We start from the raw sequence: 57,671 nt of genomic DNA, 5'->3' as shown, positions 1-57,671 counted from the left end.
AAAAATAAGATAACACTAAAAAACAGCTATTCGCTGTTATTACTGTTGTTTAACTGGAAGAACTTCGTCGTTTGATAAGAAAAAACCAAACTTTTTGGGCAGATCTACGGGCTGTGAGTAAAATTACGTGACCGGTTGCCACTCACGCCCGTTATGCAAGCCTGGTTATCGGGCGGGCACTGTGAAGTCTTCAGGTCACGCTTATCCAATGATGGGTCACAGCACTGGCTAACCGGTGTATAATTGCTAGCCTTATCTTCTCTTGATAACAGGTGACAGACGTTGGCAGTGGATTTCCCAAAACAATTTGATGTGATTGTGATCGGTGGTGGTCATGCCGGTACGGAGGCCGCCCTGGCGGCAGCTCGTATGGGCGTTAAAACGTTGTTGTTGACCCATAACATCGAAACTCTGGGGATGATGTCCTGTAATCCGGCCATTGGCGGGATTGGTAAAAGTCATCTGGTCAAAGAGGTGGATGCCCTTGGCGGTGCCATGGCAACAGCGACGGATCTTGCCGGTATCCAGTTTCGGGTGCTCAATGGCAGAAAAGGACCGGCGGTCAGGGCTACCCGGGCACAGGCTGACCGGGCACTTTACAAGGCCGCCATTCGTTCGATTCTGGAAAACCAGGAGAACCTGTGGATATTTCAGCAGTCTGCGGATGATCTGGTGGTTGATGACAACACCAGCCAGGTGCGTGGTGTCGTGACCAACATGGGCGTTCGTTTTCTTGCCGCAAACGTTGTTCTGACCGCAGGGACTTTTCTGGGGGGGCGAATTCATATTGGTCTGGAAAACCACAGCGGTGGCCGGGCCGGTGATCCGCCCTCCATTGCCCTGGCCAACCGGCTGAGAGAACTGCCCCTGGATGTTCGACGCCTGAAAACAGGGACGCCTGCACGTATTGATGCCCGAAGTGTGGATTTTTCCGTGATGGAAGCGCAACCGGGGGATACGCCGATGCCGGTGATGTCTTACCTTGGCACGGTTGAGCAACACCCTGAACAGGTGTCCTGCTATATCACCCATACCAATGAGCGTACCCACGAGATCATCCGTGGAGGACTGGACCGTTCACCCATGTTTACCGGGGTAATTGAAGGGATAGGTCCGAGGTATTGCCCATCCATTGAGGATAAAATTACCCGGTTTGCGGATAAAACCTCCCATCAAGTCTTTCTGGAGCCGGAAGGGTTGTCCACCAATGAGCTTTATCCCAATGGCATCTCCACCAGTTTGCCCTTTGATGTGCAGATCAACCTGATCCAATCCATTCGTGGCCTGGAAAATGCCCATATTACCCGTCCCGGTTACGCCATCGAGTACGATTACTTTGATCCGAGAGGACTTAAGTACTCCCTGGAAACCAAAGCCATTGGAGGCCTGTTCTTTGCCGGTCAAATCAACGGTACCACTGGCTATGAAGAAGCGGCCGCACAGGGACTGTTGGCGGGTATGAATGCGGCGCTCAGGGCACAGGATAAAGAGTCCTGGTGCCCACGTCGTGATGAAGCGTACATCGGTGTGCTGGTGGATGACCTGATTACCAATGGCACCAGTGAGCCTTACCGCATGTTTACCAGCCGGGCAGAATATCGGTTGATCCTGCGGGAAGATAACGCCGACCTGCGCCTGACGGAGAAAGGCCGGGCACTGGGGCTGGTGGATGATCAAAGGTGGATGGCCTTCAGTGACAAGAAGGAGCGTATTGAGAAGGAGTCTGAGCGCCTCAGGGCAGCGTTTGTTCATCCCGGTAGTGATGCTGCCCGTACCCTGGAAAATAAGCTCAGCAAACCTTTAAGCCGTGAATACAGCCTACTGGAACTGCTGCGTCGTCCGGAACTGACCTATAACGATGTGGCCGGACTGGTGGGAGACGCGGAAACCCATGATCAGGTCGCTGAACAGGTGGAGATACAGACCAAGTATCAGGGTTATATTGACCGTCAGACCGAAGAGATAGACCGTATGCGACGTTATGAGAACACCCGCATACCACAGGCGCTGGACTACACATTGATCGAAGGGCTTTCCAACGAGCTGAAGCAGAAGCTGACGGATGCCCGTCCGGAGACACTGGGCCGTGCTTCCCGTATCCAGGGGATGACGCCTGCTGCCGTATCTCTATTGCTGGTTTATATGAAAAAGCGCTCTATGGCTGCTTAATTGATCCGGTTACCAGTTCCTGATGGATCAGGCACTGGTAACCTACCCCGCCTGATTACGTTGACTCGTCCGCACAACACTCCTCGCTGAGAAACCCCATGACCTCATTGAAGGTGGCGAACTGGGGAATGCAATACAGTGTCCTGCCATCCCGCTTCTGCTTAACCAGCCCCACAGAGACCAGGGCTGAAATATGATGGGAAAGGGTTGAACCCGGAATGTCCAGCTCTTTTTGCAGGGCTCCCACCGGCACACCCTGATGGGGTATTGCGCCCATTCCCTCGAAAAGTTCACTGTACATAAAACGCACTATCCTTTGAGTGCAATTTCCTCATGTTTCTGAAATTTATTCCCCTGCTGAATTTACGACATTTTTATAGTGAAGGTCTCTGTACACGACAAAAAAAGTGAGCTGACAGAATTTTTGCTATGAAACTTAGAGACAAAACCAACGTTTCAAGCAGTCATGAATCTTATGGGTGAAAGTCTCATACTGAGCACAACTACAGACCCTGGAGCATAGAATTTACGTCCCAGAGCCAAAATACCCGAACAAGAAAGGCGACCAAACGCAGCTATGATTTTCATGTGACAAAAGAATCATCTGCGAGAGGCCGCCCTCCATGGAAGTATGTCACCCACTGACCATTCCCGCTAGTAATCACTGCCCTGCAATCGAGATGCTGCAACATCGGTTATCTCTTCTTCGCCAGTCACGCCATGAGCTCCACTGGGAGGATTACGAAAATGAACTGCATAACCTCATGGCTCTTGCAGAACAGGAGATTCTCTCTGAAGACCTCCAAAAACTGGACGTCAATGAACCATTTGTGTCTAAAAAATCAATAAAACAATTAAGGGAAAATCTTCATTTTTCTATTTTTTGCGGGAATTGCTGCAGGCTGTTTTTGGCATAATTACACAGATTCTGCTTTATATTTATTGTTTTTGCTGGCTGAGGCCCCAGTTGTGGAGCACATTCCTGAACCCTACGGTAGGGAGTGGTATGATCAATATCCACGCCACGTTCCTCCAATATCTCCTCTAAGTCCCGGTAACTCAGGTTATAACGCAGGTACCAGCGGACAGCATGGAGAATGAGATCTTTGGGATAGTGACGACCGGAAAAATTCATGGTGGAAGACCCAACTAAACTACTATGACTGAATACAAAATAGCAGGTTCTGAGATCACTATCAGTTTGCAACGGAACCGCCTCTTACGACTCTATGGCCAAACCCCAAGAACTGGATATTTGGGTAGTTGCACAAAATATATTTATGTACATATAATAAAAATTAAATACTAAGGCCTGAGTTATGGCAAGATCTTCACGCAATCGTCAGCCCTACGGTGGGATTGAGCCCTGCTTTAATCTGCGCTTACGTCAGGCCAACAGGGTTCTTACCAGTCATTATGATGACTACCTGCGTGATCTGGGCCTGACTATTGCCCAGTTCTCTATCCTTCGTTCGCTCTGGTATATGAAGAGCACTGCCCAGAAAGATCTGCAGGCGGTTCTGGTTTTGCAGCAAACTACCCTCACCCGTAATCTCAAACTGCTGCAGAAAGCCGGTTATATTCAAACGACCCAGGGCGAGGCCGATCGTCGCATCTCCATGGTCTCCCTGACCGAAGAAGGCAAAAACATCTTTAAGCAAGCACGAACCCGTTGGAAGGAAGCACAGCAGGATGTGTCCAGGCGACTGGGCGACAAAAACAGCCAGCAACTGATCCAGGTCGCTGAAGCGATTATGGCCATGTAAAAAAATTTCATAAAATACATGTATATACATACATATGAGAATAAGAAAACATCAAGGAGTGAGGCATGAAACGACCGTTGAGGGGATCGCTTAAATTGTTGGGGGTTCACCACCCCTGGAAGATACTGATACTGGGATTGCTGCTGATGGCGGCCCTGGCCAGTGGTCTGAAACAGCTCTACAAGGATACCCGTGCAGACGCTTTCCTAGCGGCGGATAACCCGACACTGGTTTACAAAAACAAGGTACGGGAGATCTTCGGCCTCAGTGATCCCCTGGTGATAGCCATTCAGGATAACTCGTCCCGGGGTGTTTACCGGCCCGAGACGCTCACACTGGTTGAAACCTTAACCACACAGATCGACAGCCTGGACAATATCAATGCCGATCGCACTATCAGCCTGGCGACGGAAAATAATATTGTCGGGACGGACGATGGGATGGATGTATCTCCCTTCTATGATCTGGTGCAGACTCCCGAAGCCATCCGCGCAGCGATTAACGACTTCCCACTCTACGACGGCATGCTGGTATCAGACGACCAGGCGATGACGGTGATTGTGGCGGAGCTGATCAGCGATGACCTGGCGGAACAGACCTACGACCAGATAACGGCCATCACCGGCAGCGCTGTCCTGGATGAACACCAAACACTGCATATTGCCGGCGAAGGCGCGGTGCTGGGGTTTCTCGGCCATTATATTGATCGCGATGCCAGCCGTCTCAATCCCCTGGCAGGCCTGATCATCACCATTATGCTGGCAGTGGCTTTCCACCGGTTTATGCCTGCCCTGCTGGGCAATCTGGTGATCGGGGCCTCGGTGCTGATGACGCTTGGTTTTATGGCCTACAACGGTGTGCCGTTTTATGTGATCACCAATGCCATGCCAGTCATCCTGATCGGCATGGCGGTGGCGGACTCGATACATATCTTCAGCCATTACTACGAATGCCAGGCCCGCAACCCGGAGATGAGCCCCCGGGATTGTATCGAAGCGGCAGTCAAGGAGATGTATCGCCCGGTCACCTTGACCACCCTGACGACCATGGCTGGCTTTCTTGGCCTGTACGCCGCTGCCTATATGCCACCGTTTGAAGCCTTTGGCCTGTTCACCGCTTTCGGTGTCTTTATCGCCTGGGTGTATTCCGTGTATGTGCTGCCCGCCTTGATCACCCTGCTCAAGCCCAAAGTCAGCAAGCGCTGGGTGACACTGGCAAGCCGTGGTCACAGTGATCTGTTCTCCCGAGGTATGGCGGCCCTGGGTCATCTCGCCACCCTGCGCCCTGGGGCAACGTTGGTGGTCTTTGCCGGTCTGGCCATTGTCGGCGTCGGGCTGGCCAGTAAGGTGCAGGTGAATGAAAATCGCATTCACACTTTCCACCCCGAGGAAGAGATTTATCAGGCTGACCAGGCCATCAACAGCCATCTGCAGGGGACCAACACCATCGATATTGTGGTGGAAACCCCGCGCGAAGAAGGCGTGTTCAACCTGGAAGTCCTGACACGAATTGAGCAATTACAGGCCTATGCCGAGAGCCTGCCCCATGTGAATGGTTCAACCTCCGTGGTGGATTATCTCAAGCAGATGAACAAGTCCCTGAACGAAGGCCGGGACGCGTTCTACACCCTGCCGACAGACGAAGCGCTGATTGCCCAGTATTTCCTGCTTTACTCTGCCAGTGGCGACCCCACCGATTTTGAAGAAGAGGTGGATTACGACTACCGTCTGGCCAATATCAGGCTGCGGCTTGACACTGCTGAGTTTGTGGTTACCCGTCCGGTCATTGAACAGCTGCAGTCGTATATTGAGCAGCACTTCAATAGTGAAGAGGCCACGGCCAATCTCAGTGGCCGGGTGAATGTGAACTACCACTGGATCAAGGATCTTGGCCCGAGCCATGTGTTGAGTGTGGTGCTGGCGCTGTTGTGTGTCTGCGCTGTCTCCGCCCTGCTGTTTCGCTCCTTGGTCGCTGGTCTGCTGGCCACGGTGCCGGTGATCAGCTCTATCCTGATGGTGTACGCCGCCATGGCCCTGCTGGGCATTGACCTGGGTATCGGCACATCGATGTTTGCTTCTGTGGCGATTGGTCTGGGTGTCGACTTCTCTATCCATACCCTGGATCGGATTCGGGTGCTGATGAAAGCCCATCCCAAGTCCGGTCTGCGGGATCATCTCCAAGCCATCTATGGCTCAACAGGACGGGCATTGTTGTTTAATTATCTGGCCATTGCCTTTGGTTTTGGTGTGCTGATCAGCTCGAAAGTGGTCCCCCTCACCTACTTTGGCACCATTGTTGCTCTCTCTGTGACCATGAGCTTCCTGGCCGCAATGACCTTACTGCCTGCCCTGGTGATGGTGATTCAACCCCGGTTTATTTTTGGGCAACAGGCACACATTCCGGCACACAAACCGGTGAGTGCGCTGTTCAGCGTAATGGTGCTGACCGGTTCTGTGGTGCTGGCCAGTCTGCTGTTTGCTCCTCAGAGTTCAAAAGCGGTGGAACGGGAACAAGCCGAAGGGCGGGTGATGGCTGAACAGATCGTGGCCAGCGTCAATGCCGTGGATGACGGCCAGCAGGCCACCAGTGATCTGACAATGATCCTCACTGATCGTCGTGGCAAACAGCGCACCCGCGAGACCAAAAGCTATCGCAAGTATTTTCCTGCCAGCGAGGCTGCCGGGCAGGAAAAGAGGACAGTGTTCTTTTATCAGTCGCCAAAAAATGTCAAAGGTACCGGTTTTCTCACCTATGACTATCCCCAGGCCCACAGGGACGATGACCAGTGGCTGTATCTGCCCGCCCTGCGCAAGGTGCGCCGGATATCGGCATCCGACCGGGGTGATTACTTTATGGGCACAGACTTCAGCTATGAAGACATCAAGCTGGCCGGCCGGGTGGATGAGCAGGATTTTACCTTCACAACCTCAGGCCGGGAGAATATCACCGTCGATGGCGAAGCCATCAGTGCCTGGGTGGTTGAAGGCACACCCCGGTCGCCAGAGATTGCTAAAGAGCTGGGTTATGGCAAAACCCGTTATCTGGTTCACCCCGGCAACTGGATTATTGTCAAAACCGACTACTGGGACGAAAAAGGCAAACACCTGAAAACCTATGTGGCCGAAGATATCCGCCAGATTGATGGTATCTGGACCCGCCATCAGCAGACTGTCACCAACCATAAAACCGGTCATGTGTCCCGGTTTCTGTTCAACAATGTCAATTACCAGGTGCAGCTGGATGATGCCCTGTTCACCCGGCGCATTCTGAAAAAAGGCGGGATGTAATGAAACGCTTCAAGGGCTTCGTCGGTGTCTGGTCCGGTGTGTGGCTGGCGGTTGGTCTGCTGTCTCCAGGGTCGGTGCTGGCGTCCGACACTTTTGCGGATATCAGCCTCGATACCACCCTGCGCTCGGAACTGGCTTACGGGCTGAACCGGCATGGGGTCAGCAAGGTCCGCACCACTCTTGAGCCGGAGCTCAGTGGTGTGCTGGGCATCAGTCTTGCCGGGGAACAGCCGGATTTTCTGATCAAACCCCGGTTCAGTCTCGATCTGGCCGATGACCTGACCACCCGCACCGACCGACCTGAAAGCTACTCGTCCCTGAACGGACCTACCTGGGAAACCCGTCATGGTCGCGCAGAACTGGTAGAGGCCTGGCTGGAGGCGGAGTGGGACACAGTGGCGGGCCCAACGGCGGTGCGCTTGGGGAAGCAGCAGGTGGTCTGGGGCCAGGCAGACAGTCTGCGAGTGCTGGATGTCGTTAACCCGCTGAATTACCGGGAATGGACCCTGTCAGACTATGAAGATATCCGCATACCGACCTGGATGGCCAATATCGAGATTGCCGATATTGGCGGGCCTGGGGAAGACGCCAGCCTGCAGTGGCTGATCATTCCGGATATGACCTTCAATGAGCTGGCCGATGCCGGTTCTCCGTTTGCGGTGACCAGCCCGGAGCTGGTGCCCCGGCCACAGCCGGGTGTGCCTGTCGTGGTGCACGACACCCAACGTCCAGGACGTGGTCATCTGGAAACTGGCCTGCGCTGGAGCAGTTTTGTACAGGGCTGGGATCTGGCGGCATTGATGTTTTATCACTATCAGGACAACCCGGTGTTGTATCGCTCTTTCGATGAGGGGCGTATTGCCGTGTCACCGGAATACCAGCGCACGCTTTTGTATGGCCTGAGCGCCAGTAATGCTTTCGCTGACTGGGTAGTGCGGCTGGAGCTGGCTTATAGCACCCGTAATGCGGTACTGCGGGAAGACTTGGTCGACCAGGGCATTTACACCACCGGCGAGATGACCTCCGTGCTGGGACTAGATTATCAGGGGCTGGATAACTGGTTTCTCAGTTATCAGTTCTACCAAAGCACGCTGAACAACAGACCTGCTGCGGTGATACGCAAACAGACCACCGTCCGACACACCCTGCTGGGGCGGCGTGACTTCTGGAACGACACTCTGGAGTTGGAGCTGAAAGGGCTGCATAACCAGGATTACAACGATGGCATGCTGCGTGCGAAGCTGAGCTGGGATGTGGACGACAGCTGGCGACTGTGGACTGGAGCCGATCTGTTCTACGGCGATGACGACGGGCCGTTTGGCCAGTTCCGGGAGCAGGACCGGCTGGTGCTGGGGGCGGAGATCACTTTTTAGTGCGCTTGAATGTCAGTCTGCGTACACCAGCCGGATCAGGATGCGGGTTGTTCTTCCCGCTCCATCAGACCATCCATGGTCTGGGTCGCTCTCAGGCCATCCTGGCTTTTGGAATAGCAACCCGAACCCTGCCCCTGTTGTATGAGGACTCATGCTTGGCGGAGCCAGTCATAACAATAAACATAAGTAAGGAAGGTGATAACCATGAATATGATGACCCTGTTACGGATCAAGAACCGGTTTCTGGGCACGCTTCTGCCCGGTAAAGTGGCCAGGGATCATGTAACGCTGTTTCTTTCCCCTCGTCGGTTTCCCTTGAAAGACTGGGAAGAGAAAGCGGAGCTGAATGGGCAACGGATAAGTTTCGGGGCAGAGTTTGATAACAGCCTCAGTGCTCTGCGCTGGGGGGAAGGTGGTGAAGATAAAAAGCGGGTTTTGATTATGCATGGCTGGGAAAGTCGCGCTACGCAGATGCAGGCTCTGGCTCAGCCTTTGATTGAGGAGGGGTATGAAGTGATCGCTATTGATGCCCCTCGCCACGGTTTGTCCAAAGGGAAACAGGCTAATCCAGTGCAGTTTGCTCTGGCGGTGATTGCTGCGTGTCACGAGCTGGGGCCGTTTGATGCTGCTATCGGCCACTCTATGGGCTGTGCCGGTCTGGCTATTGCACGGGAACAGGGGGCCGCTATTAACCGTTATGTTTTAATGGCGTCGCCCGCGAATATGCTAGATACCCTGCGTGCCTTTGCCGATTTTATGGGGTTACCCAAAACCTGTACCGAAAAATTTATTGTGGGTGTTGGCCATGCAGTTGGCCGTCCGGCTGAAGAGCTGGATATTGGGACGATGCTCGCGGACGGTCAGCCTGATGTGCTACTGGTACACGCTCGTAACGATATTGAAGTACCGTTCGCTGCCATGACATGTATTCATGACAAGCTGGGTAATGCCCAGACTTGGACGTCGCCGTCGCTCGGTCATAGGAAACTGGTGCGTGATCCGGATATTGCATCCATGATTGGCCGGTTTATCAGTACCGGACATGTAGTGGAGGAAAAGCTACCTGGTCATGCTTGAGCCACAGGTAAAGGCGGATGCGTTTCTTGATGCCAGGTATTATCTGAACCGTCAGCACCGGACTCTTGCTGAGGGCGTTGAGGGGTGGCTGGTCAATATGGAGGAGCTGCTTGCCTGTTGGCCGCCGTGGCACGATTTTTCAGGCCTGCTCACGAAACGAGAACGACAGCGATGGTGCGATTATCAAACTATTGTTGATGATGGTCTGCGAGCCCGCAGTTTCCTCTTTGGACGCAGTGTTCTGCGCTTACTGCTCGCAGATCGCCTGGAAGTCAGCCCTGATCAGGTGCCTCTCACCCGGGACGCTCATGGCAAGCCTCAGCTAGAGAACAGCTGTTTGCACTTTAACCTCAGCCATAGTGGTGAGTGGTTGTGGTTGGTGATCAGCAGCCTTGGTCCGGTCGGTGCCGATGTTGAGTGTTTGCTGACCTGCGAGCCGGTGACTGAGCCACTTATCGAAATGGTTGCATCCCCGGAAGAACAACGTACCCTTCGGCAAGCACCGGCCTCAAAGCGTGACATTGTGTTTCTGCGCTTGTGGGTGTTAAAAGAAACGTACTTAAAAGCAATCGGTTCGGGCCTTCTCCAAGATCCGCGTTTGCTGAAGATAAACGACGACAATACAATTTCTCATATCTATAAATTCAATAATCCTCTCTGCTCCCAGATCGCTTTCATCCAGACAGACAGCTGTATAGTTGCATGGGCACAGCTCTAACTCTTCTATATCTGCCTTAGATATTGTATCGCCCTCTATCAGAAACTTTGGCATTTTCTTTGCTGTATTCTAGAAAACTGCAAAAAACATAGATTAGTAGTAACTTTTGAGTAGTTTTGGTGCGTTGCTTGTAAAAGTGTTCAAAGTGCAGACAGAATTGCATATCCGATGCACTGCGAATACTTGTCATGGAAATGCAATGTTTGATCAGTATTTTACTGGCAGAAATGCATGTATATACATTCTAAGACATGTATATACATGACAAGTGACAGCTACCTGCTTCATGGAAAATCAGAAAACAGTTGATCAGTTCGTCAAGGGGTTTCGGAGGATAAGGATGATCAAAATGGATACTGCTCGGAAAGACGCCGCCATGGGAGCCGTTGAACGCCAGTCATTGAAAACTGACTTTGGTGTCGTCTATGAGTCCAGGCCAGTGCCAGCACTTGAGTTTATTGCGGATATCGTGGCCTGACGTGCTGACCATGAGCCTGAGAAGGAGGCATTCACCTATCTTGTGGATGGCGATGAGGATGCGATTACTTGGACGTATCAGGATTTGAAAAATGCCGTGGCTTACACGGCTAACCATATCAACCCCAGCATTCAGCACCACGATCGTGTGGTGCTGTTGTTTGAACCCGGTCTGGCCTTTCTGGCCTCGTATCTGGCCACTGTTGGCAGTGGTGCGATTGCTGTGCCCTGCCATCCGCCTATGGGCACCCGTCAGGTGCAGCGCTTTCTGAGCATGCTGCAGGACTGCAAACCGAAGATCATCCTCTACAGCCGGTTTATCCGTGAGAGCAATGCCCAGCTGGCTCAGTTCACGGCTATGGCGGCGCAGATGGGTATCAAGCTGGTTGAAGTGGATGTACCTGATCAGCCAGAAGAGCAAAACTGGGACAGGCCACAGCAGGCCTTGAATGACACGGCCATGCTGCAGTACACCTCTGCCTCGACCGGTAAGCCCAAAGGCGTCATGGTCTCCCAGCATAATCTGGTGAAGAACTGTGAGGCGATCTACAAGTGGCTCGCGCCCCACCCACCGCGTAAAGGATGCATCTGGCTGCCGCCTTACCATGATATGGGGCTGCTCGGTGGCATTATGCAGCCGCTCTATGCTGGCTTCCCGCTGGTGTTTATGTCGCCGATGCATTTTATTCAGCGCCCGTTGCGCTGGTTGAAGGCGATTTCCGACCACCGGCTGACGACGACAGGTGCGCCTAACTTTGCATTTCAGTTATGCGTCGATGGTATTACCGATGAAGAGCTGAAAGAGGCCAATCTGGACCTGTCCTGTGCCCGGGAAATTTTCAGTGGTTCAGAGCCTATTAACCCCAACACAATTTCTGCGTTCTATCAGCGGTTCCGTGAACATGGTCTGCCTTCTACCTCGCTAAATCCCTGTTACGGTCTGGCTGAAGCGACATTGTTTGTCTCCGGCAAAAAGGCTGACACCGTTGTGGCTTCCCAGCCGTTTGCACGTGACGACCTGGATCGGTGGCAGGTCACGCCCAGTCTGGAAGGCCGGACGCTGGTCAGCTGTGGTGAAGCTGGCAATGAACTGGATATTCGTATTGTTGACCCGGATACAGCACAGCCCGCTGCCATCGATGATGTCGGTGAAATCTGGATCGCAGGGCCCAGCATTGCCCAGGGCTACTGGCGCAACGATCAGCTAACCGAAACCGCCTTCCACAACCGGCTGCCAGGCTCTGAGGCAAGCTATTACCGGACCGGCGATCTGGGTTTTATGCTCGATGGTGAACTATACGTCACTGGTCGTCTGAAAGAAGTCATTATTGTCCGTGGCCGTAATCTCTATCCCCAGGATATTGAACGTTGCGTGCTGGCCTCTTCGTCCCTGCTGGATGGTAGGAGTCTGGCTGCGGCCTTTGCTATTTCCGGTGATGACACAGAAGAGCTGGGTGTACTGGTTGAAGTGCGACAGCCGGTGACGCCAGAGCAGGTTGAGGAAATACAGACTGTTACCAGCGCCGCTATTCGGGCCGAATTCCAGGTCGAACCCGTAGTGGTGCACGTCGGCCCTCGCAAAACTGTGCTGCGCACGACCAGCGGCAAGATCCAGCGTCTGGCTTGTGCCCACGCTTACCACAAAGGCAAACTGCCGGATTTCCCCCAGAACTCACCTGTGCATAAAGCGAAGGCTGGTGAGAGGGTTCCCGCATGAAAAGCACAAACGATACCGCAACCACCCACGCCCCTGTGGTGCCTGAGAAAGTCAGCGGCGTGACCAGCCTGCAGCTGTTTGCCGCCCTGACAGTGGGGTTGACCACCGCCGGTGCCGGGGTGGCCGTGTGGCAGCTGGTTACTGGTCAGGTGGGCACGTTGGAGCTGGTATTGTTGGCGGTGTTTTACTTTACCACGGCCCTGGGAATCGAAGTCGGTTTCCACCGCTTTTTTTCCCATACAGCATTTAAAGGCCCGCTGGCCACCACCTGGCTGCTGGGCATTCTGGGGTCCATGGCGGCCCAGGGGCCTTTACTGTTCTGGGCAGCGACGCATCGCAAGCATCACGCTCATACCGACAAACCCGGTGATCCCCACTCGCCCTATTACCAGAGCACTGGCAAAAAGGCTTCCGGACGCATAGCGGGTCTGTTTCACGCTCATATGGGCTGGTTGTTTGCCCGGGAGCAGGCCAGCTGGGCCCGTTATGCCCCCGATCTGCTGCGCCGTCGGGAGCTGATCACCATCAACAGTCAGTATCTGCTGTGGGTGATGGTGGGGTTGCTTCTGCCGGCTGCGATTGGCGGTGTGCTGTCCAGCGCCTGGGAGGGGGTCTGGCGCGGGCTGATATGGGGCGGTTTGCTGCGCATCTTCCTGCTCGACCATGTGACCTGGTCGGTGAACTCCCTGTGCCACACCCTGGGCAGCCAGCCCCACAAGGTGACAGATAACAGCCGTAATGTGTTCCTGCTGTGCATTCCTTCGGTGGGTGGCTCCTTCCACAACAATCACCATGCGTTCCCTTCGGGGGCACGCAACGATCACCAGTCCCGCTGGCAGCTGGATCTGTCGGGGATATTTATCGAGTCGATGGGACGACTCGGTCTGGCCCGGAATATTCGCCGCTATCAGGCGGACACCGGAAAAATTATCACGGAGAGGAAATAAAATGAGCGCAGACAGCCTATCACTGGCCGACCTGCAGACGTCTGTGCCCGGTGTCGCCTATCTCGAAGGCCGGGCCGCGCAGATGCAGCGTATCTTTGCCCTCGGGGTTATGGTGATTCCTGCTATCGGGATGATCGAAGCTGTCAGACTGATATGGCAGGGCTCGGTGCCTGCCTGGGCCTGGGTAATGTTAGGGGTGATGTACTTCGTCCATATGTTCGGGGTGACCGCCGGGCTGCACCGGATGGCCGCCCACCGAGGCCTTGATGCCGGTCCGAAAATGAAAGCCCTGCTCACCATCATGGGTTCCATGGCGGCTCAGGGGCCACTGCTGTATTGGGTGGCTACCCACCGTCGTCATCACATTTACAGTGATAAACCCGGTGACCCCCATTCGCCGAACCTGCACCAGAACAAACTGGTCGGGCTCTGGTATAGCCATATGCCCTGGATGCTGGAGCGCAGTATCTCGGTCTGGTCCCATTACGCCAAGGATGTACTGCGGGACCGCACCTACTTCTTTGTCAATCAGTACTACCTGGTGTGGGTGGTGCTCGGGTTTGCCATTCCGGCGGTGCTGGGCGGCCTGATCACCGGCACTCTGGAGGGTGCCTGGCTGGGCTTTATCTTCGGTGGACTGGCGCGCATGTTCTGCGCCAATCAGTCTGCCTGGATGGTGGGTTCCATTTCCCATCGTTACGGTGGCAAGCAGTTCCGTACCGACGATCACAGTCGTAACAACTGGTTGGTGGCCGTACTGGCCTTCGGTGAGGGCCTGCAGAATAACCATCACGCTTTCCCTATTAATTACCGTCACAGCATTTACTGGTATGAGCCGGATCTCACCGGCTGGGTGCTGGCACTGATGGCGAAGCTCGGACTGGTGCACGACCTGAAGTTCCCCAGCCAGAAGCGCATTCATGAATTAACGCTGCCTGAGTCAGAAAAGATCTGATCGGCCATAAAAAACAACAACCACAAGTACAAAGACAAAGGACTGAACCCATGGGAATTCTCTCTTCACTGAAAAATGCTTTCTCTGACAGCGACGTCGCCACGATTGATGGTGATGATGAAGCCGCCGTGCGGGAATGGTTGTGCCAGCGTTTGGCCAGGCAGTTAAAAACCGATGTCAGCGCCATCGACAGTGCCAAACCCTTCGAGCAGTACGGGCTGGATTCCATGTTCGCGGTCAAGGTCACCGGCGAGCTGGAGAAGGTGGTTGAGCAGCGGTTGTCTCCGGCACTGCTGTTCGAAAACACCTGCATCGATGATGTCGCCCGTGTCATTGCAACTTCCACCTAGGCGGCGTGAGCAGGAGAAAGACAATGACTACTTCATCCATACCCGTACACGCGGATGATAACTACCGGGAATACATCCAGCGTATTGAAGATCTGAAGACTGCGCAGATTGGTCAGACGATTCCCAAAGAGCTGTTCAAGAAAAATGTGGTGCGTTCGATGGCCGGGTTTCTGGTCAGCTATGGCCTGTACCTGGGCAGCATTGTCGGGATTGCCTACTCTCCCCACTGGCTGCTGACCATTGGCCTGCTGATTACTGCCGGTCTGGGCGGCTGGGGTCTGCACTGTATTGCCCATGACTGTGGTCACGGATCGTTTTCAAACTCAAAGCTGCTCAATATGGTTGTCGGTCACCTGTCGTTGATTCCGCTGTTGTATCCATTCCATGCCTGGCGCCATGTGCACAACATGCACCACGGCTCAACCAACCACCTGGAGATGGACACCGACTGGCGGCCCGTGTCCCGGGAAGTTTACGACCGTATGCCCCGCCGGGAACAGCTGGTCTATCTGTTTACCCGTTCTGTGGGCTTCTGGGCGGGTACTGTGCATTACTGGTGGGTGTCTGCTTTCAGGCCGTCTTTCTACCCGCGTAAGAACCAGCGGGAGGATGTACGTCGCTCGATGGTATTTATTGCCCTGGTCAGTGCCGTGCTGTTCCCGGCCCTTTGGTATTTCACAGGCTTCACCGGCGTCGTGCTGTACTTCCTGCTGCCGCTGTTGTTCACCCACGCCTGGTTCAGCATCACCACGCTGATGCACCACACGGCGGTGGATGTTCCGTTTCTGGAGAAAGAAAACTGGTCTTTGAACGGCAGCCGTATTCTGCTGACGACGGACTATCTCTACCCCCGTTGGTTGCTGTGGCTGACCCACAACATCTCGGTTCATGCGGCTCACCATGCGGCACCCACTGTGCCTTTCCATAACCTTCCCAAGGCACAAAAAGCCTTGAAAGAGGCGTTCCCTGGGATGATTCGTGAGCAGCCGTTCCGGTTCAGCACCCTCTGGCAGATCGTGACCCAGTGTCATTTCTACGATCCGGAGACGGGTTACTACGTCAGTGCCCGTAACAGCCAGAACAAGCAGCACCCGGACAGTCATCACTCTAACGCCAGCCAGGCCTGAGGGGGAATTATGGCTAAAGAAGACTGGAACAGGTTTCAACTGCGCCAGCATGTTTGGTTTTGTCGAGCCCTTGCTGGCGCAGGGGTACCGGGTGGCGGCCTTTGATGCCCCCGCCCACGGCGGTACCGAGGGGGATTACACAACCATGGCCGAGTGTGTGGCCGCTACCACAGCGGTGATCGACAGACTGTCTGACATCGGCCCAGTGCGGCAGGTCGTGGCCCACTCGCTGGGGGGGATTATCGCCATGGCCGCCTGTGCGCCCAGAGATGACATCCGCCAGATGGTGCTGATTGCCACACCCTTCTCTCTGCTGGATGTGCTGGATATCTGGTCCCAGGGTTTTATGCAACTGCGACCCGGCATTCGCCAGCGCATTCTCAATCAGCTGCTGGCGGATAATGGGGTACCGGTGAGCCACTGGGATATTGGCCTGCACGGGGCCGATTACCCTTGGCCGGTCAAAGTGATACACGACAAGGACGACAAAATTGTCAGTCACTCCCATGCCCATAGGATTGCGAAAGCACTGGGTGATACAGACGTGCATACCACAGAGGGACTGGATCATTTCCGGCCACTGATCAACCGCGATGTACACCAGCAGGTCGTGGACTTTTTTCAACCGGCACTGGCCAGATAAAGATACATAAATATGTATACATTCAAAGAACTAAAACAAGTGAGAGCACTAGCAGTACTGTGCCTATTACCGCTCACTGCCAGCGCCTCCTTGAGCACGCTGGAAACTAGCCATTTTTTCGAGGAAAACCGGCAGAAGCCACTAATCACTCAGCCAGTTTTCAATTGCCATGCTCGGGTGAGCAGTGACAACTACGTTAATTTTGAGCGTGATCCGGTGCGACCACTGGCCCGTTCGGCCGATGGTCGTTATCTGTTCGTGGCCAACACCCCGGCCAACTGCCTGGAGATCTACCGGGCTAGGCATGACCAGCTGACCCGCATCAGTGCCGTTCCTGTGGGTATGGACCCGGTGGCTGTAGCGGTACGTAACGATCATGAGGTATGGGTGGTTAACCATATGTCTGACAGTGTCAGCATCGTCGATATCAAGGGCCGCCCCCGGGTGACGCAGACCCTGATGGTGGGGGATGAGCCCCGCGATATTGTCTTTGCCGGGCCACAACAACAGCGGGGGTTTATCACCACGGCCCGGCGCGGTCAGCATCGTCCTGACTTCTCCATCGATGATCTGCGGACACCCGGTATTGGTCGCGCAGATGTCTGGGTGTTTGATGGCGCAGCGCCCAGTGCACCCCAGACCATACTCTCTCTATTCACCGACACTCCCAGCGCCCTGGCCGTGAGCCCGGACGGGCAGACAGTGTATGCGGCGGTTTTTTTAACCGGCAACAAAACCACCGCCATTTTCCCCCAGGCTATGGAGCAGGGAAAGGTCGGCCCACATGCCAGTGTGGATGGTGCTGAGGCGCCAGAGACTGGAGTCATCGTGCGCTACAACGGTGAAAGTTGGGTGGATGGGGATGGTATTATGCGTGATGGCAAGGTTCGTTTCAGTTTACCGGATAAGGATGTGTTCGCCATTGATGCTGGAGCCAACCCAGCAGAGGTGACGGGGAGCTGGTCGGGAGTTGGCTCTGTAATCCTCAATATGGCGGTTAACCCGGCGACGGGTGCTGTGTATGCCAGTAATACCGAAGCCCTGAACGATATCCGTTTCGAAGGGCCTGGCGAAAGAAGCACAACCGTGCGTGGGCGTTTTGTAAAAAATCAAGTGACAGTGATTCAGGATGACTCTGTGTCTTCAGTACACCTGAACGAACATATAGACTTCAGTTTGCCGATGGGGCAGTCCGTCTCAGCTTCGGACAAAGAAAGGAGTTTGGCCCAGCCCATGAGCATGGCTGTAACCGGCAGTGGTGAAACCATGTACCTCGCGACATTCAGCTCGGGAAAAATTGCTCAGATACAAACCTCCTCCATGGAGTCCGGCGATTACGACCCTTACAGCACCCGCTTCATCAAAGTGCCAGGAGGGCCTGTCGGCCTGGTTCTCGGGGTGAATGAGCAATATCTGTATGTCTACTCACGTTTTGACAACCAGCTGTCGGTGGTGGAAACAGCCAGTCAGGAAGTGGTTAATCAGAAGGACCTCTATAACCCCGAACCCATCTATGTGCGAGAGGGGCGCCCATTCATGCACGACGCCATGCAAACATCAAGCAATGGTACTGTCAGCTGTGGTTCCTGCCACATCTTTGGTGATAATGATGGGCTGGCCTGGGATCTCGGGAATCCCGATGAGCATGTTGTTGAAAACCCACTGGAAGAGTCTCCCGGGAACTTGGCTCCACTGAAATCCAGAACCTTTCACCCGATGAAAGGTCCGATGACTACACAGACATTCCGCGGCATCAGTTTGAGTGGTCCCATGCACTGGCGGGGAGACCGGACTGGCGTCAACCGCGAAATTGTGAATGGGGTGGAAGAGAGTGTGGAGGCGGCTGTTTTTAAAGAATTCCGGGTGGCGTTCCCTGGCTTGTTGGGTCGCGATGGTATGTTACCGGAGTGGCAGCTACAGAAGTTGACGGACTTTGCTCTGGGTATTCAGTCCCGTCCGAACCCGGTCCGCAATCTGGATAACACTCTCACTCCCCGGCAGGCTCAAGGACAGAGTGATTACTACAATGCGGCCCTTGACCGTGGCGTAGCCAGTTGTAACAGCTGCCACAAACTGGATGCTGAGAATGGACTGTTTGGTACCGATAAGAAAATTACCAGCGAAGGTCCTTTAGTTTCCCAAGACTTCAAGATTCCCCACCTGCGCAATATGTACCAGAAAGTTGGAATGTTTGGCACCAGTTATCTGGGTTCAGAGCACATGGGGGATCAGGTGCGAGGATTTGGTTATGGCCATGACGGCACATTTGCTTCTCTTGATGACTTCCTTTTAAAACTGGGCGGTTTTGTTTTTGACAGTCAGGATCAGGCTTTGCGAATTTCTGAGTTTGTCTGGGCGTTTGATGCTGAACAAGCCCCGGCTGTCGGATAACAGGTCACTTTGAACAAGAGTAATTTCTACGAGAAAGAAGGCCAAATCACACTGCTTGTCCAGTAAGCGAGCAGTGGTGTGTGTGACCTTATTGTGCAAGGAGATCTCGCGTGGCTGCCTTTCTCAGGTGTTTTACAGGCCAATGGCAAAATAAAGTCCAATTGGTGGCCAGCCATCACAGAAGCAAGCTTGCGAGAGTTAGCTCAATTCACCGGTCAGGCGCTTACCTATGCCTGTGTGCCTTCCGGAACAGGTGAGCTAAACGCACTGAGAGGAGAGAATTAACAATGAAAAAGTATCTTTGTGAAGTCTGTGGGTGGATCTACGATGAGGCGAAGGGATGGCCAGAGGAAAACATTCCTCCAGGTACTCGTTTTGAGGACATCCCAGACGATTGGCATTGCCCAGAGTGCGGAGTATCAAAGTTGGACTTTATCGAGGTGACCTAAATCGGGTAAGGGCTGGTCTTTCTCCAACCCTCCCCACAGCACCCGGCATGCGGGTCCGCACCGGGCGGTTCAACGATGATGGTGAAACCTGATCCATAAGTCTTTCAATGAAACAAGCCCAATTTTCGCGAGGTAATTGTTATTCAGAGCCTGTTGTACCGCATAAGTTTTACTCAGACGGTAATACCCTTTGCTGCTGGCTGCGATCTTGGCGGCGTTCACTTTATCAACGCCTAACCTGACCAGATTCTTAAAACGGGTTTTCGGCTTGCGCCATTGCTTCAGAAAGCAGCAACGGATTCGCCGACGTATCCATTGATCCAGCAGGGGAATTGGTCGGTAATATTCCGATAACCGGAAATACCCCATCCAACCCCGGATATATTGCGCCAGTTTGCGTAACCGATGTTGCATTGAGACACCCCAGCGACGACTGGTCAACTTGAGTATCCGGTATTTGAATCGGTCCAGACACTTCTGGGCCCAGCGAACTTTCTTCCCTGTGAAGGTGAAACTCAGGAATTCGCTTTCTGTTGCTTTCACAACTTTACTTTTCCGGGAGTTAATCTTCAGTTTCAATTTGCGTTCAATGAATTGGGTAATGCTGTGCATCACCCGATCCCCTGCACGCTGACTTTTGACGAGAATCACAAAATCATCACAGTATCTTGCAAAGCAATGACCCCGATATTCAAGCTCCTTGTCGAGTTCGTCGAGGACCACATTAGACAGCAAGGGTGATAAAGGCCCACCCTGTGGCATGCCAACCCTGGTCGGGTAGACATTGCCCTCAATCATGACACCGGAGCGCAGGTAGCGACCAATCAGTTTCAGAAGGCGTTTGTCGTGGACCTTACGGGAGACCCTCGACATCAAAACGTCGTGATTAACCGTATCAAAGAATTTACTCAGATCAACGTCAACGGCGTAATGCAGCCCCCGGTTGATCAACTGCTTAACCTGACGGACTCCGTCGTGTGCTGACCGTGCCGGTCGGTAGCCAAAGCTGTTTGGAGAGAACCCCGGATCAAAGACAGGCGTCAGCACTTGCACAATGGCCTGCTGTATAACCCTGTCGATCACGGTTGGGATTCCCAGTAAGCGTTCACCACCATCCGGCTTTTCTATAACATGCCGACGTACTGGTGACGGCTGGTAGGTTCCGTCCAATAGAGCTTGACGCACTGAAGGCCAATGCTGTTTGGCAAAGTCGGGATAAGCTTCAATGGTGACTCCATCAATACCCGGAGCACCTTTGTTGCTTTTGACCTGTTTCCATGCACTTGCCAGATTAGCCGGTTCAAGTACGCAATTTAGTAGATCATGGTTCAAAGCTGGTTAAAGATTCTGTCGCCAAGTACGGTGAGTCGCCGGACGGCTGCATCGCCTTGAGTGAATCAGTCTCCTCTTTGTCATTGATGTTTGGCCCTTCGCTGACGACTTCCCGTCCGTTAATGACTTCTGTCGTACAGCTACTATGGCCTCTGCTGACTTCTGTCCAATCACCATGCGGAGTTGCCTCTGCTGGCGCTATTGGTTGCCATCGGGTTTGCTCGAACAGGATGATGAGTCACTGTTCGCCGAGCCTGTTGTAACCAGTGGCTGAGAACTGGGAACTTACCAATCGCATGTTGAACAGATCTCCCCGGATAAGGACATGGACTTTCAGTGCACAACCGCCGCATTTACCGTGTCTCACGAACCTGAGGGCTTCGTAATCTTTGGCTCACTCGCCCAGAGACTCAGCCTTGTATGCGGTTTCTTTACGTCGGCTCGCACCTTTGCACTCAGACTGCCTCCGCACAGCCTCTCGCGAGACTGCACTTGCCTTAAGCTAGTGGTTGTCATCAGCAGGCGTCTTTACCGCCAGTCAGATGTAGGTTCTCCCACAGGGGACTTTCACCCCATCAGTTCATGCCCATGCCGGGCGTACCAAAACGACGACAGGTGTGAATCCATGAACATCCGGTTGCCTGATATCCAGGGAGTCTGTCTGCGTTTATCGTCAATTGGGAAACGCCTGCCTGACCATCTGCCAGCATGGCTCAAAAGTTCGGCTATTCAACAGGGTTTAATGTTTGGAGTGGTCTCAATCATCAGTCTGGTACTGATGGCTTCTGTTACTTTTCTGTATGTGGATTACGAACTGGGCAAGCAAAACCGTGAAATTGTCCAGGAGTCCAGAGAACTGGTGAGAGAGCAACACCGGGACTTCAATGATATTGATGAAATGCTGTCCCGACTGGAAGGTTCCGTTACTGCCATGCGGGATATTTCAGCAAATATCGCCCATGAACTGAAAACCCCTATTACCCGGTTATGTCATAACCTGCTGACACTGAGGGATGAAGCAGGCCAGTTGCACACCAGCAGGGATAAAGATTTTTTCAGGCAACTTGATCATGCCCTTGAGGACTCACAACGACTGACCTCCATTTTTGATGCATTGCTGCGAATCACTCAGATCGAGTCTGGCGCACGCAGAAGCCGTTTTACCCGGATAGATCTGGCTCAGATCGTAGATACCGTGACAGAGATTTATCAGGACGTCGCAGAAGATGCACGAATGACAATGTATGTTGTTAAAAAAGATGCCCCGGTTATCATCCAGGGAGACCGAGAACTATTAATTCAGCAATTTGCCAGCCTGATTGAAAACGCCCTGCGATATTGCCCGGCAGGCAGCAGGATTACTCTGGGCTGTGGTCTTGATAAAGAAGATGGCATTGCATGGCTGAAAGTCGCAGATAATGGCCCGGGCATTGTTGATGAAGAGAAAGAACGGGTATTTGAACGCTTGTATCGTGTTGATAAAAGCCGCACCGATGGCGGCTTGGGGCTGGGACTTTCACTGGCTAAAGCCGTAGCTGGTCTGCATCATGGCTCAATTGCCCTGAGTGACTGTATGCCCGGACTGGGAGTTAAGGTGTCCATACCGGTTGATGAATCAACTGCTGCTTTGCAGGCTGTGTAAGAAAGCTGTCGGTTGGATAACAGTTAATGTTATCCCCCTTTCACCGGATCAGGGCAATGTTTTCCTGAATGGTTACAAGCCCCGGCATTACCGGGGGCGACCAACGATCCTGGTGAGATCGGTTCATCATTAACCCGACAGGGCCTGTATACACTTCTGCGCTGATAACCAGGCCCCCTCAACCCTGCCACCCGCACACCAGGCACCAATGACCGCAAGCCGCTGACGTTCATCCAGAAGATAAGGTTGATCAAAGGTTACTGGCTTAATATTGGCATAGCGCCAGTAATGTCGATATTCCGCGGTTTTCTCAAGCCCGGTAGCCATTATTGTCTGCAGCCAGTTCAAACCTGTCTGACCAATGTCCACTGCCGTTTCTTTACCCTGTTGTTCAGACCACTCTGGCGAGAAATGCAACATCCAGACATCGTCAACATCCGGCGCTTTCCTGAAACCGGGTCGGCTGGATAACCGCGAAGCCCAGCGGACCGTTTCATCCCCAAAGATCCCCTGCACATCTGCTGGAATTTTCCCCCGGGTAGCAAGGCCTGCTGCCCAGCAGGGTTGATGGACGGCCTCAGGTACATGAGCCATCACATCAGAACAGCCATCAAGCAGGGTACGGCTTTGCTCGGCAGGACTACTGACAATCAACCAGTCGAAGCCGGAAAAAAGCGCACCATCGGCAGACAACAGCTGCCACCCTTCCCGGCTCTTTTCCACCTTCGAGATGTGACACTGGAAGTTAACGGCAATGTTGCTGCTCAAACAATAAACCAGCTGGTTCATTAACGGGGAACCAATGTAGCGCACCGTTTCATCCGGTGACGGTGTTAATGTTCCCTGTGCAACACAGTAGGGTGAAAAATCCCAGACCTTTACAGCAGATGCTTGCAGCCAGAGCTCTACCTGTTTCTGAAACCCCGGATCCCTGGCGGTAAAGTACTGGGCACCAATATCCAGCTTGCCCCATGCTTCCCGTCGATTGGCTAAGCGCCCACCCAATCCGCGACTTTTCTCAAAAACAGTCACTTCATGCCCCAATTCCGCCAACAGACTTGCGGCCTTTATCCCGGAAAGTCCGGCTCCAATCAGTGCAACTTTCATGGGTATGCCTCGTTACTTATCATCCGGCCCTCTCAACGAAAAGTGAATGCCATGAATACCATTTCTTTCTGGCAAGCAGATTGCGGAAAAATTTGCAAAGTTGCAACCCACCTCTACGTGGAGGCCGCACAAATAGATGTGAAATGTACTGATAAGGTTTCCCAAAGTGATCCGGGGGTTTGATGGTCATCAGGAAAGAGTAGCTGAGGGTACCGGATGACCCGGCTCTACCCTTGCTCAATGAATTGAAAATGAGGCAACCGGATTTAGTAACTCCAGACCAATAACAGAGATAACTGTCAATAAAGCATACCTGACGTAATTGTTAAGTCATAGTTAATACCTGACCAGTCAAATAAACCAAACAACCTTTATTTATTCATTTTCCTCACCAACAATAAAATCACTTCATTCAAAAACATTTTATCCAGGTGTATATATGAAAAGTTTATTGATCATCGGTCTGGCATTTGGTCTGGCTGCCTGCTCTGATTCAAAGCAAAGAGAAGGCACGGTTAACAGAGACAAAGAATCATCACCACTTTCTGAAAACCCCAGCCGGGAAAAGACCACAAAGACAGTAGATAACCATTCATTTTCAAACACCTATACAGAAAATAAAGCAAAACCCATATCCTATAAATTATCGAATTTTGCCACATCAGGTTCAGATATAAACGACCTTTCTTATAGCCTTGGCTATTACACCGTCAACCAACATGACACTCTGATGAAAATTGCATTTGAGATATACGGTGATTATGAACAATGGATAGTCATTAAGAATGCCAATTCCGAAAAAATTGATTCGGAAAATGTAATAAAAAAAGGAGCAACATTAACGTTTCCAGAACCAGCGGATAAATTTGTTCAAAGCAAAAAAGGGGATCCATACCTGATAAAGCGTGGAGATACGTTAGCATCCATTGCCAGAAATACTTATGGTTCAAGCCGTCACTGGAAAGCCATCTGGAAGAACAACACGCGTTTGATAAAAGATCCGGATAAAATCTTTGCCGGATTCACAATATACTTGCCAGTTATCAACGACTAAACAGGCCTCGTCCATCCCATACTCTGAAAGAGGTCATTGACGTCACCATCAATGACCTCTCTGCCACTACCACCCGCCTCCACATTCGTGAGAGGCTGAATTTTCAGGTTTTTATATCACAACTGCTTATAGTTATAGCCAATTTTCATTCCTGATTAACACAAATACTAAATAAACTGTGTTTGATAAGAACTTTTATAAGAGAGAGAGGTCTTAAGAAGTAATTCAGCAATTCAATAATTCAATGAACTTCCAATATACGTCATCTTTATTCAACCCTGCTTTTTTTGATCTTTATCCCGGATCATCAGATTTAGAGCAGAATTTTCAATTTTACGGTGGCAGACAACAACCGGCGTACCATGGTATGTCTGTTCAGAGGATGGATGACCCTTTTCCTGTTTACCTCAATCAATCAGCCATACATCATTATGGCGCTGGCTTTTCCGGGTTATTAAAGGAATATGAGATTGCACCTGTGGCATCAGCCAATCCAGCAGGCTATTCCAGAATTGATATGTCTGAGATACCACCACCAGCTCTTGAGAAATATGCACCCCGGGATTATCGTAATCAACCCGTTAATGGTGCCCTGCCACCAATATCAAACATCCACTTTACTCAGCCGTTATTCCCGGTAAAAAGTGAGCCTGGGATCAGGGAACCAACACCAGCGCACCACTACAATCCAGGTTACTGGTTAACTCGTCCTCCTGTCCTATTCTTTAATCCACAAGATTCAGGACCCGTTGCTGTAGTTCACTCGCTAAACCTGAACCAGGCAACAAGTAATAACCAGTCAACTCAGACAGAAGAAATGACGGATGGTAGCTCTTCAATCATTGAGGACCAAAGGGTACCCCGCCAAGAGCCCACTTATGCAAAGCGCAAGTGTCCGTACTCAACGTATCGCTACCAGACTGATCCCGAGTATGCAGAGCGCCAAAGGAAGCGCCAGAAGGAGCGCTACCATAATGATCCCGAATACGCAGAGCGCGTAAAGAAGCGTCAAAGAGATCGTGCACGGGAGCTTCTCAAAGATCCCGCTTACCGTGAACGCCAAAGGATCATCAACAAGAAGTACCGTATGAAACGCAAAAAAATAATAGAGAGTATGGCAGGAACCCAGTTTGCTCAGAACATCAAGAGTAACACAACCAGCCAATCCCCGGGATAACTTCCCATCAGTCCACTTTTCGGACCACCTTGAAGTTATCCCACGCTTGAGAAGTTGGCATCACTTCCAGAGTGTTGATATTGATATGCGCTGGCTGTTGAGCAATCCAGAAAATGATATCTGCAATGTCTTCCGGACGAAGTGGGTTAACTCCTTGATAAATACTGTCACTTTTCGCCTGATCCCCTTTAAAACGAACCAGCGAAAACTCGGTTTCACACATGCCTGGCTCAAGACTGGTCACACGTACGCCGCTGCCAGCCAGGTCGCAGCGAAGATTACGGGAGAACTGGGCAACAAATGCTTTACTGCCTCCATAGACATGGCTGCCAGGATACGCCCAGTTAGCAGCCACAGAAGCCAGGTTAATAATGGCAGCTTTGGGTTGTTCACGGAGAATGGGCAACAACTTATGGGTGACATTCACCAAACCGGTCACGTTGGTATCAATCATGGTATGCCAGTCTTCCAGGCTGGCTTCCCACGCAGGACCAGCACCCAGCGCAAGTCCGGCATTATTGACCAGAACCTCAATATTGCGAAATTCATCAGGCAGTGAATCCACCATTTCTGATACTGCCCGGGCGTCGCGAACGTCCAAAGTGACACTGTGAACCGGTACTTCAGGCGTCAACTCTTCCGCCAGTGCCAGCAGGCGTTCTGAACGGCGACCAGTGATTATCAGGGAGTGGCCATGTTGAGCAAATAACCGGGCACTGGCCAGACCAAAACCGGAGGTTGCTCCTGTGATCAAAACGGTAGGCAAACTCATTCTGCATAACTCCATTTCATTTCTTCAGTTGCAGTTTATCAGTTATCAAAGCATCACATAAAATGAAAAAGTTCTATGCCTTCCTGTATCATTGGGGTCATAAAAAATCACTTTGAGACACCCCTCCTGCTTTTTAAATCTCAAGCCCTCACAAAATACGGCATCGCCACAGATCCTCCGACTTTTTTGCCCCTCTGGCAAGCAGGAGTTCTACACATCGGTCTCGACCTTCACTGATGGCCCAGTCCAGGGGAGTAAAACCTATTGAATCGATGACATTGATATTCACCTCCGGGCTAGTGAGCAGAAACTTCAAGCTACCAGCCTGACCCATTTGGGCAGCCAAACTCAGGGGAGTTTTGCCAAAATCATTTTTGGCATTGACAAGCACTTTGCTGTTTTTTAGTAACGCTTGCACACTATGGGTTTTATCCCCTTCGGCGGCGATGTGCAACGGTGTTTCGCCGCAAAAATCGGTTGCATTGACATTCACTTTACTGTGAGTGAGCAGTTCATCCAGGATATCGCTTCTGTTCTCTATGGCTGCCATGTGCAGAGGCGTGCGGCCTACCTGAGCGATGGCATTGACATTCACCCCTTCCGTATTGAGCAGTACCCTCAGGCTTTTGACGCTTCCTTTTCTGGCGGCGCAGTGCAGGGGGGTTTCGCCGAGGATATTAATGGCATTAACCGTTGCCCCGAACTCGATTAGTAGTTGCAGGCAGTTGCTGCTATCGGTATATGCAGCCAGGTGCATGGGCGTGCGAGGGTAATTACCGGCGGCATTGACATCCGCCTGGCAGTTAATCAGTCGTTGGGCGCAGCCGACGTTATCGTTTATGCAGGCCCGGTGCAAGGGAGTGTAGCCGCGCTCATTAGCAGCATTGACCTTTGCGCCAAAATCAATCAGTAGTTGCAGGCAATCCGCTTCGCCCACGAAGGCGGTTATATGCAGGGGTGTTTGGCCCATCTCATTAGTAACGTTGACATTGACACCCGCCTCGCACAATCGTTTAAAGCCTGCATAATTTTCTGCCTCCAAAGCAATAAAAAGCAAGTGGCCATATTCATGTATGTTGACACCACAATCACTGTTTATTGCCAGACTCTGTTCGAGGGCTTGCATATCTCCGGTGCGAAGGGCGCTTTGCAGTGCCAGGATACCAGACGATGGCCCGGATTGGCGGGGAAGCGACGACCGGGGTTGCTGATGACATTCGACACAGCCCCGTTGATTCAGTTTGGAGGGCTCCTGATCCGCGGTATGGTCAAGATGAAGCTGCCATCCATCCTGACCAGACATTTCGACCCGCGACCAGGAGGCAAACTGCCCTGCGGTGGAAACATCTTCGTTCTGACGGATATCAAACGAAGGGTTGTTGATGTTAGCCCTGACACTCTCCATTTTCACACCTCTGTTCGCGATTCGCGGTTTGGTATGGGGTCCTCTTGGACAACAAACAAAAGAGAAAATTCCATCATGACGAGTGCCTTTACAGAGACACCATCAACATGGGTTCTACCGCAGAAGCATGAGTGAGGGGTATTGCTATAAATATTGCCTATAAAAAAAGCCGGACTCAAAGAGCACCGGCCTTTACTTCATTAAAGCCAGAGTTTAGCCACCAAAATCATCCAGAAGGATGTTCTCAGGCTCTACACCCTGATCTTCCAGCATCTTGATAACGGCTGCGTTCATCATGGGTGGTCCACACATGTAGAACTCGCAGTCTTCCGGAGCCGGATGATCCTTCAGGTAGTTATCAAACAGAACCTGATGGATAAAGCCGGTGTAGCCGGTCCAGTTATCTTCTGGCAGCGGATCGGACAGTGCCAGGTGCCAGCTGAAGTTCTCATTCTCTTCAGCCAGTTTGTCGAACTCATCCACGTAGAAGGCTTCACGCAGGGAGCGGGCACCGTACCAGAAAGAGATCTTACGGGTGGAAGACAGACGCTTCAGCTGGTCAAAGATGTGCGAACGCATGGGTGCCATACCCGCACCACCACCAACAAAGACCATTTCGTTGTCGGTCTCTTTGGCGAAGAACTCACCAAAAGGTCCGTACACGGTCATCTTGTCGCCGGGCTTCAGGTTGAAGACGAACGAAGACATCTTGCCAGGCGCAAAATCAGTACCCGGAGGTGGTGAAGCAATACGGATATTGAACTTCAGCAGGCCTTTCTCTTCCGGATAGTTGGCCATGGAGTAGGCACGGATAGTCTCTTCATCCACCTTGGAAACGTACTGCCACTGGTTAAACTTATCCCAGTCACCACGGTACTCTTCGCCGATATCGAAGTTTTTGTACTCGACGGTATGGGGAGGACATTCCAGCTGGACGTAACCACCGGCACGGAATTTAACGTCTTCCCCTTCTGGCAGTTTCAGTACCAGTTCCTTGATGAAGGTCGCTACGTTGTCATTGGAAACAACTTCACATTCCCACTTCTTGACGCCGAAGAGTTCTTCTTCAACTTCAATTTCCATGTCCTGCTTAACCGCCACCTGGCAGGAAAGACGCCAGCCTTCCTTCTCTTCACGCTTGGTGAAGTGGGAGCGCTCGGTTGGCAGCATTTCACCACCACCGGACAGCACCTTACACTTACACTGCGCGCAGGTACCACCGCCACCACAGGCGGAGGGCAGGAATACCCCGGCACCGGACAGGGTGTTGAGCAGCTTGCCACCGGCAGCCGTGGTTACGGCTTTGCCGGGATCTTCATTAATCCCGATGGTCACGTCACCCATACTCACCAGTTTCGAACGGGCGGCGAGGATAACCAACACCAGCGCCAGTACGATAATGGTAAACATGGCAACGCCATAGATAATATTTAAATCCATATCGTCCCAATCCCCCTTACAGCTGTACGCCAGAGAAAGAAAGGAAGCCCAGGGACATCAAACCTACGGTAATGAAGGTAATGCCCAGACCTCTCAGTCCTGCAGGTACATCACTGTACTTGAGCTTTTCACGGATGCCCGCCAGGGCAACAATGGCCAGAGCCCAGCCCACACCAGCACCGAAACCATAAACCGCAGATTCACCGAGGTTATAGTCACGCTGAACCATGAACAGTGACGCACCCATGATAGCGCAGTTTACGGTAATCAGTGGCAGAAATACGCCCAGCGCGTTGTAAAGAGCGGGTACAAATTTATCCAGAAACATTTCCAGGATCTGTACCAGGGCAGCGATAACACCGATGTAGGTGATCAGGCCCAGGAAGCTCAGGTCAACACCGGCAACCAGCGCCCCGTCTTTCAGGATGTTCTGGTAAATGACATTGTTAATGGGCACGGTGATGGTCAGTACGGCAACCACCGCAACCCCCAGGCCCAGGGCAGTTTTCACCTGCTTGGATACGGCCAGGAAGGTACACATCCCCAGAAAGAAAGCCAGCGCCATGTTTTCCACGAACACTGCTTTCACAAATAGCGAAATAAAATGTTCCATGACTTAGTGCGCCTCACTGAATTTGGTATTAGGTGCAATCTTGAATTCCACCTCTTCAACCTGGTCTGTCTTCCAGCTGCGAATCGCCCAGATCAGCAGACCGATCAGGAAGAAGGCACTGGGTGCCAGCAGCATCAGGCCATTGGGAACATACCAGCCACCGTTGTTTACGGTTGCGAAGATCTCCATACCAAACAGGTTCCCAGCACCAAACAGCTCACGGAAGAAAGCAACAATCATCAGCACACAGCCATAGCCCAGACCGTTACCGAAACCGTCCAGGGCTGACAGCATTGGACCGTTCTTCATGGCGAAGGCTTCCGCCCGACCCATGACGATACAGTTGGTAATGATCAGGCCAACGAATACCGACAACTGCTTGGAGATGTCGTAAGCGTAAGCTTTCAGGATCTGGTCAACCACAATGACCAGCGAGGCGATAACCGTCATCTGACAGATAATACGGATGCTGTTGGGAATGTGGTTACGGATCAGGGAAACCGCCAGGTTGGAACAGGTGGTTACCCCGATAACCGCCAGTGCCATAACCAGGCTGACCTGCATGCTGGTGGTGACCGCCAGCGCCGAACAGATACCCAGAATCTGCAGGGTAATAGGGTTATTCTTAACAACCGGTTCCAGCAGGATATCTTTGGTCTTCACAGACATTATGCATTCCCCGCTTTCAGATTATTCAGGAACAGTTTAAAGCCGGCATCGGACAACCAGAACTTGATCAGATTGCTGACGCCATTGGAAGTCAACGTGGCTCCAGCCAGGCCATCAATCTGGTTTACGGCTCCCGGGCTGGCTGTATCAACGCCACCTTTGACCACGTGCAATGCCACCTTGCCATCAACACCGTAGATTTCCTTGCCAACCCAGCGGGATTTCCAGACCGGGTTGCTGACTTCACCGCCCAGTCCGGGGGTTTCCGCCTGCTCAAAGAATCCGAAACCTTTCACGGTGTTCAGGTTGTTTTCCAGCGCCAGGAATCCGTACATGGTAGACCACAGGCCACGGCCGTGAACCGGCAGGATCAGGGTCTGCATCTGGCCATCCTGCTCCACCAGGTAGACCTTGGCAACGTCAGCCTGGCGGGAAATACCGGCGATGTCAGCACTGCCCAGGGCTCTGGAAGCCTTGGCATCTTTGGCGGCAGTACGCTGGTCGTACTGATCAACGGTCAGGCCATTGGCATCATCAACAAACTTACCGGTTTTCAGATCCACCAGCCGTGGTTGGATCTGCTGGTACAGCTCAGCAATTTCAGCGGGACTCAGCGCTCTGGCATCACTGCTCAGACCGGCGATATCCAGAATGTTACGCTGAACATCCAGCTTGATGTTCCGGTCCTGAACCGGCTTCAGAAATACTGCCGCCATGGATACCAGCACCGAACAGATCAGTGACAGTACCACCGTGACCAGCAGCGTCTTTTTAATCGTATCGTTTCCCATCAGGCCCGAGCCTCCCGACGCTTGATATTGGCCTCTACCACAAAGTGGTCAATCAGCGGCGCAAACAGGTTGGCAAAGAGAATGGCCAGCATCATCCCTTCCGGATACGCAGGGTTCACCACTCGAATCAGGACAACCATGACACCAATCAGTGCACCGTAGAACCAGCGGCCCTGGTTAGTCATGGACGCCGATACCGGATCCGTGGTCATGAAGATCAGACCGAAGGCAAATCCACCCAGGACCATGTGCCAGTACCAGGGCATATGGAACATGTAATTGGTATCAGAACCGATCATGTTGAACAGGGTAGACAGGGCAATCATACCGATCATGGTACCCGCGACAATTCTCCAGGAAGCAATACCAGAGAACAGCAGAACCGCACCACCGATAAAGATGGCCAGTGTCGATGTCTCGCCTACAGAACCCTGCATCACGCCAACAAACGCCTGGATCCAGCTGATGGACTGTTGCAGTGCTTCCATACCGCCCTGCTGGGTAACGCTCAACATGGTGGCACCGGAGAAGCCGTCAGCCGCAGTCCATACCAGGTCACCGGAAATCTGCGCCGGATATGCGAAGAACAGGAACGCACGGCCAGTCAGCGCCGGGTTCAGGAAGTTCTTGCCCGTACCGCCGAATACTTCCTTACCGATAACGACACCGAAGGAGATACCCAGGGCTACCTGCCAGAGCGGGATGGAGGGTGGCACAATCAGGGCAAACAGCACGGAGGTAACGAAGAAACCTTCATTCACTTCATGCTTACGGATAATGGCAAACAGCACTTCCCAGAAACCACCGACAAAGAAAGTCACGGCGTAGATGGGCAGAAAGTGAACAGCACCATAGATCAGGTTATCCAGGATACTGGCAGGATCATTACCGGCCAGCATGGCAATCAGCATACCGTGCCAGTCAGCCGGGACAGTGCCCAGACCATTGGCAATGGCCGTGTTTGCCTGATAACCCACGTTCCACATACCGAAGAACATGGCCGGGAAGGTACATAACCAGACCAGCCCCATCATGCGCTTCAGATCAACCGCATCACGCACGTGGCTGGTGTTATGGGTTTTGTCCAGCGGTGTATAGAACAGCGTGTCAGCGGCTTCATACAGCGCATAGAATTTTTCGTATTTACCGCCCTTGACGAAATGGGGTTCCATCGAGTCAAGGAGATTTCTTAATGGCTTCACTGATTACCCCTCCAGCTCAATACGGGTCAGGTTGTCACGCAGCAGGGGGCCGTACTCATACTTACCCGCACAAACGAATGTGCAGAGAGCCAGGTCTTCCTCTTCCAGCTCAAGGGCACCCAGTTTCTGAGCGGTCTCGGTGTCACCGACAATAATGGCACGAAGCAGCTGAGTCGCCAGGATATCCAGAGGCATCATCTTTTCGTAGTTGCCTACGGGTACCATCGCACGCTCACCACCGTTTGTCGTTGTGGTGAAGTTGAACAGGCGGCTCTTGCTCAGGCCGGAGGTCATAACCCGCAGAATGGAGAAGCGATCCACCGTTGGGTTGACCCAGCCCAGGAACAGACGCTCGTCACTATCTTCCAGAACGGAAACCTGATTATGGTAACGTCCCAGGTAAGCAAATGGACCTTTGGCAGTGCGACCGCCAAATACCGATCCAGAAATAATACGGTTGGTGGCAGGCTTCAGTTCACCGGCAGTGATTTCATCGGTAGAGGCACCCAGGCGGGTACGAACCAGGCGTGGCTTGTCAACCTGAGGCCCTGCCAGAGAGACAACACGATCCGTGAACAGCTTACCGGTGGTAAACAGTTTACCGACGGCAATAACATCCTGATAACCCACCTGCCAAACCGTTTTGGTGGCAGAAACCGGGTCCAGAAAGTGGATGTGTGTACCTGGCAGACCTGCGGGATGGGGACCTGCAAACTCTTCACTGTTGGCAATGCCCGCAGGAATGTTGGCACCCGGAGCCTTGCACAGGAAGATCTTGCCGCCACTGAGTTTACCCAGGATATTGATACCCTGTTCAAACGCCTCGGCCTGTTCCCTGATCACCACTTCCGGATTGGCAGCCAGCGGGTGAGTATCAATCGCCGTGATAAAGATCGACGCCGGGCGGGTTCCCAATACGGGTACCTTGCTGAACGGACGGGTGCGCAGGGCAGTCCAGAGACCGGATTCATTCAGCAGCGCTTCCACCTGTTCAGCGGTCAGACCCGCCAGCTCTTCAGGTTTGAAGGCTGTAAAGGTCTCTTCTTCTTCCTGGCCATCGACATCGATCACCACGGATTGCAACACCCGTTTTTCACCACGGTTAATTGCTGAAACTGTACCGCCAGCCAATGCAGTGTACCGGATACCCGGTGTCTTTTTATCGGTAAAGAGCAGTTGCCCTTTCTTAACTCGATCTCCCACAGCAACCGCCATCGTAGGTTTCATACCTACATAATCAAAGCCAATCACGGCAACAGAGCGCGCCGCCCTGCCTTCCGAGATACTTTGTTCAGGCGATCCTGAGATCGGGAGATCCAGCCCCTGTTTGATTTTGATCATACCTTTCGCCTAATCAATCAAGTTGAGGTCAGGAGTAACCCGTCTCTCCGGTGATCCGGAACTGTCGTAACGAATTATGGAAGCCATGGTCATTGAGTCTTCCCTGACGAAAAACACAAAAACAAAACTCCCGCTAACCAGAACACTGGCCGGGGCACTGCACATTATGGTCAGTAAGCAACTTGAGAAAGGGGGGAGCAAACACGCCGGGCAAGGCAAAACCCTGAGGCCTAAAGCTTCAGGGTCAGGCAGCAGAAGCTGATAGCAAACCCCCTTTTTCAAGGTTACTGCTGCGCAGTTTTATTCCCGGAAAGCAATCTGGCAATCCGATCAGACACAGAAAAAACTCCGCTGAAAATCAGCCGAATTCTGATGGGCATCCAGATAGACAAGCATCGTAATTGTAGAACTTGTGTTCTTTATAATTAGCTGAAGCATGATCGGAAATTCCGTATCTGAGCCTAAATCCGCAACATCACCGATGAAAATGGTGGCGCAATTATAAATAGACTGGAGGTGATATGCCATACTGACAGGGAGGATATTTTTACCAATACCTATAAGAAATAACCAACAAATACCCTAATCGCCAGAGTTTTTCTCGCTCTTCCCTGGCAGAGAAAACAGCGAGAATTCTCGGCCAACTTACCCTTCAATCATGCAAAACCTGATACATAATTTTTCCTTTATAGCACTAGTACATGGTTTCAATGAGTTTGAGGTGTATAATCTCCGTTCACCCTGAGCGGAGTCGAAGGGTGCTTGGCACGATCTATCAGAGTCCGGAGTTTCCGCCCTTCGACAGGCTCAGGACGAACGAAGTGCGGAGGCATGACATCCCGTCAAACTCATTGAAACCATGTACTAGGTTACACGACCATTGCTTACCAATCAGACTGCCCGGCGGAACAGCCGATAGAAATTGTCAGACGTTTTTTCTCCAAGCTCCTCGGGTGTCACTCCTTTCAGCTCAGCAATAAATCGTGCCACATCGGCAACGAACCTTGGCTCATTCGACTTGCCCCGATGGGGGACCGGTGCCAGATAGGGAGAGTCTGTTTCAATCAGCAAACGATCCATGGGTAAATAGTCAACCACCGCCCGCAACGCAGAGGCATTGCGAAAGGTCACAATACCCGATATGGAAATGTAGTAATTCAGGTCCAATGCCGCTTTTGCCATCTCCAGAGACTCGGTAAAGCAGTGCAGCACCCCGGCAGACTCCCTGGAACCGTATTCACGGAGAAAGTCCAGAGTATCTTCCCGGGCATCGCGGGTATGCACCACCACCGGCAACACCAGTTCTGCGGCCAGTTCAAGATGGTTAATAAGGGACTGCCGCTGAACCGCCTGAGCCCCCTCGGTGGTGGCGTAGTAGTAATCAAGCCCTGTTTCACCGATAGCAACCACTTTTTTATGGTTGGCCAGTGAGCGCACAACGTCGATATCAGGCACAACCTCCTTGCAGTCCAGTGGATGAACGCCAACCGAGGCATAGACATCCTCATACCGCTCCGCCAGTGATACTACTTCCGGACCATTGGCCAGATCGATGCCAATACAGAGCATACGATCCACACCCGCCGCCCTGGCTGCCTCTACTGCAAGGTCAAGATTCCCCTCATAAGCACTCAAATCCAGACGGTCGAGATGACAATGGGAGTCAATAAACATTCTTCTCTCCTGAAAGTTCAACCCTGACAAATTTGCACCGCAGGTTTCATAAAACCAATTTCTGCCACAGGGTCAGGAGGTTTTTTGATGAGTCTGCTACCAGGCCTGCTGGCCCGGATGTCTGAAATAAAGAGACCGGATATTTCCGGAAACTGGAAGTGTAGGCAACCCACACGGTCAGTTAAGGATGACCGGGTCGCCATTGGAGCAGCGTAACCTTTTCACTGACTGGTTCGGGCACACTGTCAAAAGACCGCTCACATTGTGTTGGTATGGCGGTTCGACGACAAGGCACCGGCGATATGCTTCTCAATTTTACTGCGGACACTGTCAGTCGGATCATTAAATTGAATACCGATCCCTGCCTGTCGGCCACCCTGGGCTCCCATCGGCGTCACCCAAACCACCTTCCCCGGCACAGGAATCTTCTCCGGCTCATCCATCAGCGTCAGACGAATAAACACGTCATCCCCGAGGTTGTAATGTTTGTGAGTTGGCACAAACAGCCCGCCGCCACTGATAAACGGCATATACGCTTCATAGAGTGATGCCGTGTCCCGTATGGTCAGAGACATCAGTCCCTGCATCCCTTTCCCCATGACAGCCCTCTCCTTTTTTCCTGAATTCAAATTCTGAACGGGTTCAGAACCCGATTTATATCACCAGCTCAAGATAATCGCTGAACACACCTTCCATCAACATCTGACTGTTCAGGTTAGCGCCCTCAAGCAATTGCTGTCGCTGTTGCATGATCTTATCGCGCAATACCAGCAGATCACCCGCTTCCACTTTTTTAGCCATATAGTCCAGCATTCTCATCAAATCACGATTCCGAACACAGCTTTCATCGGCCGCCAGTTTCAGTTTTACAGCATCATCCAGCCAGCTGCCCATCCAGTCCAGCAGTTCAACCAGGTTACCTGTATGCCACTCTTTTGCCATTTCTACAGGGGTCAGATTCCCCCGAAACAGTTCGGGCATAGCATTGAACAAACGTCCTCGAACTGCCAGCGTATCATGATCAAACATTGCCCTGGCGGTCATGGGCGAACCTGATGAAAGGCTCAACAACTGATCCACCACCAGAGGATCGGCAATATGATCCGACAACCAGGCTTTTGCCTGCGCAGTATCCGGCACAGTAAAAGACACCATCTGACAACGGCTGCGGATGGTCGGCAACATATCTCCGGAGCGGGCACTGACCAGAATAAAGAGAGTATCACCGCCGGGCTCTTCCAGACTTTTCAGCAATGCATTGGCAGCATTAACATTCATCGCTTCCGCCGGGTTAATAACGATGACCCTGCGCCCCCCCTGCTGGGCGGTTTTACGAGCAAACTCATTGACCTGACGAATCTGGTCAATTTTGATTGGTTTGCCTGTCGCCTCAGGCTGAACCACCAGCAGGTCAGGATGAGTTCCCGCCTTTACCAGCTCACAGCTCTTGCAATGACCACAGGCGTACTCACCACTGTTTTGATGGCAAAGCACACGAGTAGCCATAGCCCCGGCAAAATAACCTTTACCCACCCCGGGCACACCCTTCAACAGAAGGGCATGGGAAAGCAGGCCTGCCTGCATTCGCTGAACCAGTGGTTGCCACTGAGCCCCGTGCCAGGATAACGGCTTTGACAAAAAGTGACTCACCATATCAGTTGATTCAGAACTCAATTAATCCAACCCTTATCCTTGACCGAAGAGCTATTGACTACCCAGCCGACGCTGCAAAGCCTTGATGATGTGTGCTTCAACCTCCGGAATCGACTGACTGCCATCAATAACAACGTACTGATCGGGAAAACGCTCAGCCCTTGCCAGATAGACAGTGCGAACGCGGTGAAAGAACTCGATCGCTTCCTGCTCAATCCGATCCAGGGCCCCACCCTGCTCCATAGCCCGACCTTTCGCCCTTGCCAGGCCCAGTTCCGGCTCAATATCCAGAAGCAACGTCATATCCGGCCGACGATCTCCCTGCACCAGCTGCTCCAGTACCGCGATACGCTGCTCATCGATACCACGACCACCGCCCTGATAGGCATAAGTTGCATCGGTAAACCGGTCACAAACCACCACCTTGCCCTCAGCCAATGCAGGTTCGACACGCTGACTGAGGTTCTGGCTGCGTGCGGCAAAGACCATCAACAGTTCGGTAGTATCCGTCACCGTCTCTTCGTGTTCGGCCAGCACCAGGCTTCTCAGCTGTTCAGCCAATGGCGTGCCACCTGGCTCCCGGGTTTCAACAACATCATGGCCATTAGCCTTTAACCATTGCAGAACAACCCCTTTGGCGGTGGTTTTACCGGCACCTTCACAGCCTTCAATCGTCAGAAAAAAACCCATCAATCTCTCAATTTCATTAGTATTGCTATTGCACCGTAGAACGATAATCTTTCCGCCGTTCCGTAATCTGATACTTCCTGACGGCGCGATTGTGCTCAGCCAGTGTTTTGGAAAAGTGGTGAGTACCATCGCCACGGGCAACAAAATAAAGCGTTTCGCCATTGGACGGATTCAGTGCCGCCTGAATGGCCTCACGCCCAACCGTCGCTATCGGGGTTGGCGGCAGACCATGAATCACATAGGTGTTATAGGCGGTTCGTTCCCGCAGCATACGACGATTCAATTCACCCTGGTAACGATCACCCATACCGTAGATAACGGTCGGATCGGTCTGCAGTCGCATCCTTTTTTCCAGACGTCGGATAAAGACACCGGCAATATCAGGCCGTTCTGATGGCACACCTGTCTCTTTCTCAATAATCGACGCCATAATCAAGGCTTCGTAGGGGGATGTATACGGCAGGTTTTCGGCCTTTTGATCCCACTCATCCGCAAGGACGGATTGCAGCCTTTGATGGGCTCTTTGCAGAATTGACGCCACCGGCGTCCCTGCTTCAAAGCTGTAGGTGTCCGCATAGAACAACCCTTCCAGGTTATCGGTCTGCGGTACATCCCCGGGCAACGCCCCCATCACCGCTGGCAGTTTGTTCAGCTCTACCGGAGCGGTCAGTTTCGGGTGGCTATTCAAGTCTGTGAGCAACTCTTTTAATGTCCAGCCTTCCACCAGGGTCGCGCTGAAGTAACGAACATCACCAGTAACAAACTTGTGCAACAGCTCCCGATAGGTGGTACCGGGAGCAATCAGGTATTCCCCGGCATGAAGGTCCGCAGCAACCCCCTTGACCCGGGCAAAGACCTTAAACATATCAGGATATTGAATCAGCCGGTCTGCCGCCAGTCGCTGCACCACACGTCCCAGCGAGTCGCCCGTAACAATGACGAACCCGGCTTCACTGGTTACCGGCACCTGCTGGTCACCATACCAGCGCAGACCATACCAGCCAGCTACAAGACCTGCCAGGACCAGAAACAGAGCCAACAGCAAACCACCGAACAGTGTCAGCAGCAACTTCCTAAGCATTGAATTCTTCCAGTACACAATCTCGAATTTGGACAGTCAGTGGGCCAATCTCCCACTCCCTTCCCTCGTATTCAATCACAGGCCAGACACCGTTGACACTGTTGCAGAGAAAGACTTCCGCAACATCCAGCCCCCGGGGTACGGACTGCTCTTTAACCGTCATCCCACGATGACGGGCAAACTCAATGATAAAATCGCGACAAACCCCCGCCACACCTTGGAATGACAGATCCGGAGTCACCAGGTCACCTTCATGGGTCACAACAAACAGATTACTCATGGTGCCTTCAACCAGGTTGCCCGCAAAATCACACAGCAGACCTTCGTCGTAAGCATCGCCCTGCCATTCACTTCTGGCCAGCACCTGCTCCAGACGATTCAGATGCTTCAGACCTGCCAGGTCACTTCGCCCAAGACGCATCTGACAAAGCTTTACCCGTGCACCATGCACTCCGGGATCACGGGACCTTGACGGCAGCGGCTGGAGTGACAGAATCCGACGCGAAGAGAGACAACCCTCTGGATTATAGCCGCGCCCACCGCTGCCCCGGGTGATCATAACCTTCAGCACACCGTCACCAGCCCGGTTATCCAACAGAAAGGCACCCACCTCCTCAAGCAATCGCTCAATATCCACGGCAATACCCAGCTGCTGGCAAGAGCGTTGCAGACGACGCCAATGGTAGTCAGCCAGCGTTGGCTTACCACCGGCAACCCGAACCGTTTCAAATAAGCCATCCCCGTAAGCCAGCCCACGGTCTGAAACCGGCAGGACACTTTCAGGTACTCCATTCACCCAGACTGGATACTCACTCACCCGGAACCCCCTCTTAGCTGTCTAATCTGGAAAATGCCAGGGTTACATTGGTACCGCCAAAGCCAAAAGAGTTGGAGAGCACATGATCCATCGGCATTTTCCTGGCATGGTGCGGCACATAATCAAGATCACAGCCTTCGCCGGGCTGATCCAGATTGATGGTCGGGGGAATCACACCTTCAACCAGGGATTTGATACTGAATACCGCTTCCACCGCCCCGGCAGCCCCCAGCAAATGGCCGGTCATGGATTTGGTGGAACTGACCGCCAGGCGCGCGGCGTGGGTACCAAACACCTTATGAATCGCCAGTGTTTCAGCCACATCCCCTGCCGGTGTGGACGTGCCGTGGGCATTAATATACGACACATTTTCAGGTGCCAGACCGGCATCTTCAAGGGCTGACATCATGGCACGCGCAGCACCACGACCATCTTCTGGCGGCGACGTCATGTGCCAGGCATCACCACTCATGCCAACACCACTGAGCTCAGCGTAAATCCTGGCACCACGTTTAACCGCATGTTCGTACTCTTCCAGCACCAGAATACCGGCACCATCCCCCAGGACAAAACCGTCGCGATCCGCATCCCACGGGCGGCTGGCTTTTTCAGGCTCATGGTTACGGGTAGAGAGCGCACGGGCTGCGGCAAAACCGGTCATGCCCAGCGCAGACGAACCTTTTTCGGCACCGCCGGCCACCATCAGATCGGCATCACCATAAGCGATGGTTCTCGCGGCAAGGGCAATGGCATGGCTGCCGGTAGCACAGGCTGTAGAGGTGGCAAAGTTGGGTCCCTGAAGATTGTATTTCATGGAAACCCAGCCCGCCGCCATATTGACGATGGCAGCAGGAATAAAAAATGGGGATATTCGACGCGGGCCGCTGTTCAGCAGTGTGGAGTGGTTCTGTTCAATAGACGTCAAACCACCAATACCCGAGCCGATCGCCACACCATATCGGTGCGCACAGTGATCATCAATCACCAGACCGGCGTCAGCCATGGCCTCGGCAGCAGCAGCCACACCGTATTGAATAAAGACATCCATTTTACGGGCATCTTTCTTATCGATAACACCGTCAGGATCAAAACCTTTGACCGCGCCACAGATAGATACACTGAAACCTTTCGTATCAAGATGGGAGATCGCTTCAATACCACTGCGCCCAGCTAACAGGGCAGACCAGCTGTCATGGACATTATTGCCCACCGGGGTTATTGCCCCCATGCCTGTTACAACAACCCTTCTACGCATTCGCTGCGACAATCGTTCTGTATTTTTTTCTTCCGACAAGACTGACTCTCCTGCTGACCTGTCGTATAGATTTAATGAACCGTCATTCACATCAAAGCATCGCCACAGCAGCCTGACTATGAAAAAACGACAACAACACGATGATAAGTAGTTAACCAAATGAAATCATATTTTCTGACTAAGTGGTCAGTCACTCCCGGCAACTGCTCCTGCGTTGCTCTAGCTCCTGCATCCATGCAGTCGTGCGGCGTTACAACTCCGGTCACATAGCTAAGGCTATGCTCCCTTCGTTGTGCCTTGCATAGTAACTGCCCACTTAGCCAGAAATATACGATTCCATTTGGCCAACTACTTAATGTCATCACGCAGCCAGCTTTTACCGCGATAGCCAGCAGACTGCCATAAACAACAAAAGCCGCAGACCATCGTCGTGCGGCTTTCGAGTGACATACTTTGGGGATACTTTCGCTAGAGAATATGTATCGGGAAAGCGTGTCACAAAGATACAGTTGTGCAAATCAAGGCAGAATCAGGAGTGTGCAACAACGTAGTCAATTGCTTCCTGAACAGTGGTGATTTTCTCAGCCTCTTCATCAGGAATCTCGGTTTCGAATTCCTCTTCCAACGCCATCACCAACTCAACAGTATCCAGAGAGTCCGCGCCAAGATCCTCTACGAATGACGCACTGTTAGTGACTTCGTCTTCCTTCACGCCAAGCTGTTCGCAAACAATCTTCTTAACGCGCTCTTCAATGGTGCTCATACCTTGTTGTGCTCCTATCGATATTCGGTGCAGCCTGAGGCTACAGGTGAACTAGTGTATATGGTCAATTATGGGAATTTCAAGCCAGTTCATGGAAAACCGGTGACCATCCACGCAAATTGACAACAGATTTAACAAAACCCCAAAACCCAACCCATTAGAACAGGGCTTGCCTCGCCCTGCTCATTACTACAGGTTCCGGCCAAGGAGGATTAATTCATGTACATGCCGCCATTGACATGCAAGGTCTCACCAGTGATATACCCGGCAGGCTCACTGACCAGAAATGCAACAGCAGCGGCAATTTCTTCCGGCTGCCCCAACCGGGCCAGGGGAATCTGGCCAAGCAGGAAGGACTGCTGCTCTTCAGGCAGCGCCCTGGTCATATCGGTTTCGATAAAGCCCGGAGCAACGGTGTTCACGGTAATGCTTCTTGAACCGACTTCACGGGCCATCGCCCTGGTGAAGCCTTCAATACCGGCCTTGGCTGCCGCATAATTTGCCTGCCCCTGGTTACCCATGGAACCAACGACAGAGCTGATATTCACTATCCGCCCCCAGCGAGCTTTAGTCATGCCACGCAGGACAGCCTTACTCATCCGGAAGATGGAACTGAGATTAGTATCAATAACGTCATCCCACTCCTCCTCCTTCATGCGCATCAGGATATTATCACGGGTAATGCCGGCATTGTTGATCAGAATCAACGGTGCGCCATATTCTGCGCAGATCACCTTGAGCACTGCCTGACATTCATCCGCTGAAGTTACGTTCAGGGCCATGCCCTGACCTTGAATACCTTCCGCCTGCAAAGCGTCAGTAATGGCCGCCGCACCGGACTCAGACGTTGCCGTGCCAATCACGATGGCTCCGGCTTTCCCCAGGGCAAATGCTATGGCTTTGCCAATACCACGACTGGCACCGGTAACCAGGGCAACCTTCCCCTTCAAACCATCTCCTGCAATGGACCGATCCAGCTCTCTTTCAGCAGTCATTTCCCGCCTGTTCCTTATTGGTTAGCTTCTGCCAGCATCTGAGCCATAGCGTCAGCAGACTCCAGCGTAGCAATGGGCGCACGTCGTGCAATACGTTTATTCAGTCCAGCCAGCACTTTACCGGGGCCGCATTCAGCAAACCGGCCAACACCAGCGGCCATCATGGTTTCCACAGACTCAACCCAGCGAACCGGACTGTACAGCTGAGCCACCAGATTCGCCTTAAGCTGAGCCGGATCAGAACAGACACTGGCAGAGACATTCTGCACCACCGGAATCACCGGCTCGATCAACTCAATACCGTCCAACGCTTTTTGCAGGCGCTCTGCAGCAGGCTTCATCAAGGCACAATGAGAAGGAACACTGACTGGCAGCTCAATCGCCCTTTTGGCACCCGCTGCTTTGGCAGACTCAATGACACGTTTAACTGCGGCAACCTGTCCGGCAATCACCACCTGACCGGGGGCATTGAAATTGACCGCCTCGACCACTTCATCACCTGCCGCTTTCTCACAGGCAGCAACCACATCTGCATCATCAAGGCCAATAATAGCAGCCATGGCTCCTGCACCGGAGGCAACCGCCTCCTGCATAAACAGTCCACGCAGACGAACCAGACTGACGGCATCGGCAAAATTCATCGCACCGGCACACACCAGGGCCGAATATTCACCCAGGCTGTGCCCGGCCATCATCGACGGCGCTTCGCCCTGACGCTCACACCAGAGACGCCAGAGAGCCACACTGGATACCAGCAATGCAGGCTGGGTATTCTCCGTCTGATTCAGCGCCTCAGCAGGCCCCTCAGAAACCATGTTCAGGAGATCAAAACCAAGCCCCCCGGTGGCTTCAGCAAACGTTGCCCGCACCACTGGCTCTGAAAGATAGTCAGCGATCATGCCAACTTGTTGGGACCCTTGTCCTGGAAAGACAAAAGCAAGCTTATCCGTCATTGCAACCCGCTCTTTCGCTTGGCTCTCCTGTTACCGAGAGGCCTGAAATTCAATTGAATACGAAGCGAACCTCTCGGTACAACCGCACCGATTAATGCAGTCAGCCCAAAGACCAGATACGCTTCCCAATAAAAAACCGGGGCAATTATAGGAAAAATAGACAACAAGGTAAGTAAATTTATGTTTCCAATAACAAAAAAGAACCAAAAATGATTATAAGCACAGAATAATTAACACAAAATATTATAGATACCATTACCTGCAAATCCCGTGCAATCTCTGACCTGGAGTTGCAATTGATCATTATTAACGGTAAAGCCTTGGCAATAAGTTCAGTAAGGCAGTCACAATGATCTATGCAGGGCAACTTATTTTTCCGGAACATTCACTCAGAAACGATCAGCGAAAAATACAACCTGTTTAACCGAGGCAAGAGACCAGCTACCAGACCCGGAAAACCAACAGTCTGTTTTTGAGGCAGTAGCCCTGTTGTTATTCCGGGGCCGGTAATGTACGCTCACCTGCTATTTCGGATCATATCTTCCAGGGATGGCTTTCAATCATCATTAACCTTTACCCCTCTCCCAGCATTAATTCTATCTCTTCTGCCAACCGCCCGGGAACATCACTATCCACTTCCCTGACGGCCTCGCCGATAGCCCGAAAAAAACCTTCTTCATCGGAGTGACCGTGACTTTTGACCACAATCCCCTGCAGCCCGAGAAAACTGGCACCGTTGTATACTACCGGATCAATGCTTTTATAGATTTTGCGCATGACCGGCGCAATCAGCAGAGAGAGAAACCGACGCCAAAGCGTCTGCTGAAAAGCGGCAACCAGGCTGTCACGGATTAAACCGGCAACCCCCTCTCCGGTTTTCAGGGCAATATTGCCAACAAAACCGTCGCAGACCACCACATCCGCGCCACCGGCAAACACATCATTCCCTTCGATATAGCCGATGTAGTTCAAACGACCATCTTCTTTCAACAGCCGATTTGCCAGCTTTACCTGTTCATTCCCTTTGATATCCTCAGTGCCGACGTTCAGCAACCCCACCCTCGGAGCATTGATACCCCTGACAGCAGCGGCCAGCAAAGACCCCATCACAGCAAACTGGTAAAGGCTGTTGGCTGAACAGTCCACATTGGCACCCATATCCAGCAGCAGAACACTACCACCGGCACAGGGAATGGCTCCGGCAATGGCAGGACGATCAATACCCACAAAGGTTTTCAGGGCAAATCGCCCCATGGCCATCAGGGCACCCGTATTCCCCGAGCTGACGCAGGCAGCCGCACGGCCATCAGCCACCTGTTCAAGAGCACCCCACATGGAGCTGTCTTCTTTGGATCTCAGGGCAAAAGAGGGTTTTTCATCCATGCCGATGGTCTTGCCAGCATGAATAACCGTAAGGCGGGACTGATCGAATGCAATAGAAGAGAGATGACCGGTAATCAGTTGCTGATCACCTACCAGGGAAAGATGAAGATCCGGATAAGCATCCAGGGCTCGGAGGGCAGCCCGGATACGAGAACGGGGACTTTCGTCCCCGCTCATAATATCAAGCGCTATTCTCCTTCCTGGAGCTGCTGGCCGTCCTGGCATGGTACGGCTCACTCGCCGATTTTACCTTCAAGCACTTTGCGGCCACGGTAGAAGCCGTCAGCGGTCATGTGATGACGACGATGAGTTTCGCCGGAAGTCGCATCAACAGACAGCTGAGAAGCAGTCAGACTGTCGTGGGAACGGCGCATGTCACGCTTGGAACGGGTTTTACGGTTTTGCTGAACAGCCATGTGTCAACTCTCCTAAATTCTTTGCCTGGAACTCTATTTGGGTTCGGTAGTACTTTTATCCTGATCAGCTTTCAGACTAGCCAGAACACTGAACGGGTTACGACGCTTTTTCTCTTCCTCTGCCCGGGCAGCGGAAGCCTCAGCCTCTTCATCAGATTCAGTAGTAAAGTTCTGCTGAACCTGGCAGGCTTCAGGCGGATGATAAGCCACGATAGGAAGGCTCAACAGAAGCTCTTCCTCCAGCAGGGGCACTAACTCCATCGGCTCCTCCTGGAGCATCAGGGGTTCATAACCCTCTGGCAGGGACCGGGCCTGCTCATCGGTCAATACACCCATCAGGTTGAGGCCTGAACGCACGGGAAGTTCTGCTACATCAAGACAGCGCTGACAAATCATTTTAAGATTCGCCTCAACATGCCCCTCAAGAACCACTCGGTGATCTTCGCTCATATAGAAATGAAGAAAGACCTTCACCTCGCCCTGATCGTCAGCGAGACTGGCCACCAGTCGATCAAACTGTTTAAGCGCCAGCGAACCTTCAAACTGTAACCCCTGACGCGCGAGTTTCCGCGGATCAATGGTTTTTGGTAATTGGCCTGATAACATAAGCGCGCAATCATAGGGCGATGCCCCTTTGCTGTCAAACATCCTTTTCGGGTGAGGTTTATCAGAATTTCAACTATTTCGTGAATAACATGCCTGAAGACTGTATTTTCACAACCTGCTGCCGGATGGCGCAGGCGAGTTTTACAAAAATTCGTAACCATGCATACTGTGCTCGACTATCCGCACCCTTTGCCCGCACCACCTGCACAACATAAAACGATGAATATATTGCTAGCCTCAGGCTCACCCTATCGAAAAAGCCTGCTTGAACGACTCAACCTGACGTTCAGCCAGGCCTCACCGGACATTGACGAAACCCCTGAACCCGGAGAGAGCGCCAGGGAGCTGGCCATCAGGCTTTCCCGGGAAAAAGCCCTGATACTGGCAGATCAGTATCCGGACACCCTGATTATTGCCTCCGACCAAACCGCCGCGCTGGACAATAGAATTCTGGGCAAACCCGGAACCCGGGAACAAGCCATTCAACAGCTTTCCAACTGCAGCGGCAGACAGGTGGTTTTCCACACCGGACTTAGCCTGCTGAACACCGCTACAGCAGAGCATCAGCTGACCTGTGTGGATTACACCGCCTGGTTCCGAACACTGTCCAGCACGCAGATTGCCACCTATATAGATGCAGAAAGTCCGCTGGACTGCGCTGGCAGCTTCAAATGTGAAGGACTGGGCATAACCCTGTTCGAGAAAATGGCTGGCGATGATCCTGACAGCCTGATTGGACTGCCACTGATCACCCTGACCACCATGCTGATGAATGAAGGGGTTTATCCTTTGGGCAGATAGGGTAAATACACCGGGTCTTGCACAGCAGACCCGGTAATCAAATCACATTAACTGAAAACCGTCACCCAGGGCTTCCACCAAAGTGGCGCTGACACCAGCCCCAAAATCCCGGGCAAATTTTTCCAATGGTGAAAGGCGAAAGGTGTAATCAACAATATCCTCTTCACCCACCACTTCACGGGCCACATAACCGGCACTGCCCAGACCATCAATCAGACCCAGTGTTTTGGCCTGTTCACCAGACCAGACCATGCCTGAAAAGATATCCGACCGATCAGCCAGTCGATCACCCCGCCCGTTTTTTACCGCGTCAATAAACTGCTGGTGAATAGTATCCAGCGACGTTTGCCATTCGACAGCAGCTTCACGGTCCACGGACTGGAATGGATCAAGGAATGCCTTATTTTCACCGGAGGTATAGGTTCTGCGGGTAACCCCCAGCTTCTCCATCGCCCCGACAAAACCGAAACCAGAGGAAATAACGCCGATAGACCCTACCAGGCTGGCCTTGTCAGCGTAAATTTCATCAGCGGCAGCGGCAATGTAGTAGCCGCCAGACGCACCAATATCCATAATGACCGCGTAAAGAGGAGTATCCTTGTGCAGTTCGCGCAGCCTGAGAATCTCATCATAGATATAGCCAGATTGAACAGGGCTACCACCCGGGCTGTTAATTCTCAAAATCACCGCTTTAGTGCCCGGATCCTCAAAGGCTGAGCGTAATCCCGACACCACGACATCTGCATTCACATCGCCACCACCAATCTGGCCATCAATCTCCACCAGCGCCGTATGCTCACTGGAGCCATCACTGATCACCACATCATTGATATTGGTCGCGTTATAAATGACAGCAACGGAGAAAAACAACCAGCCAAAGGTCAGCAGCTTAAAAAATATACCCCATCGCCGGGAACGCTGCTGCTCCAGCAGCGAGCCTTTGGCCAGGGCATCCACCAGATCCCAGGCTCGATTACTGTCCAGGCTATCCTGCGCCTCAGACGAGGACTCCCGCCACTTGTCTTGCATAATCACCCCTTAAACAGGTTCACTCAAAAACGATCATATTTATCAATTCTTCGGTTCGGCATCCAGCCCTTGTAAAGCTGACAACACCTCAGCCAGGTCGTCCGGCAAAGGCGCTTCAACCTTCAATCGCTTACCATCCAGCAGGTCAAATTCGATACTGGCGGCATGCAGGAACAGCCTTTTAAGACCAAACTGCTTCTGGGACTGATTGTCTGAATCCTTACCGTATTTTTCATCCCCGGCAATGGGATGCCCTGCGTGCAGACAGTGAACCCGAATCTGATGGGTCCGCCCTGTGATGGGGTAAGCCTCAACCAGGGTCATATTTGGAAAACGGTTCAGTACTCGAAACGCTGTTCGGGATTTTTTGCCATCCACATGCACCCGGACCATCCGCTCTCCTGACTGCAGCACGTTCTTCAACAGCGGCGCATTGACCAGCTGCTTTCTCGCTGGCCACTTACCCACCACCAGCGCATGATACAGCTTTTCAACTTTTTCTTTCTGCTGCAACTGGTTATGCAGGTGACGCAGCATACTGCGGCGCTTGGCAATCACCAGACAACCCGAGGTGTCCCGGTCCAGGCGATGCGCCAGTTCCAGCGTGCGGTTATCCGGCCGTAGCTGGCGAAGCGCTTCAATTACACCATAAGACAGACCACTGCCGCCATGCACAGCAAGCCCGGACGGTTTGTTGATAATCAGCAGCAGATCATCTTCATAAAGTACCGCTTTTTCCAATTGAGCGATCACGCTGTCAGCGGGCCTTACCGGAGCCTCCCTTTCGGCCACCCTGACCGGAGGAATACGAACAACATCGTTCAATTCAAGGCGATAATCTGCGCTTACCCGCTTTTTGTTGACCCGTACCTCACCCTTGCGAACGATACGATACACCCTGGTCTTGGGCACACCTTTAAGAACCCGCAACAGAAAATTATCAACACGCTGACCAGCCGCATCCTCATCAATGGTAATAAAGTTAACGTTTGCTTGTTTCAATCGTCTAACCACATATCTGTTTATGCCAAGTTGCAGCCCCGAAAGCTCTACCTTAACCGGTTGAGATAAAAAGACTTTCAGGGATTACCGCGATTTTCTTTCAGGTAATGTTATCAGCTTTGTGTCATTTGAAGCACTTACAGATTACTGATATAGTTGTGGCACTGCCTTGTAACTATCCGAAGAGGCAGTTCGATTTACGAAGTCTGAGCATGACCCGAAAGGGATAGCATCACTTAAATTCCGCTAACCGGGCCGAAAATAAACCGGAGCTACGTTTACCCGATGAACAAGTCCGGGCCAGGTAACTCCGGGAATAGCCGCTCAGGCAGACATCATGGCAGATGAACCAGTTGCATCCCTCCCTGAGGGTATGAGTTCCTGTCATGGTGCTGAACGATTAAAGACCACGGCCACAGCCGTGATAGATAAACAGTGCCACCCAAGAACAGAGGTTGCGCTCCCGATACCAGGGATGAAGAACAGCGGACGGGTCATATGCTAGTGACAGGCTCAGTGATACCTGTAAACGTATCCACAACCAGCCAGAAGCGCCCGATCAACGCATCTCCCCACTATGCATCCGGTCAACATACGGATGCAGATTGCTATATCGTTACAGCCTTACCCTTGAATAAGCCCGGCTGTAAGTCTGATAGCTGGTTACCACCGACCACACCGTTCTCCTGCGGTTGTTGGCCTGTGTACACTCGGGTAGCACCGGAGAGTTTGTACAGAAGCTGAAGGAAACCAGTTGCACTGCCAGCCACCATGAATACGTCAGGTGGCAGGCCGGGCGCTTCCGGAAAGACGATGGATTGCCCGTCAAACCAATGAATGCGCTGGATTTACCGAATGTCACGAACAACTTTTCGCCACCAACATCTGCTTAGGGTAGCCATTAGCAATTTGGTACTCTATGAAGAGAATGTTGATCAATGCAACCCAGCAAGAAGAGCTGAGGGTTGCACTCGTCGATGGGCAGCGCCTGTTCGATCTGGATATCGAATCCGGAGCCCGCGAACAGAAGAAAGCCAACATCTACAAAGCAAAAATCACCCGTGTTGAGCCCAGCCTGGAAGCCGCGTTTGTGGACTTTGGCGCAGAGCGACACGGCTTCCTGCCTTTAAAAGAGATCTCCCGGGAATACTTCGTCGGCCATACTGGTGGTCGTCCCAACATCAAGGAAGTCATCAAGGAAGGCACCGAGGTTATCGTTCAGGTCGATAAGGAAGAGCGTGGCAACAAAGGTGCCGCCCTGACCACACTGGTCAGCCTGGCAGGCCGCTACCTTGTACTGATGCCCAACAACCCACGGGCCGGTGGCATCTCACGCCGTATTGAAGGCGATGAGCGCGCTGAACTGCGTGAGGCCATGAGCAAGCTGGACATCCCCGCCGAAATGGGCGTCATCGTTCGCACAGCCGGCCTTGGCCGTTCAACAGAAGACCTTCAGTGGGATCTGGACTATCTCCTGCAACTCTGGAACTCCATCAAAGATGCTGCCGATAAAAATCCCGCACCATTTTTGATCTACCAGGAAAGCAATGTCATTATCCGTGCTATCCGCGACTATCTGCGCCAGGATGTTGGTGAAGTACTGATCGACAAAACCCAGGTTTATCAAGAAGCCCTGGATTTTGTTAAACAGGTCATGCCCCAGTACCAGAACAAGATCAAGCTGTACAAAGACAGCGTCCCCCTGTTCAACCGCTTCCAGATTGAAAGCCAGATCGAGACCGCCTTCCAGCGTGAAGTCAAACTGCCATCCGGCGGCTCCATTGTTATTGATCCAACAGAAGCCCTGGTGTCCATTGATATCAACTCCGCCCGTGCAACCCGTGGTGGCGATATCGAAGAAACCGCCTATAACACCAACCTCGAAGCGGCGGATGAGATTGCCCGCCAACTGCGCCTGCGCGATATTGGCGGACTGATTGTTATCGACTTCATCGATATGGGCAGCAACCGGAATCAGCGGGAAGTTGAGAACCGCATTCGTCAGGCGCTGTCGGTTGATCGTGCCCGCGTTCAAACCAGCCGTATCTCCCGCTTTGGCCTGCTGGAAATGTCCCGTCAGCGTCTGCGCCCATCACTGGGTGAAACCAGTGGCGTGGTCTGCCCTCGCTGCTCAGGCCAGGGCACGATTCGGGATATTGAGTCTCTGGCCCTGTCTATTCTGCGCCTGATGGAAGAAGAGGCCATGAAGGACAAGACGTCCGAAATTCGCGCACAGGTTCCTGTGCCGGTGGCGGCATTTCTGCTGAATGAAAAGCGCAAAATGATCGCCAAGATCGAGAAGCGCCATGATGCCCGCATCATCGTTATTCCAAATGCCAATCTGGAAACTCCCCATTACGATGTCCAGCGCCTCCGTGACGACAATCTTCAGGATCGCGAGAGCAGCTACGAAATCATCCTTGAGGGTGAAGACGCCAGCCCGGAAGAGCTGACCACAGCCACCAGGCCTCAGCCCAGACAACAGGCCGCCGTGCGCAATGTTGCCCCGGCACAGCCTGCACCCGCCATTAAAGCGCCTGAAGCAAAACCCGGATTTATTGACAGCCTGCTGAAGTCCATCGGCAGCCTCTTCAACCCGGAAAATGATGACGACAAATCCGCTGGCCAGGACAAACTCACCCAGCAACGTCAACCGGCGCGTCGTGACAGTCAAGCTGGCCAGAACAGGAAAAAGACCCGAACTGATTCCCAGCGCCGCGACAGACAGGACAGCAACCGTCCTCAGAAAGAGCGCAAAAAGAGTCAGCAGGAACGTTCAGACAACCGTTCCAGCAGCCAGGAAAACCGTTTTGAAAGGCAGGAAAGACGCCAGCGTGACAAACCGGAAGTAGCGGAACAACGGGAACCCAGACAGGAACGCCGCCAAGACCAGGAACCAGAACAAGGCTCCGGTGATCGTCGACGCCGCCCGAACTCTGCACCCCGTCGTCGCAACAACCGACAGTCTCAGCGTCAGCAACAGAATGAACCGCAATTACAGCCACTGCTGCCTGAAAGCGCTAAAGGGGCAGTAAATGCGCCTGCTGTTCATGAAACTGCCGCACAGGAAAGCATTCCACAGGAAAAGCGTGCTGACAAAAAAGAGTCATTTGCCAGCATTGAGAAGCCTGAGCTGGAAAGCAGAAAAGCTGCAGCAGCTGCCCCGGAAGCTCCTGCAGCCCCGGCCATGCCAATGGACAAGGTAGAGGAAACCAGCAAGGCTCCTGTCGAAGAGCAAGCCGTTGCCAACACCCCTGAAGCACCGGACGAAGTGAGACCTCGTCGCTCCAGAAGAGTGAAGAATGACCCTCGCCGTCTCAGGGAAACTCAGCAGTCTGCGCCTGAGGAAGTCAGCGAACCTGAAATCCCTGCTGAGAGCGACTCACCAGCCAATCAACAGCCTTCTGTCGATAAAGAGCCAACAGTTGAGCTTGCAACAGCTGGAGATTCTGAAGCGCAATCGGAAAAAGCAGAACAAGCCTCCGTTGAGACCAGCACTCAAGAACGCCAGACTGACCTGCCCGTTGCCGCCGCAGAAGCAACAACCGTTGAGCGGGAGAAGGTAACCCCACGCCCTCAGATGACAGAAATGGCAAAAGCCGTTGCCGCTTCCCATAATCTAGATAAGCCAGCGTTTGCAACCATGCCACCCGCTTTCGAGAAACCAGCCGTAGCGGAAGCAGAGGCTGTCGAGCCCAAGCCGACCATGACCGCCAATGAAGCTGAAGAGATGCTGAAGCAGGCATTAAATCAGTCTGATGAAGACAAGGCCGTTGTTCATGAAAGCCAACAGGAGAAGCCCGCTGAGGCTGCCACGGCACCACAACCTTTAGCGACTGAGAGCAAAGCAGCAGAAGCACCACAAGCAGCTGAGCGTGACCAGACAGCAGAGGTTAAAGCCAGCGAAGCTGAAGCATCTTCTGATGATGAAACCGTTGAAAGGCCGCGTCGTCGTCGCAGCCGTGCTCACAACGACCCCCGGGCAAAGCGCCAGACTCAGCAGATCGAACTGCCTGTTGAGCCAGAAAGCGAAACTCAGGAAGCTCCGCAGGTGCGCACTGAAGAAAGCAACCTGTAATAAGGGTTGATACTGAACTGAACGGGGTGGTTTCCACCCCGTTTTTTTTTGCCTTGAAAAACCACCAGAAGGCTCTCCAGTCATAGCGATGGACAATAAATCTCTGCCGAACTCGCACCCACGAAAATTAAAAGAGCCACAACCCGCCACTGGTGGAACTTTTATCAATTTCAGAAATCAAAACAAGGAGTAAACCATGTAACTAAAACAACCAAAACAGAGGGAAATTTATGAAAAACAACCTATTCAAGCAGTGGGTAATGGCCAGTTTACTGTGCATTCTATCCTGCTCTGCATTTTCAGACGTTGAATATTCAGGCATCGCTTTCAGCAACGTAGATATCCACGGTCAAGGCACTGAAGCCGACGTTAAACCCGGTGAAACTGTCGGCATCCATGCCCATTACAAATGGCTCTGGCCCCGGGAAGAAGCCAGCATTGTCCAGATTATTGTTGGTATTGATGGCATAGGTGCTCAAACAACAATTGCCAATGCCATTGTCGTTGATGGTCGATATCTTGACCCTCATTACAATGATATCACCGAGCAAGATGTAGACTTTCACATCGTTGCACCCAACGAACCCGGCACTTACCAGATCCGCTTCCGCTACGCTCAGGCCTACGGGGCCGAAGAGGCCGTTGGAGTATGGTGGTACGTTGATCAGGCTCCTACCGACGAAGCAACAATTGGCACTATTACTGTCCGTTAAACGATATGACACGCTAGGAGCCTGTCAGAGAATAGCGCCCGTAGCGAGGATTGCGAGAAATTGAGGATAAAAATTTCTGATTCTGAGGAGAATAGCGGGGCTATTTGACGAAGAAGCAGGAATTTTTAGACCAATTTATCGCAACCGCAGTAGGGCAGTCTATTCTCGGACAGGCTCCTAGTCAGGAGTCCCGGACAACTCATGGGACTTCTGACTGATTACAGCCAGTAAACACCTCCCGGAACCGGAATTTGCATCCTCAGATTCACAGGGTTGCTTTATCATCTTCCATATAAAGGCGCGGCTCTCTTTCCAGCTGAACACCAAACTTTTCATTTACTTTCTGCTGAACCTGCCTGGAGAAAGACAGCACATCCCGACCAGTGGCTCCACCGTGATTTACCAGAACAAGAGCCTGTTTCTGGTAAGTCCCCACACAACCCTCTCGCTCTCCTTTCAGCCCGGCCTGATCAATCAGCCAACCAGCGGCCAGTTTCCAGTTCTGCCCAAGGGGATAAGCGACGATATTCGGATATTCCTGCTTCAGGCGATCCATCTCTGACTTTGATACCTCCGGGTTTTTGAAAAAGCTGCCAGCATTACCCACCTCAGATGGGTCCGGCAACTTTTCCCGGCGAATATCACAAACAGCCCGACTGATATCCAATGCGGAAGGAGCCTGATCGCCCAGACGTCTGGCAAGCAGATCACCTAACTGGCCATAGCCCAGGTTGGGTTTTAATGTTGCATCAAGATCCAGGGTCACAGCGACAATAATGTACTGATCACGCTTTTCCCTTTTGAATACCGAATCGCGATAACCAAAGCGGCAACTTTGCCGGTCAAAATACTCAACCTGCCCGGATTCCAGGTTCATCGCCTCCAGCGACACGAAAGAATCCGTTAACTCAACACCATAGGCACCAATATTCTGGATAGGTGCAGCGCCAACGTTACCCGGTATCAAGGAGAGGTTTTCCAGTCCATAGGCCTGATTATCCAGAGACCATAAAACAAACTCATGCCAGTTCTCTCCCGCCTCGGCCCTGACCCGAACACAATCCTGATCACGACTCAACACCGTTTTTCCCTTGAGATTAACGTGCACAACCAGGGCATCAAGAAAATCACCAAGCACCACATTACTGCCACCGCCCAGGGGAATAACGGGCAACTGCTTTTGCCTGGCAAAAGCCAGTGCCGACTGCAATTCAGCAACCGTATTTGCCTCAGCGTAGTATCTGGCAGTAGACGGCAACCCCAGGGTATTTCTCTCCACCAGGGAATAGTTGTCGAAAATCTTAAGCGGGAAGTTCATTAATAGTTGATTCAATAGAAATTGGAGACAAAACGGAGATACTATTTATGGGTTTTCTGCAAATGATCCAGCAACGCAACCCCACCCAGCTCAACCAGATTAAGCACCCGCTCAAACCCTTCGTTACCACCGTAGTAAGGGTCCGGAACTTCAGAGACTGGCAGGTCAGCAAAATCAAGAAAAAGCTTCAATTTACAGGCATGTTCCTGCGGGCAGATCTTTTGCAGGTTCTTCAGGTTCTCTCTGTCCATAGCCAGAATATAATCCTGCTCAACAAAATCAGCAGAGGTTACCTTGCGGGAGCGAATAAATGAAAGGTCATAACCGTGATCCGCAGCCTGCTGCATGGAACGGCTGTCTGGTAACCCGCCATCATGCCAGCCACTGGTGCCCGCTGAATCAACTCTGATACAGTCTGACAACCCTGCTTCCGCCACTTGATGGGCAAACACACCATGGGCAGTGGGTGACCGACAGATATTTCCCAGGCAGACGAACAGTACTTTTGTCATTCTGTTTATGCTCTGACCATGGTTTCATTGGGCTCAGAACTGTCCAGTTCCTGCTCTCTTTCAAGCAATGCACGAACTGCCTGCAGATCCTGTTCCGTATCGACACCATGGGGCGGCGTTGCCACCGCTTCAGCCACATGAATACGATAGCCATGCCACATCAGTCGAAGCTGCTCAAGAGACTCCATACTCTCAATCGGGCTGACACCCCAGGTCACATAATGATTCAGGAGTCCAACCCGATAGGCATAGATCCCAATGTGACGCTGAAAGCAGGCATCTGCCGACACTCTCTTTTCCTCCGTGGCAAAATCGTCCCGCGCCCAGGGAATGGGCGCACGGCTGAAATAAAGCGCATACCCCCGGACATCAGCAACCACTTTGACAATACCGGGATCGAAAATCTGCTCCACCCGGGTCAACGGGCTGGATAACGTAGCAGCCCCTGCCTCAGACGACAGCTGCAGATTTCTGGCCACCTGATTGATCACAGAGGGGGGGATAAGAGGTTCATCACCCTGCACATTGACAATGATTTCATCATCCTTCAGACCATAGATTCTGGCCACTTCCTGCAACCGGTCAGTGCCAGAAGGATGCCCCGGCAGCGTCATGCATACCTCTGCGCCAAAACCGTCAGCCACCTTCAGGATACGCTCATCATCCGTAGCAATGATGACCTTCCGGGCGGCACTGGCCAGTGCCCGCTCATAAACATGCTGCACCATAGGCTTGCCCGCAATATCAGCCAGAGGCTTGCCCGGCAAACGACTGGAAGCAAATCGGGCAGGTATTACAACGGTGAAGTCAGAGCCTTCAGCTGTATGAGAGCCTTCAGTGGAGGGAAAGCCCTCAACCGATAAAAAGCCTTGTGCCATCAGGACGCCTCATCCAAACGTTCATCAACGGTCAATGTGCGCGCCTCACCTTCGAGCATGACAGGAATACCGTCACGAACCGGATAAGCAAGACCGCAGGGTCTGCAAACCAGTTCCTGACGCTCTTTATTTGGCCGCACTTCCCCTTTACACAGTGGGCAGGCCAGAATTTCAAACAGCGTTTTATCCATCATTGTTCCTCTGCCATCAGCCAGCAAATACCGGCTTACGAGCTTCAATCATTGCTACCAGCTGCTCAATACATGAGTCCGATACACGGGTCGTCACCGGCAGATACCAGTGTCGGTGATCGGCAAAACCACTGCATTTAACGGCATCCTTAGCCGTCATAATTACCGGAAGATCGTCGTTAAAACAGATATCTTCCGGTGCAAATACGTGGTGATCCGGATAAGGATGCCCAATAACATCGTATCCCAAAGCGCGCAGTGTATTAAAAAAACGCTCCGGATTACCAATTCCTGCAACACCATGAACCCTGGTTTTATCGGGAATTGGTTGCGAAATCCCCGTCATGCTGACCAGCGCCGAAGGTTCAAGGGAAAAACAATACAGTTTTTCCCGCTCCAGCGTGGTCAGCCCAAGCGAACTTTCTACTTCCTCAGCCTTCGCTGACAGAGAAGCATGGTTGGTGTTGACCAGAATCATATCCACCTGGCTCATTCTTTCCGGTGGTTCCCGAAGCGGGCCTGCGGGCAGACACAGCTGGTTGCCAAGCAACCGGTCACCATCCAGAACCAATACTTCAATATGCCGTTGCAGATTATAGTGCTGCAATCCATCATCTGCGATGATCAGATTGCAGTCTGTCTGATCACAGAGATAGCGGGCCGCCTTTACACGATCAACGTCAACAATCAAAGGGACATGCAGCTGTCGGGCGAGCATCACCGGCTCATCCCCTGCCTTTGCCGGGTCTGAATCCGGCCGCACCGACAGAGGCATACCTCCGGTTTTCGCACCAAATCCACGACTGATAATCCCAGGCCGGTAGCCCCTTCGCTGAAACTCCCGTACAAGGGCGGCAACCAAAGGGGTTTTA

Annotated in this window: 53 protein-coding genes and 2 pseudogenes (1 of these 55 only partly in view); 23 read left to right on the top strand and 32 right to left on the bottom strand. The window is 52.4% G+C overall.

Annotated features, from left to right (window positions below):
• Nucleotides 1-288: 288 nt before the first annotated feature.
• Nucleotides 289-2,169 (top strand): tRNA uridine-5-carboxymethylaminomethyl(34) synthesis enzyme MnmG, encoded by a 1,881-nt coding sequence (gene mnmG, locus ACO6UY_RS01850; protein ID WP_422444429.1) that lies wholly within the window; start codon nucleotides 289-291, stop codon nucleotides 2,167-2,169.
• 55 nt (nucleotides 2,170-2,224) lie between these two features.
• On the opposite strand, the gene ACO6UY_RS01845 is transcribed toward mnmG, so the two are convergent.
• Together ACO6UY_RS01845 and ACO6UY_RS01840 are read right to left on the bottom strand one after the other, a co-directional pair.
• Nucleotides 2,225-2,470, bottom strand: a complete 246-nt coding sequence (locus ACO6UY_RS01845) for an ArsR/SmtB family transcription factor (RefSeq protein ID WP_422444427.1) — start codon at nucleotides 2,468-2,470, stop codon at nucleotides 2,225-2,227.
• 654 nt (nucleotides 2,471-3,124) lie between these two features.
• A pseudogene (locus ACO6UY_RS01840) lies at nucleotides 3,125-3,304 on the bottom strand (IS6 family transposase); the annotation flags it as partial.
• 184 nt (nucleotides 3,305-3,488) lie between these two features.
• Between ACO6UY_RS01840 and ACO6UY_RS01835 the strand changes: the two are divergent.
• The 14 genes and pseudogenes from ACO6UY_RS01835 to ACO6UY_RS01770 all read left to right on the top strand — a co-directional run bounded on the left by ACO6UY_RS01835 (nucleotide 3,489) and on the right by ACO6UY_RS01770 (nucleotide 19,446).
• Complete coding sequence (locus ACO6UY_RS01835; RefSeq protein WP_422444425.1) at nucleotides 3,489-3,935, top strand: MarR family winged helix-turn-helix transcriptional regulator; 447 nt, start codon at nucleotides 3,489-3,491, stop codon at nucleotides 3,933-3,935.
• A 65-nt stretch (nucleotides 3,936-4,000) separates the two neighbouring features.
• On the top strand, nucleotides 4,001-7,222 hold the full coding sequence (locus ACO6UY_RS01830; RefSeq protein ID WP_422488880.1) for an outer membrane lipoprotein-sorting protein: 3,222 nt from the start codon (nucleotides 4,001-4,003) through the stop codon (nucleotides 7,220-7,222).
• 74 nt (nucleotides 7,223-7,296) lie between these two features.
• The gene (locus ACO6UY_RS01825) at nucleotides 7,297-8,595 is read left to right on the top strand and encodes a DUF1302 family protein (RefSeq protein ID WP_422488879.1); all 1,299 of its coding nucleotides are present in this window, start codon (nucleotides 7,297-7,299) and stop codon (nucleotides 8,593-8,595) included.
• A gap of 204 nt (nucleotides 8,596-8,799) precedes the next feature.
• On the top strand, nucleotides 8,800-9,672 hold the full coding sequence (locus tag ACO6UY_RS01820) for an alpha/beta hydrolase (RefSeq protein WP_422444419.1): 873 nt from the start codon (nucleotides 8,800-8,802) through the stop codon (nucleotides 9,670-9,672).
• Complete coding sequence (locus ACO6UY_RS01815) at nucleotides 9,665-10,390, top strand: 4'-phosphopantetheinyl transferase family protein (RefSeq protein ID WP_422444417.1); 726 nt, start codon at nucleotides 9,665-9,667, stop codon at nucleotides 10,388-10,390. Before ACO6UY_RS01820 ends, ACO6UY_RS01815 begins: the two co-directional genes overlap by 8 nt.
• Nucleotides 10,391-10,739: 349 nt before the next feature.
• Nucleotides 10,740-10,868, top strand: a complete 129-nt coding sequence (locus tag ACO6UY_RS01810; protein ID WP_422468691.1) for a hypothetical protein — start codon at nucleotides 10,740-10,742, stop codon at nucleotides 10,866-10,868.
• A 15-nt stretch (nucleotides 10,869-10,883) separates the two neighbouring features.
• A pseudogene (locus tag ACO6UY_RS01805) lies at nucleotides 10,884-12,584 on the top strand (fatty acyl-AMP ligase); the annotation flags it as partial.
• The gene (locus ACO6UY_RS01800) at nucleotides 12,581-13,531 is read left to right on the top strand and encodes an acyl-CoA desaturase (RefSeq protein ID WP_422444413.1); all 951 of its coding nucleotides are present in this window, start codon (nucleotides 12,581-12,583) and stop codon (nucleotides 13,529-13,531) included. The pseudogene ACO6UY_RS01805 and the gene ACO6UY_RS01800, both read left to right, overlap by 4 nt.
• 1 nt (nucleotide 13,532) lies before the next feature.
• On the top strand, nucleotides 13,533-14,486 hold the full coding sequence (locus ACO6UY_RS01795) for an acyl-CoA desaturase (RefSeq protein ID WP_422488915.1): 954 nt from the start codon (nucleotides 13,533-13,535) through the stop codon (nucleotides 14,484-14,486).
• Nucleotides 14,487-14,536: 50 nt separating this feature from the next.
• Nucleotides 14,537-14,836, top strand: coding sequence for an acyl carrier protein (locus ACO6UY_RS01790; RefSeq protein WP_422444409.1), 300 nt, complete (start codon nucleotides 14,537-14,539; stop codon nucleotides 14,834-14,836).
• Nucleotides 14,837-14,859: 23 nt separating this feature from the next.
• The gene (locus ACO6UY_RS01785) at nucleotides 14,860-15,963 is read left to right on the top strand and encodes a fatty acid desaturase (RefSeq protein WP_422444407.1); all 1,104 of its coding nucleotides are present in this window, start codon (nucleotides 14,860-14,862) and stop codon (nucleotides 15,961-15,963) included.
• Entirely contained in the window at nucleotides 15,899-16,606 is a 708-nt protein-coding gene (locus ACO6UY_RS01780) for an alpha/beta hydrolase (protein WP_422488877.1), read from the top strand. Before ACO6UY_RS01785 ends, ACO6UY_RS01780 begins: the two co-directional genes overlap by 65 nt.
• A 177-nt stretch (nucleotides 16,607-16,783) precedes the next feature.
• Complete coding sequence (locus ACO6UY_RS01775) at nucleotides 16,784-18,997, top strand: YncE family protein (RefSeq protein ID WP_422444403.1); 2,214 nt, start codon at nucleotides 16,784-16,786, stop codon at nucleotides 18,995-18,997.
• A gap of 287 nt (nucleotides 18,998-19,284) precedes the next feature.
• On the top strand, nucleotides 19,285-19,446 hold the full coding sequence (locus ACO6UY_RS01770; protein ID WP_422444401.1) for a rubredoxin: 162 nt from the start codon (nucleotides 19,285-19,287) through the stop codon (nucleotides 19,444-19,446).
• Nucleotides 19,447-19,515: 69 nt separating this feature from the next.
• On the opposite strand, the gene ltrA is transcribed toward ACO6UY_RS01770, so the two are convergent.
• Nucleotides 19,516-20,778 (bottom strand): group II intron reverse transcriptase/maturase, encoded by a 1,263-nt coding sequence (gene ltrA / locus ACO6UY_RS01765; protein WP_422488875.1) that lies wholly within the window; start codon nucleotides 20,776-20,778, stop codon nucleotides 19,516-19,518.
• 625 nt (nucleotides 20,779-21,403) lie between these two features.
• Here ltrA and ACO6UY_RS01760 point away from each other — a divergent pair.
• Nucleotides 21,404-22,420, top strand: coding sequence for a sensor histidine kinase (locus ACO6UY_RS01760; protein WP_422448758.1), 1,017 nt, complete (start codon nucleotides 21,404-21,406; stop codon nucleotides 22,418-22,420).
• 129 nt (nucleotides 22,421-22,549) lie between these two features.
• Here ACO6UY_RS01760 and ACO6UY_RS01755 read toward each other — a convergent pair whose 3' ends face one another.
• Entirely contained in the window at nucleotides 22,550-23,527 is a 978-nt protein-coding gene (locus ACO6UY_RS01755; protein ID WP_422448760.1) for an NAD(P)/FAD-dependent oxidoreductase, read from the bottom strand.
• A gap of 439 nt (nucleotides 23,528-23,966) precedes the next feature.
• On the opposite strand from ACO6UY_RS01755, the gene ACO6UY_RS01750 reads away from it, so the two are divergent.
• Together ACO6UY_RS01750 and ACO6UY_RS01745 are read left to right on the top strand one after the other, a co-directional pair.
• The gene (locus ACO6UY_RS01750; protein WP_422488873.1) at nucleotides 23,967-24,581 is read left to right on the top strand and encodes a LysM peptidoglycan-binding domain-containing protein; all 615 of its coding nucleotides are present in this window, start codon (nucleotides 23,967-23,969) and stop codon (nucleotides 24,579-24,581) included.
• Nucleotides 24,582-24,948: 367 nt separating this feature from the next.
• Nucleotides 24,949-25,758: a hypothetical protein gene (locus tag ACO6UY_RS01745; protein ID WP_422488871.1), complete on the top strand. Its 810-nt coding sequence runs from the start codon at nucleotides 24,949-24,951 to the stop codon at nucleotides 25,756-25,758.
• Nucleotides 25,759-25,765: 7 nt separating this feature from the next.
• Here ACO6UY_RS01745 and ACO6UY_RS01740 read toward each other — a convergent pair whose 3' ends face one another.
• The 8 genes from ACO6UY_RS01740 to ACO6UY_RS01705 all read right to left on the bottom strand — a co-directional run bounded on the left by ACO6UY_RS01740 (nucleotide 25,766) and on the right by ACO6UY_RS01705 (nucleotide 33,991).
• Nucleotides 25,766-26,530 (bottom strand): SDR family oxidoreductase, encoded by a 765-nt coding sequence (locus ACO6UY_RS01740; protein ID WP_101749059.1) that lies wholly within the window; start codon nucleotides 26,528-26,530, stop codon nucleotides 25,766-25,768.
• A gap of 148 nt (nucleotides 26,531-26,678) precedes the next feature.
• Nucleotides 26,679-27,935: an ankyrin repeat domain-containing protein gene (locus ACO6UY_RS01735; protein ID WP_422459859.1), complete on the bottom strand. Its 1,257-nt coding sequence runs from the start codon at nucleotides 27,933-27,935 to the stop codon at nucleotides 26,679-26,681.
• Between the two features lie 213 nt (nucleotides 27,936-28,148).
• On the bottom strand, nucleotides 28,149-29,375 hold the full coding sequence (gene nqrF / locus ACO6UY_RS01730; protein ID WP_422448768.1) for an NADH:ubiquinone reductase (Na(+)-transporting) subunit F: 1,227 nt from the start codon (nucleotides 29,373-29,375) through the stop codon (nucleotides 28,149-28,151).
• Between the two features lie 16 nt (nucleotides 29,376-29,391).
• Entirely contained in the window at nucleotides 29,392-29,988 is a 597-nt protein-coding gene (nqrE, locus tag ACO6UY_RS01725; protein WP_422448770.1) for an NADH:ubiquinone reductase (Na(+)-transporting) subunit E, read from the bottom strand.
• 3 nt (nucleotides 29,989-29,991) lie between these two features.
• Nucleotides 29,992-30,657: an NADH:ubiquinone reductase (Na(+)-transporting) subunit D gene (locus tag ACO6UY_RS01720; protein ID WP_422448772.1), complete on the bottom strand. Its 666-nt coding sequence runs from the start codon at nucleotides 30,655-30,657 to the stop codon at nucleotides 29,992-29,994.
• On the bottom strand, nucleotides 30,657-31,448 hold the full coding sequence (locus ACO6UY_RS01715) for a Na(+)-translocating NADH-quinone reductase subunit C (protein ID WP_422459861.1): 792 nt from the start codon (nucleotides 31,446-31,448) through the stop codon (nucleotides 30,657-30,659). Before ACO6UY_RS01715 ends, ACO6UY_RS01720 begins: the two co-directional genes overlap by 1 nt.
• Nucleotides 31,448-32,620, bottom strand: coding sequence for an NADH:ubiquinone reductase (Na(+)-transporting) subunit B (locus ACO6UY_RS01710; protein ID WP_101749066.1), 1,173 nt, complete (start codon nucleotides 32,618-32,620; stop codon nucleotides 31,448-31,450). The genes ACO6UY_RS01715 and ACO6UY_RS01710 overlap by 1 nt, the downstream gene beginning before the upstream one ends.
• Before the next feature lie 33 nt (nucleotides 32,621-32,653).
• On the bottom strand, nucleotides 32,654-33,991 hold the full coding sequence (locus tag ACO6UY_RS01705) for a Na(+)-translocating NADH-quinone reductase subunit A (RefSeq protein ID WP_422448776.1): 1,338 nt from the start codon (nucleotides 33,989-33,991) through the stop codon (nucleotides 32,654-32,656).
• Nucleotides 33,992-34,067: 76 nt separating this feature from the next.
• Between ACO6UY_RS01705 and ACO6UY_RS01700 the strand changes: the two genes are divergently transcribed.
• Complete coding sequence (locus tag ACO6UY_RS01700) at nucleotides 34,068-34,253, top strand: hypothetical protein (RefSeq protein WP_422488870.1); 186 nt, start codon at nucleotides 34,068-34,070, stop codon at nucleotides 34,251-34,253.
• A 629-nt stretch (nucleotides 34,254-34,882) separates the two neighbouring features.
• Here the strand turns inward: ACO6UY_RS01700 and ACO6UY_RS01695 are convergent.
• Nucleotides 34,883-35,665 (bottom strand): TatD family hydrolase, encoded by a 783-nt coding sequence (locus ACO6UY_RS01695; protein ID WP_422488868.1) that lies wholly within the window; start codon nucleotides 35,663-35,665, stop codon nucleotides 34,883-34,885.
• 87 nt (nucleotides 35,666-35,752) lie between these two features.
• On the opposite strand from ACO6UY_RS01695, the gene ACO6UY_RS01690 reads away from it, so the two are divergent.
• Nucleotides 35,753-35,881 (top strand): hypothetical protein, encoded by a 129-nt coding sequence (locus ACO6UY_RS01690; protein WP_422448780.1) that lies wholly within the window; start codon nucleotides 35,753-35,755, stop codon nucleotides 35,879-35,881.
• 41 nt (nucleotides 35,882-35,922) lie between these two features.
• On the opposite strand, the gene ACO6UY_RS01685 is transcribed toward ACO6UY_RS01690, so the two are convergent.
• The 12 genes from ACO6UY_RS01685 to ACO6UY_RS01630 form a co-directional block, all read right to left on the bottom strand.
• A complete protein-coding gene (locus ACO6UY_RS01685; protein ID WP_422448782.1) occupies nucleotides 35,923-36,264 on the bottom strand; it encodes a PilZ domain-containing protein in 342 nt (113 codons plus the stop codon).
• Between the two features lie 55 nt (nucleotides 36,265-36,319).
• Nucleotides 36,320-37,339, bottom strand: a complete 1,020-nt coding sequence (locus ACO6UY_RS01680) for a DNA polymerase III subunit delta' (RefSeq protein WP_422488866.1) — start codon at nucleotides 37,337-37,339, stop codon at nucleotides 36,320-36,322.
• 30 nt (nucleotides 37,340-37,369) lie between these two features.
• Nucleotides 37,370-38,011 carry a dTMP kinase gene (gene tmk / locus ACO6UY_RS01675; protein ID WP_422488864.1) on the bottom strand — a complete coding sequence of 214 codons (642 nt, stop codon included), beginning with the start codon at nucleotides 38,009-38,011 and terminating at the stop codon, nucleotides 37,370-37,372.
• A gap of 22 nt (nucleotides 38,012-38,033) precedes the next feature.
• Nucleotides 38,034-39,089 (bottom strand): endolytic transglycosylase MltG, encoded by a 1,056-nt coding sequence (gene mltG / locus ACO6UY_RS01670; RefSeq protein ID WP_422488862.1) that lies wholly within the window; start codon nucleotides 39,087-39,089, stop codon nucleotides 38,034-38,036.
• The gene (gene pabC / locus ACO6UY_RS01665) at nucleotides 39,082-39,906 is read right to left on the bottom strand and encodes an aminodeoxychorismate lyase (protein WP_422459869.1); all 825 of its coding nucleotides are present in this window, start codon (nucleotides 39,904-39,906) and stop codon (nucleotides 39,082-39,084) included. Before pabC ends, mltG begins: the two co-directional genes overlap by 8 nt.
• Nucleotides 39,907-39,919: 13 nt before the next feature.
• Nucleotides 39,920-41,161, bottom strand: a complete 1,242-nt coding sequence (gene fabF / locus ACO6UY_RS01660) for a beta-ketoacyl-ACP synthase II (protein ID WP_422449563.1) — start codon at nucleotides 41,159-41,161, stop codon at nucleotides 39,920-39,922.
• 529 nt (nucleotides 41,162-41,690) lie between these two features.
• A complete protein-coding gene (gene acpP, locus ACO6UY_RS01655) occupies nucleotides 41,691-41,924 on the bottom strand; it encodes an acyl carrier protein (RefSeq protein WP_020582918.1) in 234 nt (77 codons plus the stop codon).
• A gap of 212 nt (nucleotides 41,925-42,136) precedes the next feature.
• Nucleotides 42,137-42,919: a 3-oxoacyl-ACP reductase FabG gene (gene fabG / locus ACO6UY_RS01650; protein WP_422448793.1), complete on the bottom strand. Its 783-nt coding sequence runs from the start codon at nucleotides 42,917-42,919 to the stop codon at nucleotides 42,137-42,139.
• Nucleotides 42,920-42,933: 14 nt separating this feature from the next.
• Nucleotides 42,934-43,872 (bottom strand): ACP S-malonyltransferase, encoded by a 939-nt coding sequence (fabD, locus tag ACO6UY_RS01645; RefSeq protein ID WP_422448795.1) that lies wholly within the window; start codon nucleotides 43,870-43,872, stop codon nucleotides 42,934-42,936.
• 573 nt (nucleotides 43,873-44,445) lie between these two features.
• Nucleotides 44,446-45,480, bottom strand: a complete 1,035-nt coding sequence (gene plsX, locus ACO6UY_RS01640; RefSeq protein ID WP_422488913.1) for a phosphate acyltransferase PlsX — start codon at nucleotides 45,478-45,480, stop codon at nucleotides 44,446-44,448.
• 8 nt (nucleotides 45,481-45,488) lie between these two features.
• On the bottom strand, nucleotides 45,489-45,671 hold the full coding sequence (rpmF, locus tag ACO6UY_RS01635; RefSeq protein WP_020582914.1) for a 50S ribosomal protein L32: 183 nt from the start codon (nucleotides 45,669-45,671) through the stop codon (nucleotides 45,489-45,491).
• A gap of 33 nt (nucleotides 45,672-45,704) precedes the next feature.
• Nucleotides 45,705-46,319: a YceD family protein gene (locus ACO6UY_RS01630; RefSeq protein ID WP_422448797.1), complete on the bottom strand. Its 615-nt coding sequence runs from the start codon at nucleotides 46,317-46,319 to the stop codon at nucleotides 45,705-45,707.
• A 177-nt stretch (nucleotides 46,320-46,496) separates the two neighbouring features.
• Here ACO6UY_RS01630 and ACO6UY_RS01625 point away from each other — a divergent pair, with 177 nt between their 5' ends.
• Complete coding sequence (locus tag ACO6UY_RS01625; protein ID WP_422448799.1) at nucleotides 46,497-47,078, top strand: Maf family protein; 582 nt, start codon at nucleotides 46,497-46,499, stop codon at nucleotides 47,076-47,078.
• A gap of 42 nt (nucleotides 47,079-47,120) precedes the next feature.
• Here ACO6UY_RS01625 and ACO6UY_RS01620 read toward each other — a convergent pair whose 3' ends face one another.
• Both ACO6UY_RS01620 and rluC read right to left on the bottom strand, forming a co-directional pair.
• Entirely contained in the window at nucleotides 47,121-48,107 is a 987-nt protein-coding gene (locus tag ACO6UY_RS01620) for a S49 family peptidase (RefSeq protein WP_422448801.1), read from the bottom strand.
• Nucleotides 48,108-48,149: 42 nt separating this feature from the next.
• On the bottom strand, nucleotides 48,150-49,109 hold the full coding sequence (gene rluC / locus ACO6UY_RS01615) for a 23S rRNA pseudouridine(955/2504/2580) synthase RluC (protein ID WP_422448803.1): 960 nt from the start codon (nucleotides 49,107-49,109) through the stop codon (nucleotides 48,150-48,152).
• Nucleotides 49,110-50,028: 919 nt separating this feature from the next.
• Between rluC and rne the strand changes: the two genes are divergently transcribed.
• Together rne and ACO6UY_RS01605 are read left to right on the top strand one after the other, a co-directional pair.
• Entirely contained in the window at nucleotides 50,029-53,187 is a 3,159-nt protein-coding gene (gene rne, locus ACO6UY_RS01610) for a ribonuclease E (RefSeq protein WP_422466252.1), read from the top strand.
• Between the two features lie 230 nt (nucleotides 53,188-53,417).
• On the top strand, nucleotides 53,418-53,900 hold the full coding sequence (locus tag ACO6UY_RS01605) for a hypothetical protein (RefSeq protein ID WP_422448807.1): 483 nt from the start codon (nucleotides 53,418-53,420) through the stop codon (nucleotides 53,898-53,900).
• A gap of 265 nt (nucleotides 53,901-54,165) precedes the next feature.
• Here ACO6UY_RS01605 and murB read toward each other — a convergent pair whose 3' ends face one another.
• The 5 genes in view from murB to lpxK are tightly spaced (at most 41 nt apart) and all read right to left on the bottom strand, a layout consistent with a single transcriptional unit that may run on beyond the window.
• On the bottom strand, nucleotides 54,166-55,218 hold the full coding sequence (gene murB / locus ACO6UY_RS01600; protein WP_422448809.1) for a UDP-N-acetylmuramate dehydrogenase: 1,053 nt from the start codon (nucleotides 55,216-55,218) through the stop codon (nucleotides 54,166-54,168).
• Between the two features lie 41 nt (nucleotides 55,219-55,259).
• Nucleotides 55,260-55,730 (bottom strand): low molecular weight protein-tyrosine-phosphatase, encoded by a 471-nt coding sequence (locus tag ACO6UY_RS01595; protein ID WP_422448811.1) that lies wholly within the window; start codon nucleotides 55,728-55,730, stop codon nucleotides 55,260-55,262.
• 5 nt (nucleotides 55,731-55,735) lie between these two features.
• Nucleotides 55,736-56,608, bottom strand: a complete 873-nt coding sequence (kdsB, locus tag ACO6UY_RS01590) for a 3-deoxy-manno-octulosonate cytidylyltransferase (RefSeq protein WP_422448813.1) — start codon at nucleotides 56,606-56,608, stop codon at nucleotides 55,736-55,738.
• Complete coding sequence (locus ACO6UY_RS01585; protein ID WP_066015636.1) at nucleotides 56,608-56,799, bottom strand: Trm112 family protein; 192 nt, start codon at nucleotides 56,797-56,799, stop codon at nucleotides 56,608-56,610. Before ACO6UY_RS01585 ends, kdsB begins: the two co-directional genes overlap by 1 nt.
• A 16-nt stretch (nucleotides 56,800-56,815) precedes the next feature.
• Nucleotides 56,816-57,671, bottom strand: the 3' portion of a protein-coding gene (lpxK, locus tag ACO6UY_RS01580; protein ID WP_422465652.1) for a tetraacyldisaccharide 4'-kinase. 203 nt of this gene lie beyond the right edge of the window; only the last 856 of its 1,059 coding nucleotides appear in the window; its start codon lies off the right edge, out of view; its stop codon occupies nucleotides 56,816-56,818.

Origin of the sequence: Endozoicomonas sp. ALE010 (assembly GCF_049310165.1) — a bacterium.
Lineage (GTDB): Bacteria > Pseudomonadota > Gammaproteobacteria > Pseudomonadales > Endozoicomonadaceae > Endozoicomonas.
Note: the sequence above shows the minus strand (reverse complement) of the source record. Positions and strands in the feature narration are given on the sequence as shown.

Coding starts and splice junctions, on each gene's coding strand:
- ACO6UY_RS01845 (WP_422444427.1), bottom strand. CDS start 2,470: ATGTACAGTGAACTTTTCGAGGGAATGGGCGCAATACCCCATCAGGGT.
- ACO6UY_RS01835 (WP_422444425.1), top strand. CDS start 3,489: ATGGCAAGATCTTCACGCAATCGTCAGCCCTACGGTGGGATTGAGCCC.
- ACO6UY_RS01830 (WP_422488880.1), top strand. CDS start 4,001: ATGAAACGACCGTTGAGGGGATCGCTTAAATTGTTGGGGGTTCACCAC.
- ACO6UY_RS01820 (WP_422444419.1), top strand. CDS start 8,800: ATGAATATGATGACCCTGTTACGGATCAAGAACCGGTTTCTGGGCACG.
- ACO6UY_RS01815 (WP_422444417.1), top strand. CDS start 9,665: ATGCTTGAGCCACAGGTAAAGGCGGATGCGTTTCTTGATGCCAGGTAT.
- ACO6UY_RS01810 (WP_422468691.1), top strand. CDS start 10,740: ATGGATACTGCTCGGAAAGACGCCGCCATGGGAGCCGTTGAACGCCAG.
- ACO6UY_RS01800 (WP_422444413.1), top strand. CDS start 12,581: ATGAAAAGCACAAACGATACCGCAACCACCCACGCCCCTGTGGTGCCT.
- ACO6UY_RS01795 (WP_422488915.1), top strand. CDS start 13,533: ATGAGCGCAGACAGCCTATCACTGGCCGACCTGCAGACGTCTGTGCCC.
- ACO6UY_RS01790 (WP_422444409.1), top strand. CDS start 14,537: ATGGGAATTCTCTCTTCACTGAAAAATGCTTTCTCTGACAGCGACGTC.
- ACO6UY_RS01785 (WP_422444407.1), top strand. CDS start 14,860: ATGACTACTTCATCCATACCCGTACACGCGGATGATAACTACCGGGAA.
- ACO6UY_RS01770 (WP_422444401.1), top strand. CDS start 19,285: ATGAAAAAGTATCTTTGTGAAGTCTGTGGGTGGATCTACGATGAGGCG.
- ACO6UY_RS01760 (WP_422448758.1), top strand. CDS start 21,404: ATGAACATCCGGTTGCCTGATATCCAGGGAGTCTGTCTGCGTTTATCG.
- ACO6UY_RS01755 (WP_422448760.1), bottom strand. CDS start 23,527: ATGAAAGTTGCACTGATTGGAGCCGGACTTTCCGGGATAAAGGCCGCA.
- ACO6UY_RS01750 (WP_422488873.1), top strand. CDS start 23,967: ATGAAAAGTTTATTGATCATCGGTCTGGCATTTGGTCTGGCTGCCTGC.
- ACO6UY_RS01745 (WP_422488871.1), top strand. CDS start 24,949: ATGTCTGTTCAGAGGATGGATGACCCTTTTCCTGTTTACCTCAATCAA.
- ACO6UY_RS01740 (WP_101749059.1), bottom strand. CDS start 26,530: ATGAGTTTGCCTACCGTTTTGATCACAGGAGCAACCTCCGGTTTTGGT.
- ACO6UY_RS01735 (WP_422459859.1), bottom strand. CDS start 27,935: ATGGAGAGTGTCAGGGCTAACATCAACAACCCTTCGTTTGATATCCGT.
- nqrF (WP_422448768.1), bottom strand. CDS start 29,375: ATGGATTTAAATATTATCTATGGCGTTGCCATGTTTACCATTATCGTA.
- nqrE (WP_422448770.1), bottom strand. CDS start 29,988: ATGGAACATTTTATTTCGCTATTTGTGAAAGCAGTGTTCGTGGAAAAC.
- ACO6UY_RS01720 (WP_422448772.1), bottom strand. CDS start 30,657: ATGTCTGTGAAGACCAAAGATATCCTGCTGGAACCGGTTGTTAAGAAT.
- ACO6UY_RS01715 (WP_422459861.1), bottom strand. CDS start 31,448: ATGGGAAACGATACGATTAAAAAGACGCTGCTGGTCACGGTGGTACTG.
- ACO6UY_RS01710 (WP_101749066.1), bottom strand. CDS start 32,620: ATGGAACCCCATTTCGTCAAGGGCGGTAAATACGAAAAATTCTATGCG.
- ACO6UY_RS01705 (WP_422448776.1), bottom strand. CDS start 33,991: ATGATCAAAATCAAACAGGGGCTGGATCTCCCGATCTCAGGATCGCCT.
- ACO6UY_RS01700 (WP_422488870.1), top strand. CDS start 34,068: ATGGAAGCCATGGTCATTGAGTCTTCCCTGACGAAAAACACAAAAACA.
- ACO6UY_RS01695 (WP_422488868.1), bottom strand. CDS start 35,665: ATGTTTATTGACTCCCATTGTCATCTCGACCGTCTGGATTTGAGTGCT.
- ACO6UY_RS01690 (WP_422448780.1), top strand. CDS start 35,753: ATGAGTCTGCTACCAGGCCTGCTGGCCCGGATGTCTGAAATAAAGAGA.
- ACO6UY_RS01685 (WP_422448782.1), bottom strand. CDS start 36,264: ATGGGGAAAGGGATGCAGGGACTGATGTCTCTGACCATACGGGACACG.
- mltG (WP_422488862.1), bottom strand. CDS start 39,089: ATGCTTAGGAAGTTGCTGCTGACACTGTTCGGTGGTTTGCTGTTGGCT.
- fabF (WP_422449563.1), bottom strand. CDS start 41,161: ATGCGTAGAAGGGTTGTTGTAACAGGCATGGGGGCAATAACCCCGGTG.
- acpP (WP_020582918.1), bottom strand. CDS start 41,924: ATGAGCACCATTGAAGAGCGCGTTAAGAAGATTGTTTGCGAACAGCTT.
- fabG (WP_422448793.1), bottom strand. CDS start 42,919: ATGACTGCTGAAAGAGAGCTGGATCGGTCCATTGCAGGAGATGGTTTG.
- fabD (WP_422448795.1), bottom strand. CDS start 43,872: ATGACGGATAAGCTTGCTTTTGTCTTTCCAGGACAAGGGTCCCAACAA.
- plsX (WP_422488913.1), bottom strand. CDS start 45,480: ATGCCAGGACGGCCAGCAGCTCCAGGAAGGAGAATAGCGCTTGATATT.
- rpmF (WP_020582914.1), bottom strand. CDS start 45,671: ATGGCTGTTCAGCAAAACCGTAAAACCCGTTCCAAGCGTGACATGCGC.
- ACO6UY_RS01630 (WP_422448797.1), bottom strand. CDS start 46,319: ATGTTTGACAGCAAAGGGGCATCGCCCTATGATTGCGCGCTTATGTTA.
- ACO6UY_RS01625 (WP_422448799.1), top strand. CDS start 46,497: ATGAATATATTGCTAGCCTCAGGCTCACCCTATCGAAAAAGCCTGCTT.
- ACO6UY_RS01620 (WP_422448801.1), bottom strand. CDS start 48,107: ATGCAAGACAAGTGGCGGGAGTCCTCGTCTGAGGCGCAGGATAGCCTG.
- rne (WP_422466252.1), top strand. CDS start 50,029: ATGAAGAGAATGTTGATCAATGCAACCCAGCAAGAAGAGCTGAGGGTT.
- ACO6UY_RS01605 (WP_422448807.1), top strand. CDS start 53,418: ATGAAAAACAACCTATTCAAGCAGTGGGTAATGGCCAGTTTACTGTGC.
- murB (WP_422448809.1), bottom strand. CDS start 55,218: ATGAACTTCCCGCTTAAGATTTTCGACAACTATTCCCTGGTGGAGAGA.
- ACO6UY_RS01595 (WP_422448811.1), bottom strand. CDS start 55,730: ATGACAAAAGTACTGTTCGTCTGCCTGGGAAATATCTGTCGGTCACCC.
- kdsB (WP_422448813.1), bottom strand. CDS start 56,608: ATGGCACAAGGCTTTTTATCGGTTGAGGGCTTTCCCTCCACTGAAGGC.
- ACO6UY_RS01585 (WP_066015636.1), bottom strand. CDS start 56,799: ATGGATAAAACGCTGTTTGAAATTCTGGCCTGCCCACTGTGTAAAGGG.